The following is a 57,671-nucleotide window of genomic DNA, read 5'->3' as shown; positions in this document are numbered from 1 at the left end:
ATCGACCATCCGGGGTGATCAGCAGATCGCGGATCGCTCCCGTCGCCGGCCCGATCTGCCGGATGCTCGCATTGACCAGCGCCTCCGCCGCAGCCGAGGTCGGAGCCATGCGGTAGGCCGAGACGGCGAGTTGGCCGGCGAGATCCGGTTCCCGGTCGAGAAGGCGCATCGCGCCACGGGCCGCCTCACGCGACGTGGCCGCCGCGCTGCGCTCCCGCAGCGTATCGACGATCACAACGGTCGAGAGGACGAGCACCGAGACCGCCACGCCGATCGAGAGCACGCGTCGAAGCCACCCGCGGTCCAGGTGATCCCGCGGTGACGATGGTGATGACAAGGCGGAGACATTCCCGGTGCCCTCCTGGACGTAGCTTGCGCGCGCTCTCGCGGCCGCGGTGGGCAGTGGGGCGGGCACACCGGCCAGAGCGGCCGACGGAGCGGGAGACGACGGAGCGGGAGACGACGGAGCGGGAGACGACGGACCGGGAGACGACGGACCGGGAGACGACGGACGCATCCGCGGTTCTGCTCCGGTACGGACGGCGCCGAGGGCGACCGCGGCGGCCGGCGGGACGGCCGTGATCTCCGCGGCCGGCGGGACGGCCGTGATCTCCGCGGCCGGCCCGGTCCCGAGCACGGTCACGGTTTCGAGCACGATCTCGAGGCCGTGGATGGCACCGATGGCAGGAGCGGCGAGGTCGCTCGTGCCTACGACCTCCGGTTTCGTCTCGGACTCGACCGTCCGCCTCGTCTGCACCGGCACCAGCGTCTCGATGGCACCCGCCGGCAGGGCGAGACGCCGGGTGGGTTCGACCGCCGGCTCCGCCTCGCTTCGTGTCGGATAGGCCATCAGCTGTTCGAGCAGTTCGGCCGCGGCCGGCCGGCGCTTCGGGTCCTTGCGCATCGCCGCCGCGACCAGCTCTCGCAGCTCCGGGCAGAACACGGACAGGTCGGGTTCCGCGTAGACGGCCCGCTGCAGCAGGACCCGGGGCGTTCCGGCACCGAATGGCGGCCGGCCGGTCGCGGCGAACAACAGCATGCCGCCCCAGGTAAAGACATCCGATGCGACGGTGGCGGTCTGCCCGAGAGCCTGTTCGGGCGTTATGAACGCAAGTGTTCCGATACCGGACGGCGGTCCGCCCGGATTATTGATGCTTACCGCATTCATCGCTCGGAAGAGCCCGAAGTCAACCAGCCGCACTCCCTGCCCGGAAAGAACCACATTGATAGGCTTCAGGTCGCCGAGGAAAATTTCCAATTCGTGCAGTGCGGCCAGAGCCGTCGCCAGCCCGACGGCGAGCCGGTAGGTGTCTGGTCCGGACAACGCTGCGCCGCCGGCGACGGTTGCGGCGAGAGTCGGAGCGTCGATGAACTCCGCGACGACGTATGGGGGGCGAGCGCCCGTGTCGAGGTCGAGGATGGCGGCGAGGCAGGACGGCGCCAACCGGCGGATGTTGTCGAGGTCGACGCGCAGGCGCCGACGGAACTCTGCGTCCCGCCCGAAGGGCGCAGTAATCGTCTTGACGAGGACCGGACGCGCCTCGCCGTTACGTGCAAGAAACACTGGTCCTGTCCTGGCGTCGACCAGCTTCCGTTCAACTGTATACGGACCGATAGTCTGGAGATCAGTCCCGGTGAGCCCAGGGAGGTTGCGCCGGGATATCGCCATACGACGAAACCTCCTACGACTGCACAAACCGGCCGTGCCGGCACGGCGGCGGATCTGGTCGACAAATTCATGTTATCGGCGCGAGCCATGGGCCGGGCGCCCCCTTGTGGTGGTCGAGCACCCACACCCACGCCATCCCGCCTAATGTTGGCGGGAGGCCGGATGCCCGCCGACGGGCGTGGACGATCAGGCGTTCGTCGGCCGGGCGAAGGGCTGCAACCGGGTGACGAGTCCGCGGACCTCGGCCCCGGCCGCAGCCAGGGTCTCCTCGGCGGAGCTGCGGCTGCTGCCCTCCAGCAGGACGTCCAACGCGATCAGCCGCTCCGCGATCTCCGTCATCAGATCAAAGTCGCGAACACGCTGGTGGACCAGTTCGGCCAGCCGCTCGTTCTTCTCGAACAGCTCGACGAAGACGCTGACCTTGGCCCGGAGCAACCAGGGGTCGAAAGGCTTCGCGATGTAGTCGACCGCGCCGACAGCGTAGCCGCGGAACGCGTGATGCGGCTCGCGGTCGATCGCCGTCAGAAAGATGATCGGAGTGTCTCGGGTACGCCCCCGCTGCTTGATCCGGTGCGCTGTCTCGAAACCGTCCATCCCCGGCATCTGGACGTCCAGCAGGATCACCGCGAAGTCGTCCACCAGAAGACGCTTGAGAGCTTCCTCACCCGACGACGCCGTGACGAGATCCTGATCCAGCGAGGCGAGAATCGCCTCCAGGGCCATCAGATTGTCCGCTCGATCGTCGACCAGCAGGATCTTGCTGCGGGGCCGTTCCGTGCTCGGCCCACCTTCGCCGTCGACGGAACCGCCGGTCCGCTCGGTCACCCGCCTGCCTCCTCCTTCGCGATCGCCCTGCCGACCCGTGGTGGGCGTCGCCACCCCTACATGATCACTGATCGCTCCCGGCGGCATCTCACCACCCCACCGATAGCCACCCGAATGCGCACCATACGCGATCTGATCAATACAGATACGACCGCATCACCCCGAGGAGGTGCTCCAGATCCACGGGCTTGGTGATGTAGTCGGTGGCTCCGGCGGTGATGCTCTTCTCCCGATCTCCCGGCATGGCCTTGGCGGTCAGCACCAGGATCGGCAGGTCCGCGAACGCCGGCATGTCACGGATCATCGAGGTCGTTTCGTTGCCGTCCATGCCCGGCAACATCACATCCATCAGCACGAGGTGCACGGGCGGGGTGTCCTGCTGCAGCATACGGATCGCATCATGACCGTTGTCGGCGTAGAGGACCCGCATTCCGTACATCTCCAGCGCGCTGGTGAGCGCGAAGACGTTGCGGACGTCGTCGTCGACGACCAGCACCGTGGTGCCGACCAGGGGATCGGATCCTTCCGATCCCTCGGTCAGCGGGCGGCTGGCGGACTCGGTGGACTCGGTGGACTCGGTGAGGAACGGAGTCCCCACCGTGACGGGCTCGCTCGGCCGCCAGCCCGACGTGAAGGCCGCCGAGCCCTCCGCCGGTCCGCTGGCCGCGGCGGACCAGTGGGCGCCGCCGATCCCACCCGCGTCCCCGTGCCCGGCGGTTCCCCCCGCGCCGGGCCCGGAACGGGTCGGGGACAGGGACGAAGACGAAGACGGGGACGAGGGCGCGAGTGCCGCCGTGCCGAACCGGTCGGCGTCGGGGTTCTGCCATCCGTTCGCGGGCCCGGCATCGCGGCCGGCGGACGGCGCGGGTCCGCCACCCGGTTCCGCGTCCACTCCCTCACCCGACCGCCGCCCGAGGTACTGACCCGACGGATCGACGATCATGAGAACGTTGTCTGGCTCGCCCGGCGTGACCCCAAAGGGCGGCGTCTGCGCCGGCGGGGCCGACGGCAGGTAAAGGGNGAAGGTGCTCCCACGGCCGACCACGCTGGAGACCGCGATGGCCCCGCCCAGCAGGCGGGCGATCTCCTTGCTGATCGACAGGCCGAGCCCGGTGCCACCGTAGCGACGCGACGTCGTGCCGTCCGCCTGTTGGAACGCCTCGAAGATCATCCGAAGCTTCTCGACGGCGACCCCGATTCCGGTGTCGGTGACCGCGAACGACAACACCGTGCCCGCGGAACACAGGCTCGGCGAGAGGAAGGGCAGATCCGGCCGGGCGACGGTGACGTCCAGCCGGACGGTGCCGGTGTCGGTGAATTTCACCGCGTTCGACAGGAGGTTCTTCAGCACCTGCTGGAGGCGCTGCTCGTCGGTGACGAACTCGGCCGGCACGTCGGGAGCGAGGTTGACCTGGAATGACAGGCCCTTCTCCTCCGCCACGGGGCCGAAGACCCCGGCGACCGCGTCGCAGAGCGCCGCCGTGCGCACGGTGGTCGCATCGACGTTCATCTTGCCGGCCTCGACCTTCGACAGGTCCAGGATGTCGTTGATCAATTCGAGCAGCTCGGAACCGGCGGAGTGGATCGTCTCGGCGAAGTCGATCTGCTTGCGGGAGAGGTTACGGTCCGGGTTGTCGGCCAGCAGCTTGGCGAGGATGAGCAGACTGTTGAGCGGCGTGCGCAGCTCGTGGCTCATGTTCGCCAGGAACTCCGACTTGTACTGCGACGACAGCGCCAGCTGCTCGGCCTTCTCCTCCAACCCGATGCGGGCCAGCTCGATCTCGTGGTTCTTCTCCTCGAGCAGCGCCGCCTTCTCCTCAAGCTCGTTATTCGTCCGCTGCAGCTCGACCGACTGCGAACGCAGCTCCTGGGTGAGCCGCTGGGACTGGGCCAGCAGCTCCTCCGTCCGCGCGTTCGCCATGATCGTGTTCAGCACCACCCCGATGGTGTCGACGAGCTGGTCGACCAGGGTGAGGTGCAGCTCGGAGAACGGCGAGAACGAGGCCAGCTCGATGACGCCGAGCACCTGGTTCTCGAACACGACCGGCACGACGACCAGGTCGCACGGCGGCGCCTCACCGAGTCCGCTGCGGATGTTGAGGTAGCCGGCTGGTACGTGCTCGACTCGGATACGGTCGCGTTCCAGGGCCGCCTGCCCGATGAGTCCCTCGCCGAACAGGAAGGTGCCGTCCGAGCGGCGCCGGGGCACCGAGCCGTAGCCGGCGACGTAGCGCAGCTTGTCACCCTCGATGAAGTCGAGCAGGTAGACCGTGCCCTGCTGGGCGTTGACCGCTGGCGTCATCTCACTGATGATCATCTGGCAGACCGCGTAGAGATCGCGCTGGCCCTGCATCTTGCTGCCGATCCGGGCCAGGTTGGACTTCAGCCAGTCCTGCTGGGCGTTGACCTCGGTGGTCTCGCGCAGTCGCGCGATCATCTGGTTGATGTTGTCCTTGAGCTCGGCGACCTCGCCCTCGGCCTCCACCGAGATGGACCGGGTCAGGTCACCGCGGGTCACCGCGGTGGAGACGTCGCCGATCGCCCGCAGCTGGATGGTCAGCGTGGACGCCAGCTGGTTGACGTTGTCGGTGAGGTCCTTCCACGTTCCGGCGACTCCGGCTACGGTGGCCTGACCGCCGAGCTTGCCCTCGACGCCAACCTCCCGGCCCACCCGGGTGATCTCCGCTGCGAACGAGGAGAGCTGGTCGACCATCGTGTTGACGGTGTCCTTCAGCTCGGCGATCTCACCCTGCGCGGTCACGGTGATCTTCTGGCTCAGGTCGCCGCGGGCCACCGCCGTGGTCACCAGCGCGATGTTGCGGACCTGACTGGTCAGGTTGCCCGCCATCGAGTTCACCGACTCCGTCAGATCCCGCCACACCCCCGACACCCCGCGCACATGCGCCTGCCCGCCCAGGTTGCCCTCGGTGCCCACCTCGCGGGCGACCCGGGTCACCTCGTCCGCAAACGACGACAACTGGTCCACCATCGTGTTCAGGGTGTCCTTGAGCTCCAGGATCTCACCCTGGGCCGCCACGGTGATCTTCTGCGACAGGTCGCCGCGGGCGACGGCGGTGGCGACGAGCGCGATGTTGCGGACCTGACTGGTCAGGTTGCCCGCCATCGAGTTCACCGACTCCGTCAGGTCCCGCCACACCCCCGACACGGCCCGCACGTGCGCCTGCCCGCCCAGGTTGCCCTCCGTGCCCACCTCCCAGGCGACCCGGGTCACCTCGTCCGCAAACGACGACAACTGGTCCACCATCGTGTTCAGGGTGTGCGCGAGGCCCGCGACCTCGCCCCGGGCGTCGACGGTGATCTGCCGGGTGAGGTCGCCGCGGGCCACGGCCGCCGCGACCTCGGCGATGCTGCGAACCTGGGTGGTGAGGTTGCCGGCCATGACGTTGACCGAGTCGGTCAGGTCGCGCCAGACCCCGGAAACGCCCTTGACCTGCGCCTGGCCGCCTAGCTTGCCCTCGGTGCCGACCTCCTTGGCCATCCGGGTGACCTCGTCGGCGAACGCGGAGAGCTGGTCGACCATCGTGTTGACGGTCGACTTCAGTTCGTGGATCTCACCGCGGGCGTCCACCGTGATCTTCTGACTCAGATCACCCTGCGCAACCGCGGTGGTGACCTGAGCGATGTTACGGACCTGGCTGGTCAGGTTGCCCGCCATCGAGTTCACCGACTCGGTGAGGTCCCGCCACACCCCCGAGACGCCCTTGACCTTGGCCTGCCCGCCCAGGTTGCCCTCGGTGCCCACCTCACGGGCGACCCGGGTCACCTCGTCCGCAAACGACGACAACTGGTCCACCATCGTGTTCACCGTGGTGCCGATCCGCAGGAACTCCCCGCGCACCGGCTGGCCGGCGATCTCCAACGCCATGTGCTGGGACAGGTCCCCCTCGGCCACCGCCGCTATGACCCGCGCCACCTCGTGGGTCGGCCGGGCCAGGTCGTCGATGAGGGAGTTCACCGCCTGCGTCATGTCGGACCAGCCGCCGGGGTTGCCCAGGTCCTCCATCCGCAGGGTGAGCCGACCGTCACGGCGGATCACCTTACTGACCCGGGCCAGCTCACGCGCGTGGCGCTCCTGGATGGCGGCCAGCTCGTCGAACTTGCGCACCACGTCACCGGCGTAGCCGTCCCGCGCCGCGAGGCGGGTCGAGAAGTCGCCCTCGCACAGGCGGGTCAGCCCGTGCAGGAGATCCGCGATCAGCTCGTCGGCGGCGGCCCGCGACGCCCGAGTGTCGTCCACGGGAAGGGATGCATGGGGCACGATGGTCGCGGTAGCGTCACCGCCTGGTGCATCCAGATCATGACGAGCCGAGGGTTGCGGGTCGTATGCGGGGCTCATTGGTCTCCTACCTGAGCTCAGTCGACACGATCGTCTCGGGTCCCGGGCCGGGCGGAGGGCCCGGGTCAAGGGCGGTCTCCCACGGGCACCGGCGTGGGGCGGCGTCGGTGGACAGGTGACACCAGCCGCCAGTATCCGCCTCACGATGGACAACGCAGGAGAGACTGAGTACATGTATGGCGCAGCAGGGGGTGGGACGATGCCGGCGCGCGCCATCGCGTTGCCACCGACGCCCGACTCCCCCCGGGCCGCCCGGCGCTTCCTGCTCGAGGCGTTGCACGGGCAGCTGGACGACGACCTGCTGGACTCCGCGCTTCTGCTCGTCACCGAGCTGGTCACCAATGTCGTCGTGCACGCGGGCACCTCGGCCACCGTGGAGGTGCGCGCGGACGGTGACGGCGTGCGGGTCGGGGTCACCGACCGGCATCCGGTCCGCATCGGCATGGCCCGGGTAAAGAAGGTCGAGGACGCTGACTTCGGCATCGACGGGCTGCGCGAGGACGGCCGCGGCCTCGCCCTCGTCGACGCGCTCGCGACGAGCTGGGGGACCGAGCACGGCCGCGGTGGCAAGACCGTCTGGTTCCGCCTGGAAACCGCCGGCGACGGCTCGCCCACCGCTGCTGTGACCAGTCCCGCTGTGGCTGTGACCTGTCCCGCGCCCCGCCCGGTACCGGCCCCCGTGGTACCGGCGCCGCGTCCGGTCCGGCTGATAGCCCGGGACACCGCCCGTGCCCTCACCGCCGAGGGCGAGGTCAGTGAGCTGCTCGCGCAGCTGGTGGACGCGCTCGCGGTCACCGCCGGGCTGGTGCGGCGTCCCGGGCGCGACGGCGGCCGGTCGGAGACCGTGGCCACGCTCGGGGCCGTCGGCCCGGTTACCGAGGCGCTCTTGTTCCCGCTGGATCCGACGCAGGAGAGCCTCGGCGAACTGCTGCTCTGGCCGGCGGCCGGCGGCCGCCCGAGTGGTTCGGGCGGCACCAGCGATTCGGGCGGCACCAGCGATTCGGGCGGAGTGGGTGTCCCCGGCGACGTCCGCCGGATGGATGCCGCCGCGGCGGCCGGGCTGGACCTGGAACGCATCCGCCTGACGACCCGATGGATGGCCCTGGCCCTCGGCGGCGGCGACATGCGACGCGCCGAGGAGCGCCGCATCGGGATGCTGTCCTTCCTCGCCGAGGCGTCCGATCTGCTGGCGGGCAGCCTGGACCTGAGCCGCTCGCTGGCGCTGCTCGCGCGGTTGCCGGTCCCGCGGCTGGCCCAGTGGTGCGCGGTGTACCTGCACCGGGAGAACGCCGATCCCGCCCTGTGGGCGGCGGCACACGCGGAGGAGAACGCGGCGGGCGCCCTCACCGCTGCCGCGGTCGACCCGGACGGCCCGTTGATGGCGGCGGTGCGCTCCGCGAGCGGAGACCGAGTGCGTTCACTGACCGCGCTCGGCGGACCGGCGCTCGTGATGGTGCTGCGGGCCCGGCGGCGGGTACTCGGGGTGCTCGCGCTCGGCCGCCCCGAGGGCAACGCCTTCGCCGCGGACGAGATCGATCTGCTCGCCGACCTCGCGCGCCGGGCCGCCTTCGCGGTCGACAACGCCCGGCTCTACAGCCGGCAGGTGGAACTGGCCGGCACGCTCCAGGCGGGTCTGCGCCCACCGGAGCTGCCGATGATCGAGGGACTGGATCTCGGTTCCGCCTACGGCGCCGCGCAGTCGGCGGGTCTCGACGTCGGCGGCGACTTCTTCGACCTGCTGTGGGGTCCGCTCGGCTGGACGATCGCCATCGGCGACGTCTGTGGCAAGGGTGCAGAGGCCGCCACCGTGACCGGGGTGGCCCGCGCCGTCCTGCGGCTGCTGACGGGCCGGGGTACGGAGCTCGGCGAGGTGCTGCTCGAGTTGAACCGGACCCTGCGCGACGCCGCGTCGTCTCATCCGAACGGGCAGAGTCGGTTCTGCACCCTGGCCGCCGCCACGATCATGGCGCCGGCCGGCGGACCCGCGGAGGGCGAGCCCGCCGACACCGACACCGACACCAGCACCAGCACCAGCACCAGCACCAGCACCAGCACCAGCACCAGCACCAGCACCAGCACCAGCACCAGCACCAGCACCAGCACCAGGATCCGACTGCGGCTGTTCCTCGCCGGCCATCCCCAGCCGGTGGTGCTGCACGCCGACGGGCGCGCCTCGCTCGTCGGTCGCCCGGGAACCCTGCTCGGCGTCCTCGACGACGACGAGGTCTCGTTTCCGGGGTTCGAGATCGTCCTGCGCCCGGGCGAGTCACTGGTCTTCTACACCGACGGGGTCATCGAGGCCCGCAATGGCGGGAAGCTGCTCGGCGAGGACCGGCTCCTCGACGCGATCGGGGGATGCGCAGGCCTGTCAGCGCAGGGGATCGCGGATCGCGTCCTGGCCGCCGCCGAGCGGTTTGCCGGCGGCAACCTGCGCGACGATGTCGCGATCCTCGTGGCGCGCGTGCCCGGCTGACCGGCATGATGGACGCTTCGGGGTACCTCCGAGGCGCCTCCGCTACGCCCGCGGGCGTCCCCCCGGGCCCCGCGGGCACGAAGGCCCACGGAAAGGAGGCGCCACCGGCACCGCACCGGATGCCAGATCGACATAGCCTCAAGAGGTGCGATCCGGAAACAGAGGCTTCAATCCCCACCCAGTGGGTAGAGCCACCTCGATATCCTCGCACAGGCTTGGTGGTCGATGAGCGCGTCTTCGGTCCCGATGGATGTGGTACGGCAGGCAACGTCCAGTTGCCCACCCGCAACCCACATACTCGCCGAGCTCCCCTATCTGCCCTCCGCCGTCCCGCAGGCCCGCAGGGTGCTCCGCGAGGGCATCCGGCTGGCGGACCTTCCCGAGGACCTGCGCGGCACCGCCGAGCTGCTCGTCAGCGAGCTCGTGACGAACGCGGTCAAATACGGGCAGCCGCCGCTGTGGCTGCTTATCGAGATACGGCCCGGTCTGATCCACGCGTCCGTGTCGGACACCTCGACGGTTCTGCCGCAGCGGCGTGAGGTCGCGCCGGACGCCGAGGGCGGTCGCGGCCTGCTGGTTCTCGACACGTTGGCGGGCAGCTGGGGGACGGTGGCGGTCGAGTCAGGGAAGTACCTGTGGTTCGACCTGCCCGTGCCGGTTCCGCCGGCGCCGGTGGTGGGTCGGCGGTCCGCCTCCGTCCCCGAAGCCGACGGCGCGGCCTCCCCGGGCGCCGGGAGCTCCTCGCTGCCCGAGGGGCCGTCGTCCGCCGACGGGTCGTCACCCGCCGAACCCACCGAACCTACCGAACCCACCGAACCCACCACTGTGACCCGCTCTGCCCCGGCCGCCCGGTACTCCCCACCGATCCGTCCCGCGCCACGTCCCCCGGCCGCCTCCGCATCGGCCCTGCTGTCGTCCGCCTTCGGGATGTCCCCCTTCCCGGTCCTGTCGAGGCGGCCGGGATCGGACCGTGCCGGATCAGGCCGCACCGGAGCGGCACGCGCGGGTTGGGAGGCGGCCCGGCCAAACGACGCCGAGGCGGCCGTCACGATCATCACCAACGGCCCCTGACGCCGTCACGTCATTCCCCGCCCGGCCCTCCCCCGCAGCGGATGGGTCCGGCATGGTTGGCGAATCACCCGATCAGCGGCTCAGCGGCTCAGCGGGTCAGCGGGTCAGCGGGTCAGCGCAGAGGTTCTGTGACGCCGGTTACAAAAGGGCGTGCGCTACTTGAAAAGCAATGCGGCACTGAATCGTGACGCCGCGTGACGTCACGATCGTCCAAGCGGGCCTCGCCCCGCCGCGGGCCACGTCCCGTCAGACGACGGACGTCCATCCCTGCCCGACGACGCACCGCCAGATGCGGCCACCCGAACCGGTCGAGCCCCCGATGACGAGCTGGCCCGTGGTCACGCAGTCGGCGGGCTGCGGATCGGTGACGCTGATCCGCACCCAGGGATGCAGGATGTCGTTGCCCTGGTGGACGTTGAAGTTGTCCCCGAACACGCCGGCGCCGCCGGCCTTGTTGACGGCGAAGATGGGTTGGTTCAGATGGTCGTAGACGATGAACAGCTGGCCGTTGGGCCCGCCCGTCGACTGGATACGAAGCCCCTCAGCGCTCTGGTTGGTCGCCCGGAACACCCAGGGGTTGCCGGTGAAACCGCTCTGCGCGTAGGCGTAGCCACCGCCGCCGAGCAGCCCGCCGACAAGGGTCGCCGCGCCGAGCACGCTGATGGTCCTGAGACGATGTAGGTACGAAAACATGGGTCTTCTCCCCGATCGATACTCCCGGCCGTGTCCTGATGTGACTCCCGATCGGCAGTCACGGCTGATCTGATAGGAATGCCACTATAGATTGCTAGTTATCTATTCATTGTGACAGAAGTCCTACTTTTGACCAGCCGAACGGGCCAGAACCACGACACATCGACCCCCGCCGTCCGCAATGTCCCGTTTGGGCGCCAGGTCGATAAACACTGCGTATCGCCCCATCAACAGGTTGTCAATAACCCGAAAAATGCGACTTGGAGTAATATTGTCTAGAATGTCAGAAATAACTGCCATGGCGGCTGGAGCGATGAGCTTGAACCTGGTGCTACCTGGTGCTGAAGGAACATTCCTCTCCCGGGTATCCGATCAGCTCGACCGATCGGTGGGGAACGGAGCATGCCGTGTTCCCCGAAGCTCGATGCGCCGGGCCCGGGGGTGGCCGAGGAAATCCGGCAGTGCGAACTCGTAGCCGTACGCACCCGCCATGGGGAAGACGACGACGTCACCCGGCCGCACCCGATCGACCGTGATGTCACGGGCGAGGGTGTCCTCCGGCGTGCACAGCTCCCCGACCACCGTCACCGGACGACCTTCGACCACCGCCTCCCGCGTGTGCTCCGGCTCCGGCCCACCGTTCCGGCCCGATCTCTCCACGACGGCGAAGTTATGGACGATCTCCCACGATGTCGGCAGCGCGAAATGATGAATTCCGCCACGCAGAATCACGAATTCCGCCCCGTAGGAATGTTTGACGTCGATCACCTCGGCGGCGTACCAGCCGGAGTCGGCCACCAGCATCCGCCCCGGCTCGAAGATTACCCGAGTTCCGTCCGGCACCGGCAGCGAACTTAGTCCCTCACCAAATCGGATTAGGTCAAAGGGCCGGTCACCGCGCCGGTCCGGTTCGAACGGAACCCCGAATCCACCGCCCACGTCGACCATCCGCAGCTCGATCCCGGCCACGGCAGCCGTCCGGACGGCGAAATCGAGACACCACCGGACGTAGCCCAGATGGGCGGCGGCATCGAGATTGCCGGACACTGCGTGGACATGGAATCCGACGACGTCGATATGGGCCAGATCCGCCGCGAGTTCGAGCGCGGCGGGGACCTCCGTTTCGGGGATGCCAAACGCACTCGGCCGACCGCCCATTTGGAGGGAGCCTGCCAGGCCTACCTGGGCCGGGTTGACGCGCACCGCCGCCCGCACCCGACGGCCGAGCCGGGCCGCGACGGCGTCCAGGCGGCGCAGTTCGCCGAAGCTCTCGACGTTGACGACGTCGACGTCGGCCGAGACCAGCGCGGTAAGCAGGGTCATCGACTTTCCCGGTCCGGATGCGACCAGGCGGGGACGTCGGGCGGAGTCGACCCGGCCGTACGCTGCCTGCGCCAGGCGCACCTCGTGCGCGGAGGAGACCTCGAAACCGTCGATGCCCCGACCGCTGGCGCCGGTCCTGGCGTCGCTCCTGGCGTCGGTCGGGGTGGCGCCCGGGCTGGAGTCACTCCGTTCCCGCCCCGACCGAGGGATGTCCGGACCGGTCCCACGCAACAGGGCGTCGAGTATCGGCGGAAAGCTGTTGGCCTTGACCGCGTAGCAGACCTCCGCCCACATGGGCAGGCAGGCCCGCAGCGCCGCGGCGTTCCGCGCGGCCGCCGCCGGGTCGTAAAAGTAGGCGCTGACCTCTCCGGCGCCGGCCGGCCAGGCACGCACCGCGGTCAACACCGGACGGGGGAGGCTTTCGGCGGGCAGGGCGCGCAGCGGCGCGGCCGAGGGCGGCAGGTCCACCAGATCGACTCCTCACTCCAATCAGTCGTCACTCCATCAGTCGTCCGAGACTCCATCAGTTGTCCGAGCTCAGCCGCGTCCCTCGCCAGGGACAGGACAATCCCCTCTGCCGCCAGGCGCACTGCCGCCAGGCGCACTGCCGCCAGGCGCACTGCCGCCAGGCGCACAGGAGCGATGGCGTGTGGCGCGGGCTGCCGAGTGCGGACGCATGGTCCAGAAGGGTGGTCCAGACAGTGATCTCGGATGGGTGGTCTCCACCTGGACCCGACGCTGTCGGTTAGCCCGATGGTGGGGCGACGAAACACGGATCGGATCCGCAAACGGTGCCTGATACATCACACGGACCGCATCCGGCTTCCGTGCCGCCGGACGGTCGCGGGACGTTCGTCACCGCCATAACCGGTTGTCTGATTCTGATCAACGGGCGTGTAGTGGACATGCCGCAAACACCACAGCCTGAGGCCGATGTTTCTGCCGCAACCCGACTCCCCCGGACGGACTATGAAGAGACCACCACGTCTGCTTGGCACCACCATAACCTTGCGCGGAGCAACCATGGTGCGACTGGCTTAAGTTAGGCTTCCCTCAATCAGCCTGCGCGAAAGGGAGTCGCCCGCGATGACGGTTTCCGCTCGTGACGCCGCCGGCGGCTCAGCCGGCCGCACGGCGCCCCCCGCGACCGTGCCTTCCGTAACCACGAGAGCCACGACGACGCCCCCTGCGACCACGACCCCCCCGACCACGACCCCCGTCGCCGCCAGGTCCACGCCTGCAGCCCCCACCACGGGTCCCAGGTCCGCACCCACGGACGCCGCGAACCCGGCCACGATCCTCGCGCGTCAGCGTCAGCGCGAATCGGCGGCACGGACCTATGCGCGGACCCTCCCGATCGTGCCTGTCCGGGCGTCCGGAACCATGGTTCTCGGCGCGGATGGCCGCCGCTACCTGGACTGCCTGGCCGGCGCCGGAACGCTCGCGCTGGGACACAACCATCCGGTGGTAACCGAGGCGATCACATCGATGCTTGCCCGAGGCGCCCCGTTGCACACGCTCGACCTCGCCACCCCCGAGAAGGACGCCTTCACCGACGAACTCCGTGGCTGCCTGCCGGCCGGCATGGGGAGCGATGTGAAGTTGCACTTCTGCGGCCCGAGCGGCGCCGACGCGGTCGAGGCGGCCATCAAGCTCGCGCAGACGGTGACGGGCAACCAGACCATCCTCGCGTTCACCGGTGGATACCACGGAATGACGGCGGGTGCCCTGGCCGTGACCGGGAACGTCGCCGTCAAAGATCCTCTGCCGCCATCGACATCCGTCGTACGGCTGCCGTTCCCCTTCCCCTACCGGTGCCCGTTCGGGGTGGGGTCCGGTCGCGCCCCCGGTCCGGACGGTGCCGAGTTGTCCGCCCGCTACATCGAACGTCTCCTCGATGACCCGGCCGGAGGGGTAGTCAGGCCGGCGGCACTGATCGTAGAACCGGTTCAGGGTGAGGGCGGGGTGGTTCCCGCTCCTGACGGCTGGCTCCGCGCCATCCGCGAGATCACCCGTCGCCGCGGCATCCCACTGATCCTGGACGAGGTCCAGACGGGAGTCGGTCGCACCGGGAAGTACTGGGCCGCGCAGCACAGCGGCATCACCCCCGACATCATCGTCATGTCCAAGGCGATCGGCGGCGGGCTGCCACTGGCCGTCATCGCCTACCGGTCTGAGCTGGACACCTGGGCGCCCGGGGCACATACCGGCACCTTCCGTGGAAACCAGCTGGCGATGGCCGCGGGCCATGCCACGCTGCGCCTGGTGCGAGAGGACCGTCTCGACGAACGCGCCGCCCGACTCGGCACGCGCCTACTCACCGGCCTGGCAGAGATCGCCCGGAACCGGCCGCAGGTGGGCGACGTACGCGGCCGCGGGCTGATGCTCGGCGCCGAGATGGTCGATCCGACCGCAGCCCCGGACCTCGTCGGCGCGCATCCCGCCGACGCGAGACTCGCCGGTCTGGTACGTGCCGAATGTCTGCGCCGCGGCCTGATCATCGAGCTCGGTGGGCGGCACGGCGCGGTCGTCCGGCTGTTGCCACCGCTGATCCTCAGCGATGAGGAGGGCGATCGCGTCCTCGCGATCCTCGCCGACGCCATCGATGCCGCCGTCCGCAGGCTCTCCGTCCACGCGGCTTTGGGACACCCACCCGCCGATCAGGCCCACGTCCGGTTCGGATCCGCCGGATGATCCCCCCGCGCAGCCCTGACACACCTGTCGCCACCGCGCCGGCCGGAGAGTCCGCACCAGCCGGAAAGCCCACGTCGGCGGAGGAACGGGGGCGGAGGAACGGGGGGTCCACGGACGGTCCACGGAGGCGGGAGATCCCCATCCTCCCGGGGCTACGGCCGATGGTCGATCTCGCGTTGGCCGCCCTCGACGATGGCCGCCGGATCCGCGGCGGCCCGCTGCCCGCCGGTGGTCCACCGGTGGTGCGCGCCATGACCAGAGCTGCCCTCGGCCTGACTCCGGCCGATCCGGCCCCCCCGGACAGTACAGGGACCCTGCTACCGAGGACCGGAATCGGCCCGTCGGCCGCGCTGACCGGCCTGGTCGAAGCCCTGGCCGCCGGTTCCGCGGACCCGGCGGACCCGTGGTGCGCCGCCCATTTGCACTGCCCTCCGCTGGCGGTCGCGGTCGCCGCCGACCTCGCCGTGAGCGCCCTCAATCCGTCCCTGGACTCCTGGGACCAGGCTCCCGCGGCCACGACGATCGAGACCGAGGTCGTCGCGACCCTGGCCGCACTGGTCGGCTTCGATCCGGACCGGGCCACCGGCACGATCACCACCGGTGGGACCGAATCGAACCTGATGGGCCTGTTCCTCGGTCGGGACGCGGCCCGCCGTGGCCCGACCGGGCAAGACGCTTTGGGCCCGGCCGCCCCAGGTCACGATGCCGGGCACCAAGGAGGCCCCGGGCACCGAGGAGCGGACCGGCCGGCACCTCGGGTGTTCCGTTCGGCGGCGGCACACTTCTCGATTGATCGGGCGGCGTCCCTGCTCGCGATCGACGCGCCTCCGGTGCTGGTCATCGAGACCGACGACCGGCACCGGATGCGCGTCGAGGCGCTCCGTCACGCCCTGGCCGCGCACGCCGGGCCGGCCATCGTCGTGGCCACCGCTGGTACCACCGATGCGGGCGCGGTCGACCCGCTTCGGCAGATCGCCGCGGTGGTCGAGGAACATCGCCTCCGGTTAGGTGGGTCGCAGGACCCGAGCAGGCCATCGGGCATGGAGGCAAGGTCCGGCAGGGCGGCCTGCTGGTTTCACGTGGACGCCGCCCACGGCGGCGGCGCGTTGCTGTCCGAGCGGCTGGCCGGCCTGCTGGACGGACTCGACCTCGCAGATTCGGTCGCACTGGATCTGCACAAACTCGGCTGGCAGCCGGCGCCGGCCGGGGTCTTCCTCACCGCCCGCGACGACGGCTGGGCCAGCCTCGCGACACGGGCGGAGTACCTCAACCCGGAGGATGACGAGGCGGCCGGCTTCACCAGCCTGCTGGGCCGGTCGCTGCGGACCACCCGCCGCGCGGACGCCTTCCCCATCGCGGTCACCCTTCGGGCCCTCGGCCGCGACGGTCTCGGCGCCCGGGTGGATGCCTGCCATGATCTCGCGCAGCACGCGGCACGGACGGTGCGCGCCGACCCCCGTCTCGAACTCGCCTTCCCGGTAACACTCAGCACCCTCGTCTTCCGCTACCGGCCGCCACAGGCCATCTCGGATCCGACCGCGTCCGGCCCCACCGCATCCGGCCCCGCGGGCCCGCCCTCCCCCGACCGGGTGGACCGGATCAACGCCCGGCTGCGCCGGGAACTGCTCGTCGCCGGCCGGGCCGTCGTGGGGCGCACCCAACTCGGTCCCCGTCACGCGGTCTTCCTGAAGCTGACTCTGCTCAATCCCGACGCCACCACGGCGGACGTCGACGCGCTGCTCGGGCTGATCGCCGAGACCGGGGACGTCCTTGCCGCCGGTGGTTCCACCAGGGCCCGGCGGCGGTCGTGACCGGCGATCGACCGCAGTCCGAGGCCATCGCGGACGCGACCATCGCGGACGAGATCGTCACGGAGACTCTGCTGCGGTGCTGGGTGCGGGAGACAGGCGTCCGGTTACCGGCAGACGCCCGGACGCTCGGCATCGACCTACCCGCATCCGGCCTGTCCGTTCGGGCGACGTTGACGCACCACTCCCCGGCCGGATGGCACGGGTTCGGACCACCACGCCTGGTTTGCGCGGCCCGCGAACCAGCCCCGGTGGACGCGGGCCTGCTCGCCGCGCTGCTCGTCCGAGAGGTCGTCACGCGGGATGGGCTACCGCCGGCCCTCGGCGCCCAGGCGCTGGGAAGGATCATCGATTCCGCCGGCTGGATCGCGAGCTGCCTCGCGGCCCGCGGTCCCGGGCCGGACCCGGCCACCATCCCCCCGTTCCTCGCCGCGGAGCAGGCCCTGATCACCGGTCATCCGTTCCATCCGGCGGCCAAGAGTCGCCAGGGGGCTTCGCCGGAGGCACTGGCCACCTACTCTCCGGAAGTCGGCGGGTCCTTTGCGCTGCACTGGTTCGCAGCCCATCCCTCCGTGGTGACCGTCTCGGGCAGTACGACGACCCGCTCCGGAGGGCGGGACCAGGCCCTCGGCACGAACGGCCGGGGCCTGATCCGGCTGCTGGCGGATCTGGCCAGGGAAGACGCTGGGGCCGAGGAGCCGAAGTCCGACCTCTCGGCCGCGTCCGGTTCCGGACCAGACCGACATGGCCCACCCGGGCTCACGGGGTCCCCTCGGACCGGCGGACGCGATCGCCCGGACATTCCCGCCGGTTACGTCGTGGTACCCGCGCATCCCTGGCAGGCGGACGAGGTCAGCAGGCGGGAACCGGTCGCCGAGCTGCTTGCGGACGGCCGCCTGATCGACCTCGGGGTGTCCGGGCACCGGTGGTATCCCACCTCGTCGCTGCGTACCGTCTGGCGGCCGGAGATCCCGGTGATGCTCAAGCTCTCGCTGGGGATGCGGATCACCAACTCGCGCCGGGTGCTGCAGCTCGACGAGCTGCGGCTCGGCGCGATGACCGCGAGGCTGATCGACGCCGGTCTCGGCGCGGCGCTCGCCGCCCGACATCCGAACTTCCGCCTCATCGGGGAGCCCGGTTGGGTGGCCGTCACCCGACCGGGAGGGGAGGGTCGGCCCCGAACCGGCCCCGCAACACCGCTGCGGATCGGGTCCGGCGAGCGGCGCGACGGAGGGCGCGACGAGGACGGCGTCGGGCTGGAGACCGCCGTCCGGGTCAATCCGTTCGGGTCAGTCGACCGGGTGGTGTGCGCCGCGGCACTCATCGCGCCCAGGCCCGAGCGGACCACGGACAGCCGTGGCCGGGCCCGGACGGCGATGCTTCCCCGGATCCTCACGACGCTGGCTGGCTCGCTGAGCGATCCCCTCCCGACGCTGACCGACGCCTGGTTCGACCGTTACCTGACCGTGGTAGCCGCCCCGGTGGTGGACCTCTACCTGCATTTCGGGATCGGCGTCGAGGCCCACCTGCAGAACACCCTGGTCACCCTGGACGCGGCGGGCTGGCCGATCGCCGGCTGGTACCGCGACAGCCAGGGCTACTACGTGGCCACCTCCGCCACGGCGGAGGTGCAGCAGCTGCTGCCCGGCTTCGGTACCGGGCTCAACGCGATCTTCGATGACGCGCTGGTGGCCGAGAGGACCATCTACTACCTGTTCGTGAACAACGTCTTCGCCCTCGCCGGCGCGCTCGGGGTCGCGGGTGTCGCGGACGAGCGCCGCCTGCTCGGGCGGGTGCGTGGCCTGCTCCATCGGCTGGACGAGGATGGCCCACGCGGGCGGGGGCTGCGACCACCCGCCGCTCGCCGAGCACTGATCACCAGGCTGCTCGACTCCCCCACCCTGCCATGCAAGGCCAACCTGCGCACCTGCGTGGACGGGCGGGACGAACTGGTCGGACCGGTGGCCACTCAGTCGGTGTACGTGCCGATCCCCAACCCGCTCCTGGAGGCCTCGTGACCTTCCGCGCCCCGTCCACAGCTCGCGGCGAGCGCCCGCGTACCGTCGACGACGGATCGGCGTTCGCGGGTCTGCCGGCGGGGGGCGAACCGCCCTACGACGTGGTCGGGGTCGGGTTGGGGCCGTTCAACCTGTCGCTTGCGGCCCTGGCCGACGGGCTGCCCGGCCTGCGGGCCGTCTTCTTCGACCAGGCGCCGGCCTTCAGCTGGCATCCCGGCCTGCTGTTGGAAGGTACGACCCTGCAGGTGCCGTTCCTCGCCGATCTCGTCACCCTGATCGACCCGACCAGCAGATGGTCCTTCCTGGCGTACCTGCGCGAGCATGACCGGCTCTTCCGCTTCTATCTCTACGAACGGTTCCACATCCCCCGCCGGGAGTATGACGACTACTGCCGGTGGGTCGCCGACGGTCTCGACTCCACCCACTTCGGCACCCGTGTCGAGGCGGTCCGCTGGGATCCCGACACCCGCCTGTTCCAAGTGACGATCGTCCAGCCCCACCGGTCCGATCAGGCAGGGCAGTCCGGCGCGTCCCCGACACGGGTGGTGACCGCTCGGCACCTGGTCCTCGGGATCGGAACCGAACCGATCATGCCGCTGGCCTTCGCGGGGATGCCGAACGGGCGGGCCTTCCATGCGGCCGAGTACCAGCAGCGGCGTTCCGCGCTGGCGGGGCTTTCCCGGGTCACGGTGGTCGGCTCCGGACAGTCCGGGGCGGAGGTGTTCGCGGATCTGCTCCGCGCACAACCGGTGACCGGCCATCAGCTGACCTGGATCACCCGCACCCCCGCCTTCGCACCGATGGAGTACTCCAAACTCGGCCTCGAACAGTTCACCCCCGACTTCGTCCGCTATTTCCACGGTCTGGAGCAGACGACCAAGGACACGCTCGTTCCGGCTCAGTGGCAGCTCTACAAGGGGATCGACGCGGACACCATCGCGGAGATCTACGACCTGCTGTACGAACGGACGATCGGCGGGGCGGACGTGGCGGCGACGCTGCTGCCGGGCGTCGTCGTGGAGACGGCCTCGCAGCGGGACCGGGGCGGTGAGATCACTCTCGGCTGCCGCCACCGCGATCAGAACCGCGCCTTTCCCGTCCACACCGACGCGGTGGTGCTTGCGACCGGATACGCCGCCCGCCGGCCGACCCTGCTCGATCCCATGGCCGGACTGATCGACGTCGACGACAGGGGCCGCTTCCGCGTCGACGCCCGGTACCGGGTGGCGACCGACGCCGGTCTGACCGGCCGTGTCTACGTCCAGAACGCGGAGCTGCACACGCACGGCGTCGTGACGCCCGACCTCGGCCTCGGTGCCTGGCGCGCCGCGGTCATCCTCGACGACCTGACCGGCGGCGACGCCTACCGGCTGCCGTCGCCGTCGGCGTTCACGACCTTCGGGGTCCCCACCCGGTCGGGCCAGCCTGACGGGAACGGCCAGGCCTTAGGCGAGCGGCGCGTACGGCCGCGCGATCCGGCCCCGACCAAGACGGCCGGGACGGCCGGGCGTTGACCACGTCATGGTCCGCGCCACCGCCCGCGGCACCGTCCCCGGGGCGGACCGGGTCGGCGGACCGATGGCGGCAGGCCGGCCGTGCCCTGCTGGCCAAGCTCATCGCCGAAATGGCCTACGAGGAGCTACTCAGTCCGCAACCCGACGAGCCAGCGGATGCCGCGGCCGGGCCGGCGGGCTCCCCGGGCGGGCCGCCACCCACTGCACCGGCACGGACGAGCGATCCCGCGGTGCGCGGCGTGACCCCGGACGGGCGCAGGCACCCCCCGATCGGACGGGGTCCCATCCAGGGTTACCGGCTCCGAGCCGGGGGCGTCACATACGCTTTCACCGCCCGACGTGGCACATTCGGGTCCTGGTGGATCGATGCCGCCACGCTGACCCGCTCGGTTACGCCGCCCGGCCCGGACGGCAGCCCCCCCGAACCGGGCACCGCACCGACCGTTCCGGGCACCGCACCGGCGGACGACCCGATCCGCTTTCTCCAGGACATGCAGGTCCTGCTCGGCTGGTCCGATCCGGTCCTCGCCGACGTGGTACGCGATCTGCTCGCCACCCAGGCAGCCGATCATCATCTGCTCGGAACGGCGATTCCCGCGGTGGATCTCGCCGATCTGCCGTTCGTCGCGCTCGATGGGTACCAGACCGGCCATCCCTGTCTCGTCGCGAACAAGGGACGGCTCGGTTTCGGCGCGGCCGCGGCCGTCTACGCCCCCGAGGCGCGCCGGCCCTTCCGACTGCGATGGGTGGCCGCACACCGCGCGATCGGGCGGTACAGCGCCATCGCCCCCAAGGCCATCGACCTTTCTGGCCAGGGCGCGCCGACCGTGCCCGACCTGCTCACCACGGAACTCGACGAGCAGACCCGCGCCCACTTCACCGATGTGCTCCGCGGCGCCCTGCCGGACGAGCCACGCCGGCCGGGCCCCGCGCCCCTCTCCGCCCCACCCGCCGGACCACCCGCCGGTACGACGATCGCCGACTATGTCTGGCTACCCGTCCACCCGTGGCAGTGGGAGAACGTAATCGTGCCGCTCTATGCGGCCGAGATCGCCACCGGCCTGCTGGTACCGCTGGGCGAAGCACCGGACCGGTACCTGCCCCTGCAGGCGGTGCGCACCCTCGCCAACGTCGACCGGCCGGACCGGCGGAACGTCAAGCTCGCGCTGATGATCCGTAACACGCTGGTGTGGCGAGGGATGTCGGCGGCTGATGCCATCGCCGGGCCGGCGATGTCGAGCTGGCTGCTCGGGCTTCGCGACGCGGATCCCTTCCTGCGCGACGTGACCCGGGTTCTCCCGCTTCCGGAGGTCGCCGGCGCCACCGTCCGGCACCCGGCCTACGACGCCGTCCCCGACGCGCCCTACCGCCTCCACGAACTACTCGGCGTGCTCTGGCGTGATCCGGTGGAGCGGTTTCTCGACGGCGGGGAGCGGGCGCGCAGCCTCGCGTCCCTGCTGGCGGTCGGCTCCGACGGTCGGGCAGTCGTCGCCGAGCTCGTGGCCCGCTCGGGCCGGCCGGCGCACGACTGGCTCGCCGCGCTGTTCGCCGCTCTCCTGCCGCCGCTGCTGCACTACCTGTACCGGTACGGCGTGGCCTTCACGCCGCACGGCGAGAACGTCCTGTGCATCTTCGATGCCGAGGAGATGCCCCGCCGCATAGCCGTGAAGGACTTCGGCGCGGACATCGAACTGGTGTCCGGCGAGTTCCCCGAGCGGCGGGGGATGCCACCGGAGGCGGTCGAGCACTGCCGGCGGTGGCCCGGCCCGGTCCTGGCCCACTCCCTGCTCTCGGCGGTGTTCGCCGGGCACTTCCGCTTCTTCGCGGTGCTCGTGGCGGATCATCTCGATGTGGACGAGAACCAGTTCTGGCGGCTCGTGCGGGCGACGGTCGACCAGTACCACGCGAGGTTCCCGGCCCTGCGGGAGCGGTTCGCCTCGATCGATCTCCTCGGGCCGGCGTTCGGTCGGGTCTGCCTGAACCGCGAGCAGTTCGCGGGCGCCGGGTTCCACGATCGCGCCGACCGGGACGGAGGCTTCGACCTGATACACGGCGAGGTCGCGAACCCACTGCACGATGTGTCCACCCTCACGACGGGCCCGGCGCGACCGGCAGCCCCGACGGAACCGGCGCCGCCTACGGCATGAACGGAGAACGCATGACATCGTCGCCGGTTCCGACCCCGCCATCGGCCCAGGTTCCGGCCCGTCCCGACCCCCCGGACCCGCTTGAGCCACCTGAGCCGATCGGGCGGCCCGCACCGCGGGTCCAGCCCCGCCCGATCGGCCCCGGGTCATCGTCCGATCAGGCGCTCGGGGAGAACGCGGCCGGCCGGGGAGTGCTGCGTGACCTGCTGGCCGGAGCCGAACCGGTCGAGGAGATCATCGTCGCCACCGTCGACCTGCAGGGCCGGCTCGTCGGCAGCGCCGTGTCCCCGGAGCACTTCACCGGACCGGTGCTCGCCGATGGCCTCGGCGCCTGCACCTACCTGCACGCCGTCGACGTCGACATGAAGACCGACGGAGGCTACCCCCACTCGCCCTGGTACGACGGCTTCGGTGATCTACGGCTCCAGCCCGACCTCACCACGTTGCGCCGCGCACCCTGGCATCCGTCCGACGCGGTGGTGTTCGCGGACGCGTTCTGGCCGGACGGGTCCCCGGTGGGCGTCGCTCCCCGTGCCGTGCTGCGTCGACAGCTCGACGCGCTCGCAGCCTCCGGTCTGACCGCCTTCGCCGGGACGGAGCTGGAGTTCCTGGTCTTCCGCGAGTCCTACCGTCGAGCTGCGCGGCGCTCCTATACCGATCTCACCCCGGCCAGCCGTTACAACATCGACTACGCGCTTTCCGGCACGGAAGGCCTGGACGATCTGGTCCGACGCCTCCGGCGGGCGATGGCCGGCATCGGGGTGGCGGTCGAGTCCGCGCGCGGGGAGGTCCATCCGGGACAGTTCGAGATCGTGTTCCGGTATGCCGATGCGATGCAGGCCTGCGACAACCACACCCTCTACAAGACCGCCGCCAAGAAAATCGCCGCGGCGGGCGGGCAGGCCCTGACCTTCATGGCGAAGTACGACGAGGGCGAGGGGAACTCCTGCCATGTTCATCTGTCCCTGCGCGGGACGGACGGGGCGTGTGTGTTCGCGCCGTCCCCCGAAGGTGAGGGGGCGCTCGTCCGGCACCCCGGCTTGGCCCCACCGGGCATCGCACCCCCCGGTTTCCCACCCCCCGGCTCTCGCGACGACATCGCCGGGATGTCCGCGCTGATGTGCTCGTTCGTGGCCGGGCAGCTCGCCTGCATGGCCGATTTCGCGTTGCTGTACGCGCCCAACGTGAACTCGTACAAGCGCCTGGCACCGGGCTCATTCGCTCCGACCGGAGTCAGCTGGGGACGGGACAACCGGACCTGCGCCATACGGGTGGTCGGCGACGGGCCGGGCCTGCGCGTCGAACATCGGGTGCCGGGCGGTGACGCGAATCCCTACCTCGCCGTCGCCGGGATGATCGCGGCCGGCCGTTACGGCATCGAGCACCGTCTCCCGCTCGAACCCGGACGGGTGGGCAACGCCTTCACCATGCCGGACGTGCCACGGCTGCCCGCGACGTTGCGGGAGGCGGTGGACCGATGGCGCGCCAGTGCGGTGGCCCGGGCCGCCTTCGGTGATCGGGTCGTCGCCCATCTGGCCCATGCGGCCGAAGTCGAGCTCGCCGGCTACGAGCGGACCGTCACCGACTGGGAGCGCCGGCGCGGCTTTGAACGGTTCTGACCCCGCCCTGCTCCGGGACGGAGTATTCGCGTAGTCCGAACCGCCGATACAAAGTCCGCAAGGGGCCAGGGGCCCACCAGTTGTAGTCGCCGGCCACCCGCATGAAGGCGGGGACCAGCACCCCGCGGATGAGGGTGGCATCGAGCACGATCGCGAGCGCGGTGGCGATCCCGAACATCTGGATGAACCGGACCGACGAGGTACCGAACGCGACGAAGGTGACGGCGAGCAGCGCGGCGGCGGTGCTGACGATCCGCCCGACCCGGGCGAGCCCGGTGGCGACCGCCTCGGTGTTGGGCGCGCCGGCGTCGTGCGCCTCCTTGATCCGGGAGAGCAGGAAGACCTCGTAGTCCATCGAGAGCCCGAAGGCGATACAGAAGAGCAGGACCGGCATGGAGGTGTCCAGCGGGCCTGGGGTGAAGTCGAGGAACCCGGACAGGTGGCCGTCACTGAAGATCCACACTGAGGCGCCGAACACGGCGCACATCGCCAGCCCGTTGAGCACGATGGCCTTCACCGGTAGCAGCACGCTGCCGGTGAACAGGAACAGCAGCACGAAGGTCGCCAGCGCGATCAGCCCGAGGGCGACCGGGAGACGGTCGGCGATCGTGGTCTTGCCGTCTACCAGGACGGCGGATGCGCCACCGATCAGCACGCTGGTCCCCACGGGCGCCGGCACCGCACGCGCGGCCCGGACGAGGGCCTGCGCATGGTCCGACGCATAGTCCACCGCAGGTACGACCTGGAGGGAATCCGCTCCGGCGATCGCGAACCGGCGGCTGGCCGGACCGGGCGGTACGACCCGGCGCCCGTCGATGTGGGACCCGAGGGCGCTGTCGACCCGGGCCACGTCCGGCAGTTCGGACAGCGCGGTCGCGTAGGAGGCGAGCGCGGACCGGTCGATCATGCCCGGCCCGGTGGCTTGGACGACGACGTCGAGCGCGCCGCCGATGTCGGCGGCGAACGCGCCCCGCAGGGCGTCACCGACGATCCGGCTGTCCGCCGAGCCCGGCTTCAGCACCCGGTCGTCCGGGGTGCCGAAGTTCACGTGCAGAAAGGGCGCCCCGAGGACGAGCAGAACCGCGATCACCGGCAGGCCGGTGAGCACGGGGTGGCGCATCACGGTGCCGGCGACCTGACGCCAGAACGGCGAGTCGGCCGCCTCCCGCACCACGACCGGCGCCGACCCGACCGGCGCCGACCCCGCCGCGCCCGCGGGCCCGATCGCCTCGCCGCCCCGGGCACGACCGGCGCGGCGACGCCGCACGAGCCCGAGCAGACCGCCGATCCCCCAGGCGTTGACCCGCTCGCCGAGCACCATCAGCAGCGCCGGCAGGGCCACGACGGCGGCCAGCATCGCGACGAGGGTCACCGAGATCCCGGCGTAGCTCATCGACTTCAGGAAGAACGGCGGGAAGACGAGCATCACGGCCAATGCCACGATCACCGTCGCCCCACTGAACAGGATCGTCCGGCCGGCCGAGCGGACCGTCCCCTCCACCGCGGTGGCGCGGTCCCGACCCGCCGCCAGTTCCTCCCGGAACCGGCTGACCATCAGCAACGAGTAGTCGATGCCCAGCCCCAGGCCGAGGGCCGTCGCCAGGTTCACCGCGAAGATCGACACGTCGGTAAGCTCACCGATCACCGAAAGCGCGGCGAAGCCACCCAGCATGCCGAGCAGCCCGATACCCAGCGGCAGCAGGGCGGCGACCACGCCCGCGAACGCGATGACCAGCAACGCCAACGTGATGGGAATGGCGAACGACTCGGCGGCGGCGAGGTCGGCCGAGACGTGTCCGCTGATGTCCTCCCCGACCGTCGCGGCCCCACCCGGTCGGACCGTCACCGCCCCCGGCGCGTCCGCCCACGACCCATAATGATCAACGATGTCGGCGGCCTGGTCATCGTCCTGGACACTGGCGACGACGAGCGCCTGCCGACCGTCCCGCGAGCGCAGCGCCGGACCGCCCCCCGTCCAGTAGGACACGACGTCCCTCGCCCCGGCCTGGGCGGCGAGATCGGCCGCAACCTCCTTCCCCGCGGCGACGACCGCCGCGTCGTCGACATCGCCCGCCCGGGCGGTCACCAACAGGAGGAGGTTCGGGCGGCCGTGGAAGCGGGCGTCCAGGACGTCCTCGGCTCGGGAGGAGTCCGACGCTGGATCGTCGAACCCCCCCGTCTGGAGTTTGCCGAAGGCACCGCCCGCGAGCCCACCGGCGCCGAGCAGCACGAGGAGCGTAAGGACGAGGACCAGACGCGGGCGGCGCGTCACGAGCGCCACGAGCGGAGTAAACACGGAACCCTCCGAAGAGCAGGCGATGCTGAAGAGAACAGTGTTCGCGATCGCTGCTCGTGTCAAGACGCATCCGTTCGCAAAGTTGACAGCGTTCTCGTCGAGACCCACCATGACCGTGGTGAGCAGTCCGGTTCCCCGTCGCGAACGACTGCGGCAGGCCACTCTCGACGAGATCAAACAGACCGCGCGCGCCCAGCTGGCCGAGCGTGGCCCGGCTGCGCTCTCCCTACGGGGGGTCGCCCGGGTGATGGGCATGGCCCCATCGGCCCTGTACCGCTACGTGGACAGCCGGGAGATCCTGCTGGCCGAACTGGTCGCGGACGGGTTCGCCTCGCTGGCGGAGGCCCTGGAGGCGGCCTTCGACGCGGCCGATCCGCATGACCACCTACGACGCTGGCTCCAGGTCGCCCGCGCGCAGCGCCGCTGGGCCCTGGACCACCCGACGGAATACGGACTGATCTTCGGTCCCGGCATTCCCTGTGCCACGTCGACCAACGACCGGATGATCACACAGCTGCACCGCGCGGTCGCGGTGCTGTTCCGCTGCATGAGCGAGTCGACCGGGGCCGGCATGATCGACACCGCCGCGGTGGACGCCCAGCTCACCCCGCCGATGCGCGCCAGCCTGCAAGCCTGGGGACGCGACCACGACGTCGCGATCGACGCCGCCGGACTCGCCGTGTGCCTGGCCGTCTGGACCCAGTTGCACGGCTTCATCTCCTTGGAGATGTTCGGGCACCTCCCCCCCGCCCTTGACGACATCGACGAACTGTTCGACCGGCAGATGGCGGACGCGATCATCCGCGTGTGGCGAGGCGGGTACAACCTCGCCACGGTGATGCCCGTCCCGCCGGCCGGCCGACCGGTCGCGAAGTGACCACCCGGTGCCGGCCAGTCGGTCCGGTGATTGACGGTCCGGTGGTCGCCGGGCAGCGGTTCAGCTGCCCGGCGACCGGCCGCCGGACGGTCAGGCCGAGGTCCGCATTCGCCGCCCCAGTGCGTCGAGCGCGACCCGACGGGTACTCTTGATCTCCGGCAACCGCGCCTGATAAGCCGGTGCCGTGGCCAACGGCTGGTAGAAGCCGAGCCGCGGAACGAAGTCGGTGTCGTCGTAGCCCGGCGGCCGGTGCAACGCATACGTACGACCCGGGAAAAGCAGGTCGTAGTTGTCGGCGATCTGCCAGATGGCGACGTGCGGGTCGACCCGCCGACGCTGAAAGTACGCCTCCAGGACATCGATTGTGAAACTAATCTCATGGAACTGTTTGACCAGGCTGTGGTAGTGCTGGCCGACCTGATACTTGATCGGTAGTTCGACCTGGAGACTATCGGAGTAGTCGAGCAGATCGAGAGCCAGAACCTTCAGTGACGTCTCGACGCCGTACCCCCGCGAGAACGCCAGCGCCGCGAAGACGTCCGCGTCGATGACGAACTCCCCGATCAGCGGCTGGATTGTCCGAGTGATGGACGGCACATACCTGGCGAGCTGTTTCGACAACAGCGACCGCAGCATCTCGGTGGTTCGCCCCCCGGGCTGCCCGTCGCCAGTCACTCTACGCGAACTTCCGTTGACGAAAAGCGGGGCGTTATCGGCAGTCGCGGCGGCAGCCAGGACACCCACTGTATATGGATCATAGCTTTCCAGATCGGCGTCATGGAAGATGAGCCGACTCCCGAACGCAAGATAGGCGAGACTACGCATCGCACCCGCCTTGCCGCCGGTCGTGGTGGCCTCTCGGCCCGCGTGACGCTGCAGGACCGACTCCCCACGCACGACCCAGCTGGCGCCCGCGTCGGTCGCGATGCGCATCAGGCCATGTTCGTCCCCGTCCGACGACGGGTCGACAACCACGCCGATCTCGTCCAGCACGCTACGCTCCTGCATCCAGCGTTGCCGGTTGAGTGCGATGATGTCGCCGAGAGTTCGAGCCGCCTCCGGGCCACGGGCCGGGATGAGCAGACTCAGAGTGATGCCCTTGGCGAGTTTGTCGACCTCGATTGAGTCGAGGTCGAGGCTGGTGGGTTCGAGCGTTCGCACGGACGCCCCTCTCTCGTGACCTTTCTTCGGTACGGACAGCCCGTACCGGTGATGACGTCCAGATGGGGATCTGGTGCGGCATTGCCGGCGGTATCAGACGGGCTGGGTAGGGAATCCCCCGGCCACCCCGGACCGCATGATTGCGTACCTCCGTTCACAACGCCTCATCCGCCCGAGTCGTAGCCGGTACCTCCCCGCGTGTTCCGGTTCACCGCTTCCGCCTCTCGACCACCCGGGAACGATCGGTCCGCCACATGCAGGTGCTGGAGCGTCAAAGTATCGGTCTTACGACCGTGTCCGTCACTCCCCATCTTTCTCGAGGGGGAACAACCACCGCTTCTGGGACAAGGAGCGAACACTCGGCGCCGCACCAGCACGGCGCATGACCCCGCCGTGCCACGGAGAGTACCCGACCAAGCGCCCGGAACGGTTACTCCAGGACCGATCCGAAAGAACTACCCCCACACGGCCCGCCGATGCCACCGGATGGGCAGAATCGCTCACGGCGTCCTACTCTCTTTCGATCATGGCCATGGAAGGAAGACCGGCGCGCGGCCGGACCATCCCGAGGACGGACGATCGGGCGGCGCTCGCCGACCTGCCCGCCGCCGTGGCCGCGCTCACCATCGCGTACGCCGGGACACCACGGCGGATACGGCATCCGGGGCTGGGGGCTGTCTACTCGAACCAACCCTCTCGCCGACGTCATGCCCACCGACGTCATGCCCACCGACGTCATGGCCACCGACGTCATGCCCACCGACGTCATGGCCACCGACGTCATGGCCCGGTCTGGCGGAGCCGACCGCGACCCGGTCCCGTCCCGCGGCCTTGGCGGCGTACAGCGCGCGATCCGCGGCTGCGACGAGCGCGAAGGTGTCGTCCGCGTGATCGGGGAGGGCCGCCGCTCCGACCGAGACCGTCACAGCGATCAGCAGCGACTCCTCGCCGGTGTCTCCCCGGACACCGGCACCCGACCGGGCCTGGCCGCGCGCCCTCGTCGGCTCCGCAGACCCCGCAGCCCCGGACTCCCCCGTGCGGGCCGGCGGATCCGGAACTCGCGGCGCGGGCAGGACGATCCGGACGGGTTCTCGTCCGACGCCGCGGCGCAGACGTTCGGCGATATCGGCGAGGGCGTCTCCCCGGACATTCAGCGTGAGCAGCGCGAACTCCTCACCCCCGTAACGGGCGACGACGTCACCGGGACGGGTCACGACCAGCAGTCGCCGAGCCACCTCCGTCAACACCTGATCACCAGCCGGATGGCCGAATCGGTCGTTCACCGACTTGAAGTGGTCGACGTCAACGAGGATCAGCCCCATTCCGGATCCGGTGCGTCGTACCCGACCGGCCGCCAACCTCATCTCGGTCTCCAGATAGCGGCGGGTACGCAGGCCGGTCAGCCCGTCCGTGATCGCCAGACGCCGCTGGTCGGCCTCCAGGCCCGCCATCCGAACGATGATCAGAATCATCATGATCGCACTTACGGCCACGGCGACCAGCAGATCCCGTAGATCACCACGGATCACCTGCACGGCCAGCACGGTCGGAGCCACCAGCCCGGCACTCGACAGTGCCACCAGGCGCCGGCCGCTGCGCGCCTGCGCACGCGGGGACGCCGGCCGCGTGAGGTCGACCATGGTCGGATGCAACCCGGCGGCGCCGAGGGCGAGGTTGCCTGTCAACCAGATCGCGTCGAGGTAGTTGCCGACCTCGAAGGTCCCGTTCGTCTGCTGCACGACGTAGATGGTGTCGGCGGTCAGGTTGGCGAGCAGATTGCCCGCCAACAGGAAGAAGGCGGGTGGGCGGCTCCCGTGCCCCAGCACGAGACGGATGGCCACCCCCAGCAGCGCCAGATCCATCGCCGGATAGGCCACCGAGGTGACGCCGACGAACAGATCATGGTCCGCACGCACCTGCGGCGCGATCAGGTAGAGCCAGGACAACAGAACCGCCGCGAGCAGGAACATCGATCCGTCGAGCAGGCCGGCGATGTCCCGTTCCTGGGTCCGTCGCCGGGTCAGCAGAACGAGACCGACGACGAACAGCGGATAGTGGCCCAGATATAACACATCCGGCAAGGCCGGATACTCTGTGATGTCAAGCACATAGTGAAAGATGTAGAAGGCACCATCGCCTATGGCGTACATCACCTGGCTGATTCCGATCAGCAGCCAGGGACGTCGGTCGGCCAACTCCTGGCGTCGCAGGCCGAGGAACACGGCCCCCGCGGCCGAGGCGCTGAGGCAGAGGTAGATGACCAGCCGGACGGCACGTGGGCCGCCGGTCGTGGGAAACTGGCCGTAGACGAGGATGGCGATCAGACCGAGACAGAGATAGACAAGCCAGACGTGGCTACGCCAAGCGCGCCGCCACGATGGAGCCGGCATCACCCCTCGGTTCGCGACGCGGGATCCGTGCGGGACAGCGGACGTGGCAGCGGTGCCGGGGTCCACCGGGAGGTCCGGGCCGGTGCGTCGTCCAGCTGAACGTGATGCCGTTGATGGGCGTTCGTTGTCGGGTTGACCGAGGGAATCGAACCTGTCGACCGTGCAGGACCGGCTGGCGGTGAACAGCCGCCCCGGAGGGACCGGGCCATGAGCAGCCTCTCAGTGTGGACGTACGGGTGGTACGCGTACCGGCCACGTACGCCTGTGGTGCCTTGCGGCATTCCGTTGCCGCTCACGGCACCTACAGCGCCACTGAGCCCACCCGTCTGGTTTCGACGGGTCGGACCCCGCGACCTACCGAAACCGTATCGAATGGTTGCTCTTCGTACAGGAACATTTGAAGCCCGATGGGCACTATTGTCCGATCATTTGTCCGATCATTGTGCGGGATTCGCCCCGTCCGGACGGATCTCGACTGGCGCGGTCACGAAGGGCGAGCTTCGCCCGGACCACTACGAGCCGATGATCGGCAAGTCAGGCCGACGACCGCCGTCGCGGACGTTTCCGCGACGCGGGTCAGGGGTGGGCGACGAAGTTGAAGTGCGCCCCCGACGCGAAGGTCGTCCGGAACATGGGCAACGTGTAAGGACCGTCGCCGTCCAGATCGAAGATGCGCAGTCCGAGATCATTGTCGACGAGCGTGTACATCTCGTCGGCCGTCGTACCGTAGTCCCGGGCACCGGCACCGAACTCGAAGACGAGATGCGGCCGGCTGGAGCCGATCAACTTCTGGCCGCCCTTGAACACCCCGTACTCGGCCCCCTCGACGTCAACCTTGATCAAGGTTGGCCGGTAGTCGGCCGGCATCGCGTCGTCCAGCGTCTCGACGGCCACCTCGATCCGTTCGACGTCCTCACTGTCGGGCACCCGATCACGCAGCCCGCTGTAGGCGGGCCTGCTGCGGACGTAGGTGAAGGGCAGCACCCCCGGCTGGTCGGCGAGCGCGGCCTGTCGTACCTCCACCGCCGGGAAATCGGTGGTCAACGCCGCGGCCATGTGCGGCAACGGCTCATAGGCGACGTGCCGGCCTCCCGGGGCGTGCCGGAGGATGGTCCGCAGAACGTCACCCTTGTGCGCGCCCACGTCGATACAGTTCGAGTCCTCCCGGAGGACGAAGGACAGCAGCAGCGCCAGATGCCGGTCGTCGCTGCGATTGCGGCGGGCGGTAGGAACGACGTTGTCACGCACCAGCTTCAGCGCCGGGCCGAGGCCGATGTCGACCGCCACCCGCCGGGCCCTTGCCAGCTGCTTTTCCATCCGAGGATCCATCCGCCGCGACCTCCTGTTGTTCAAGCGGTGACCTGCCGGAGTGTCATCGCCGAATGACCCATTATGACAGTCAGTACACCACTATTGGGCGAACATGATCCACGGTCAAGACCAGTAACAGGAATTTCAAGTCCACTTCATTCCCGCTCGACCCCGCTCGACCGATAATCCTTACGTCACGAAAGAGTTCGACTTCTGAACCCTTCCGCAAGGGAAGGGTTCAGAAGTCGCGGCAGACTACCCAGCGAGACCGTTCGACCTCGCATCGGCCGCCGCCGCGATGGAGAAAATCGACGGCGGCCGCGCCGGCATCCCGTCCTCAGCGGGCTCCGGCGAGAATCTGCTCGTCGACCGGCTCCGCGGCGAAGGATCCCACCGGTGGGCAGGTGCAGACCAGGTTGCGATCACCATAGGCGCCGTCGATCCGACGTACCGGGGGCCAGTACTTGGCGGCCCGCAGCGAAGCGACGGGATAGGCCGCCACCGATCGCGGATAAGCGTGTGACCATTCGTTGGCGGTAACCATCTGTGCAGTATGCGGAGCATTATGCAGGGGATTGTCGGTCCGCGGCCAGATACCGTCTCCGACCTTGTCCGCCTCGGCCCGAATGGAGATCATTGCGTCGCAGAAACGATCGATCTCGCCGAGATCCTCACTCTCCGTCGGCTCGACCATCAGTGTTCCGGCAACCGGGAATGACATGGTCGGAGCATGGAAACCGTAGTCGATGAGACGCTTCGCCACGTCGTCCACGGTGACGCCGGTCAGCTTCGTCAACGGCCGTAGGTCCAGAATGCACTCATGGGCGACCAGCCCGTCCCGGCCCGCGTAGAGCACCGGATAGTACGGATGCAGCCGGTGGGCAATGTAGTTGGCGTTCAGGACGGCCACCGAGGTTGCCCGGCGCAGGCCGTCCGCCCCCATCATCCGAATGTAGGCCCACGGAATCATAAGAATTCCGGCCGAGCCCCACGGGGATCCCGAGATCGGGCCCACTCCGGTGGCCGGTCCTGCCTCCGGCCGCAGCGGGTGGTTCGGCAGATAGGGCAGGAGTTTCTCGACCACGGCCACCGGGCCGACCCCCGGACCCCCGCCCCCATGCGGGATGCAGAACGTCTTGTGCAGGTTCAGGTGGCTCACGTCGGCCCCGAACTGCCCCGGCCTGGCGAGCCCCACCAGAGCGTTGAGATTCGCTCCGTCGACGTACACCAGACCGCCGGCCTCATGCACGATCGCGCACGCCTGCCCGATGCCCTCCTCGTACACACCATGGGTCGACGGGTAGGTGACCATCAGCGCGGCCAAGGCGTCCGCGTTCGCGCGGGCCTTGCGGGCCAGATCGTTCAGGTCGACGTTTCCGTCGTCGTCACAGGAGACGACGACCACCCGCATTCCCGCCATCGCGGCGCTCGCCGCATTCGTCCCGTGCGCCGAGGAGGGAATGAGACAGATGTTTCGCACCACGGATCCGGGAACAGCATGATCGCGGTGATAGGCCCGGATGGCGAGCAGCCCGGCGAGCTCACCCTGGCTGCCGGCATTCGGCTGGAGGGAGACCCCCGCATATCCGGTGATCTGCGCGAGCCAACGCTCCAGGTCCTGAATCATCGCGAGGTATCCGGCGGCCTGGTCCAACGGGGCAAATGGATGGATGTCAGCGAATTCCGGCCAGGTGACCGCGGCCATCTCAGTGGTCGCGTTGAGTTTCATCGTGCACGACCCCAGGGGGATCATGCCCCGGTCAAGAGCCAGATCAAGATCGGACAGTCGACGCAGATAGCGGAGCATCGCGGTCTCCGACCGATGGTCGTGGAACACCGGATGCTGCAGGTAGGGATCCGTACGCACCAGTTCGGCGGGCAGCGCCACCGGCTCGTCCGCCGCTTGGTCCGCCTGGTCCGCCTGGTCCGCCTGGTCCGCCTGGTCCGCGCGGGCCACGAGATGATCGTTCGCCGCCGCGACGGACCCGGTCCAGGCCCCGGTCCGGATCTCGGTCCCGGTCCCGGTCCCGGTCCAAGTGATGCCCGCCGTCGCCTCCGGGCCCACCCCGAAGGCCGACCGGACGGCCTCCAGCTCGGCCTGGCCCGTCGTCTCGTTGCAGGAGATACCCACGTGGTCGTCGTCGACCAGCCGCAGGTTCACGCCCCGCGCCAACGCGTCCGCAACCACCTGGGTGGCCCGGCCCGGCACCGCGGCGAGGACGGTGTCGAAGAACGCGTCGTGCACCACCGTCACACCGGCGGCGCGCAGGCCTTCGGCGAGGCGCACCGCGTGCCCGTGGATGCGACGCGCGATCCCGGCCAGGCCCTCCGGGCCGTGGTAGACCGCGTACATGGAGGCGAGTACCGCGGGCAGCACCTGGGCCGTGCAGATGTTGCTCGTCGCCTTCTCCCGTCGGATGTGCTGCTCACGGGTCTGCAGGGTGAGCCGGTACGCGGGTGCGCCGTCCGCATCGACCGACACCCCGACGAGCCGCCCCGGCAGGGACCGTTCCAGCCCCTTGCGCACTGCGAGGTAGCCGGCGTGCGGGCCTCCGAAGGACAGCGGTAGTCCGAACCGCTGCGTGCTCCCCACCGCGATGTCCGCGCCGAGGTCGCCAGGCGCCCGCAGCAGGGTCAGCGCCAGCGGATCGGCGGCGATCGTGACGACGATGCCGCGCTCCCTCGCCGATGCGATCACAGCACGCACATCCCGCAGGACGCCCGCCGGCCCGGGATAGGACAGCAGCAGGCCGAAGGCCGCATCCAGCTGCGCCGGGCCCACGGCCGTGAGTCCGGCTGCGAGATCCGCGACCACCACATTGATCCCCAGCGCCTCCGCCCTGGTCGCGACCACCGAGACGGTCTGCGGGAGGGTGTCGGCATCGATGAGGAACGTCGCGCGGGAACCCTTCGCCGTCCGAAACGCGATCTGCATCGCCTCGGCCGCCGCGGTCGGCTCGTCCAGCAGGGAGGCTCCGGCCACCGCAAGGCCGGTCAAATCAGTGATCATCGTCTGGAAGTTGAGCAACGCTTCCAGGCGGCCCTGGGAGATCTCCGGCTGGTACGGCGTGTACGCCGTATACCACGCGGGGTTCTCCAGGACGTTGCGCTGGATGACTCCCGGCATCACCGCGGGATGGAATCCCAGCCCGATCATCGAGGAAACCGGTCGGTTCCTGCTACCGAACGCGCGTAGGGCCGCGAGCACCGCGGGCTCGCTCAGCGCCGCGGGAAGATCCAGATCATGGTCACGGATGCTTGCCGGGACGGCCGCGTCGGTGAGCGCGGCCAGTGATTCCACCCGCAGCGCATCCAGCATCTCCCGTTGGGATGACGGGTCCGGGCCGATGTGCCGATCGGCGAACCGCGGGATGGCCGCGGCGGGCAGCCGCCTCGCACCGTTCCTGCCCACCGCCGCGGCACTGCCCTGTCGCGGCGCCCCCGACCGCGCGTGCGACGACGCGGGACTGATGGTGGCGGTCGTGGCGGTCGTGGCCGGTCCATCGGCGGTCGTGGCCGGTCCATCGGCATAGGGGGTGTCGTCGTACTCGGTGACGTCAGGCATGATGACTGCTCCGGAGGTCGGGCGACGACGGATCATGCCGGCGCCGCGGCGGGCCTCCCCCTCTGTCATTGACCTGAGAGCTTCACCAGCGCCGCCGCCGGCAGTCCGGGGAGCTGCGGGCGGGGAACGCGGCTTTCACCGTCGGCGGGACACCCCACGGCGTCCACTTTCCAGAGTTGCCTGACCCGGCGGTTGGGGGCCTGAGAGTTTATGGGGAGAGCTTGCTCCTTCGGCGTCCCGAACGGCGAGCGACCGGGACTCTCCCGCACGGGCGTGAGCGGCATCGGTATGGAGTTGTGGGACGGGGCACGGATGACCCGGGGATGCCTACCAGTAGCGAATGATCGACTCCCAACTGGCGCCGGTCCCCTCGACGCCGGCTGCGTTCAGCCACGATTCCACTCCCCGAACACTAGCTGCGGGGGCCCCGCGGGCCAACCAGCGTCCCCCACCGAAACCTGTCCGCAACATGAACACACGAACCCGTGGGGCCGTGGGCCCCGACCACGGGCTCACGGGCCCCCGGGCTCATCGTTCGTCCGCCATCCGATCCCGCGGGCGGTGGCAGCGGCCTCGGCGTCAAGGCCGCCCGCCGGTAGGCGATACGAGCGCGGATATCTATATATTTAGACACATGTCACAACTCTGCAAAAAATATCAAGAAACATCAAGATTCCGAGATGTGCTTCAGGACTGACGTCGAAAAACCGGGCCATGCCCCCTGGAATGCCCTCCCGATGCTCTCCCACCCGCGCGGACGACACCTACACAGATGAAATGCGAGGTATCGCCGGGTCGCCGGACTGCACGCGCATCATACGGTTCATCTGCACCATCCGACGCCGACGCCCGCCATGAAAGGTGCGGCCGGGCAGGCCGAACGCGGACACAGACACGAGGGCGTCATCACACGAGCTGGATAGGAAGACGGCCAGTAAGCCGTCATCGTCGACTAGCCGGCAAAAAATTCGCCATGACAATTGATCATGTGGCAACCACCGCCTGGGGTTGAACCGGTGCGGCGTCTGGACTTAACCTACGGATGCCGGCTGCGCGAGCTTCATTGCACTAGCTTCATTGCACGGCGACCACTCTGGGCGATGGCAAGTAGGAGGAGAACTCCTCTTTCCGCCGTCCAACATCACGGGGAGGTAGAGCTCGATGCAGGGCCTTCGGTCACTGTTCAGAGGTCGATGCGCCCTTATCCCGTCACTCCACACGCAGGGCACGGATGCGTATCCGCATCCCGGCAGCCCGGCGGTCGCCGGGGTGCCAGCGGGGAGACCGGTACAGCCGTTCCACCATTGGAACCCGACCGGGCCATGAGATCGCTCCAGAGAGCACAGTCCTTCGGCCAGCTGGCATCCCTGGTCAGCCTGATCGGGGTGGGTGTCGCGCTCAGCGCGCTGTTTCAGCTGTTCCACCTGCCGAATATCTCGAAGGTGCACGGCTATCGGATGGCCATCGCGGTGCTGCTGGCGGTCGGCCTGTACGGCGCCACGCTGGGGATCGCCCGCGCGGCCTGGGCGGACATCCGCCGGATCGTGCTCGTCGTCACCGTGGGCGTCGCCCTCAAGGCCCTGCTGATCGGTGGCGCCCTGGCCCTCGCGCTCGGCGACCCGCTGTACCTTCTTCTTGGCGTGGTGGTCGCCCAGATCGATCCCCTGTCGGTAGCCACGCTCACCTCGGGTTCGCGAATGTCCGAACGCGGTCAGGATCTCCTGCGCAGCTGGGCTGCCTTCGACGATCCCGTGACGGTACTCCTTACTGTGTCCCTGGTCACAGCGGTCGGTTCGACGTTCGTCAAGGACCAGCCCGCGATGACGCCGGATCTCGGTGGACCGTCGGGAGTCAGCGGTTTCTTCGTCGGCTTGGCGCTCAACCTCGGCCTCGTCACCCTCACCGCCCTGCTGTGGCGGGGCGCCAAGAGAAACGCGACCAGCGCCCTGGCATTGACAACGGGTCTGATCATGGTGGCAGCAGGGTTCTTTCTCATGCTGGCGGTAGCAATCGGTGGGCTGATCCTCCGTCCCGATGCCAAGCTCTTCCCCGAGCGCGGGGACGACTTCTTCCCCCACCTCGTGGAGAGGACCGTACGGGTCGCGTTCTATGGTGCGGCGGTCGCGCTCGGCCTGCTTCTCTCCGGCGGAATCGCCTTTGTCCACGGGGCCGCTCTGGGAGCCGCAGCCTTCGCCGCACAGGGTCTCGTCGGCTACCTTCTGACCCACCGCATGTCCCGACGTGACCGGGTTTATCTGGCCGCTTCCCAACAGAACGGCATCACGAGTATCGTGCTGTCCCTGGCCTTGGAGCCGGCGATTCCCGGGGTCGCCGCCGTCGTCGCTCCGGCGATCGTCACCATCAACCTGCTGCACTGGCTGATCAATCGCTGGATCGGCACCAGGCCGAGCGTCTTCGGAATCACCGCCGCGGACGACGCGGCCTTCGACGACCGCGGCCTTCGACGACCGCAGCCTGCCGCTGCGGGAGATGTCCCCGCGGGGCAGCGACCTGCTGGCTGTTGAGTAAGTGATGCGATGTGTGAGTGAACTTGAAGCAGGGGGCGCAGCGTGCGGGTGCCCACTACGTCACCGCCTACCGCTGGTTTCGGGAAGGGAAGCTGCCCGTACCGGCGCGCCCGGTCGGGCAGCTGATCCTGGTCGAGCCGTCCGCCGTCGAACGCCCCGCGGGAGCCGCCGCGGTGTACGCGCGGGTCTCCCCCGCCGACCGGCGTCCCGGCCCTGACCGTCCGGTTGCCCGTGTCACCGCATGGGCAACCGGACGTGAGCTCGAAGACCTGCTCCGGCTGTGGGGCCGCCATCCGGCAACAGGTGGCTGCGAGCAAGGCGCCTACTCATGCTTCATGACCCGCAACGGTCAGACGAAGACCGTCTCGGCTGGGCGCAGGAGCCGCGCCAAGGCCTCGGCCGGAAGCACCGCAGCATCGGCCGGATGGGTTGAAAGCGGAGCAATCTGGGTGCGGTAGCAGTCGACCGCTCGCTGCTTGGCCCGATGCACGTCGACGGGAAGATGCACCCGTCGCGCCCTGGCCCAAGGAACTCGCGGGTCGTCCGGCACCGCCCAGTGCCAGGTCCAGATGGGGTACTCGAGCAGCCGGGTGCCCGCCCGCGCGGCGGCGATCTCCGCCGCCCGACCCGTCGCCTCATGATCTGGATGACGATCCCCGGCATACGTCGCGAGCAGCCACCCGTCGGCGGTGAGCAACGGTTCCAGCTGGTCGGCCAACAACTCCTCGTGCCCGGCGACCCGCCCGTCGCGCAGGCCGACCCGATGCACCGGTACCTGGGCCAGGCCGAGTTCGGCGAGAGCGGAATGCTGTTCCGCCACCCGTCGCCGCGCAAGCTCGGCCGGCGACAGCGTCGGAGATCCGGGATGGGATGCATCACCATCAGTCACAGCAACAACGGTGAGCGACACACTCAGCGTAGACAGGATGGTCATCAGACCACCGATGCCCAGCACCTCATCGTCCGGGTGGGGAGCCACGATCACCGCGTTTGTGGGCGGAACGGTCAGGTCCAGCTCCGCCCACCCCGGATCCCATCCCTGCCAGACCGATTCGGGGGTCCCGCTGTCGTCGGCGAAGGGCCGACGCTCGTCCGCCACGCGTTCCTCCTGCATCGTTCTTCCATACGGCATGCGGCGCGGCACCGCACGGACATCGGTGCGGTCATCGGCAACGCCACACGCACGGGGCGGCATAGCGCCCCCACGACGCCGGCAGGCACCATCACAGTCCCATCTTCCGGGCACAGTCCCATCTTTCGGACAAAGCCCACTCTCCCGGGTGCGCCCACGTCGCAAGCAGGGTGGGCGGGGCGGGACTGCGCTGGGCTTGAGCGACGGGCCGAAACGCGACGGGCCAGAACGCGACGGGCCAGAACGCGACGAGACGCGGGAACTGCGTGGAGCCGGTGATGATCGAGGGGTACCGATCGTTCGAGCTGATAGGGCACGGCGGTTTCAGCACGGTCTACCGCGCGGAACAGGAGATATTCGATCGCCGGGCCGCCGTCAAGGTGATGCATTCCGATCTGCGGGATCCCGCGGCCGAGCGTCGTTTCGTGCGCGCATGCAAGGCGACCGGGCGCCCCACCGGACATCCGCGCCAACACGGATACAGCCAGGCATGGGAGTACCTACCGGCTACAGTCGTCACCCTGGACGGACAGAACGAGCCCATTCCGGGGGTACCGGCCTGTTCGGGCTATCTGTAGCCGTTGCGCGAGTACGGCCGGGAACGGGCCCCTCGGTCGAGGCCACGCCGTCGAGGCCATGCTGTCCATCCGGCGGAGTCCAAGGTCCATCCGCCGGTCCGTCCGGCACCCGATGTCGGCCGACCGGAGTGCCACGGTCAGATGCCGACGAGACGACGCGGGGACGGGATGGTCTCGACGACCTCGTCCACGACGTCCTCGGCGATGACGCGGCGCAGTTCCGCCTCGGGGCTCAGCACCAGCCGGTGTGCCAGGACCGGCTTGGCCAGCACCTTGACATCGTCGGGGGTCACGAAGGCCCGTCCCTGCGACGCGGCACGCACCTGGACGGCCCGAAGCAGCGCGATACTGCCCCGTGGGCTCGCCCCCAGGCGGACGACATCCGGCAGCGTGCGGGTCGCGGCGACCAGATCGACGATGTACCGCCGGAGGGCGGGTGCCACATGGATGGCGAGTGTCCGGGCCGCGTGGGCCACCACGTCCTCCGCCCGCATCACCGGTCTCAGATCCTCGATGCGCCGACCCACCTGCCGACCATCGAGGATCTCCAGCTCCGCAGCGAGGGAGGGATATCCCATCCGCAGTCGCATGAGGAACCGGTCCAAGCGGGCCTCGGGCAGGCTGTACGTGCCGTCCAGGTCGATCGGGTTCTGCGTCGCGACGACCATGAAGGGCCGCGGCACCGTATAGCCGGTCCCATCGACGGTGACCCGCCCCTCCTCCATGGCCTCCAGCAGAGCCGACTGCGTCTTCGGCGAGGCGCGGTTGATCCCATCGCCGATGACAAGATTGGTGAACACCGGGCCCGCGCGGAGTCCGAACTCGCCGGCACGCTGGTTGTAGACCATCGTCCCGATGATGTCCGCGGGCAGCAGGTCGGGCGTGAACTGGATGCGATGACAGCCGGCGCCCACCGACGCGGCGAGGCTGCGGGCCAGGGAGGTCTTCCCCAGACCGGGGACATCCTCGACGAGGAGATGGCCGTCGGCGAACATACAGATCGTCGCGAGATCCACCACCTCACGCTTGCCGCGGATGACCTTCTCGACGTTTGCGACCACATCATGGAAGGAGGCTGAGAACGTGGCAACCGCGGACCGGTCGCCAGACGTACTGTCGCGGCCGTCGCCCATGCGGGTCACGCGCTGCCTCCTAGCCCAGTGGTGTCGGGGAACGAGGACCGTCCGAGCGATGCGGACAGCGTGCTCAATCACCGGAATGGGCTCCTCGTGGGTTGATGGAGGCGGACCGTGCCGGGCGAGGGGGCAACCGGCCCGGTCCGCCCACGGGCGGCGGGGGGAACCGCCCGGGTACGGCGGCCCGCGGCGGCCGTCGCCGCCGCAGAGCCGATCCGTTCCGCTGCGATAGACGACGAGCCGACCCGCTTCGTTGTTCCATAACCCGACTGAATTGTCGATCCAGTGATCCTATGACCGGATGGTATCGTCGATCGCTTCGATTCGTGCAGATCTTGCTACTCTCCGTAGAGATCTGGGTGTGACATCACGAAAGGCGGCACGAGGGTCGCAACCTGTCGACCGAGAGAGGCGTCTTACGCGACAAGAACGACAACCCCGCCCAGACGGACCATCCCGAGATGGGCAACATCAGCCCAAGATGCTTATGGCCTGTCCGCGTATTGTTGGGTGATACGTGGAGATGTGGTGAGCGATGTNCCCCTCCTACGGCGCTCACCCGGAGGTGTCTGTGTGGGCGGGGTGGCCCGCCCACACAGACACCGGCACCGCAGCCAGACGGCGTCGGGCCCATGAACGAAAATCGATGGCCAGCCGGTCCAGGCCCCTCAGTTCGACGACGCGGAATCCGACAACGTCGCGCAGGCCGCGGTCGTGCAGGCCGCGGGACCCGGGTCGAAGCCGGCGGTTGCATGGTGAGGACATGGGTGAGGACGAGGTAGGCACCGCTGGGCAGGGCGTCCACGAGGCGGCGGACAATGCCAGGCTTCAGGAACGGTCCGGATGCGGTCGGTGGCGGGCGGCTGGACGGCCGTCGGGCCACCCGGGGCGGTAGGAAAGGAAGTGCGTGCGCACGCGGGCGGTCACCGAGATCCATAAACCCGCGGAGCAAGATCCGTGAACCCGCGGAGGCCCTACGGATAGTGAGGTGCAGAACCCGCGACGCATCATTCGTCACGTTTTGTAGCTTCATCAGAGATACATTAACGCGAAGGAAACACTGATTTACGCCCCAGAAACCCTACCGTGCGAGCCTCCTTCTACGTATCACCCGGCTTCCACCCTCGAGCCGGGCAGGCCAACCGGTAATCTCAGCACGGTGAGGTGATTACAGCTATGCACGACATTGTGACGATAGCCGCCACTATTAACGAGCGTCCCACTCTCGAGGAAACCGACGCGATGCTGGCCGAATTGCGGCGGCTACCACGCGATGGGAAGACCATCGAGCTGATCGATGAACTGCTCGAATTCCGGTCGCTCCTGAAGGCGACGGCCTGAGCTGTACCCCCGGAGCGACCGGAATCGAACGATCGGAACCAGTAATTATCCCGACAACCCGGCGGAGTTTCGTGTTCCGGACGGTGTCGTCGGATCACCCGTCTGTCGGGTTACTGCTGACCCCCGCCGAACGGCTGGCCCTGCTGCTGCTCGCCGCCCAGCCCCGAGGCGAAACGCTCCCCAGCGATTCCTCCACCCTGAACACCCGCGCCTACTCCCGCAAGCTCCAGGAGTCGGTTCTCGACGTACCGCTCGCTGTGGTGCGTCTTGTCCGCGATCCGCTGGACGAGGTCGTTGACGCTCGTCGCAGAGTCAAGGTCCGCCGGGCTCACCTGACCGAACTGGTCAAGGATACGGTAACGAATCTGCCGCCAGTTCTGCCGCAGCTGCTGTTCCACCTGCTGCACCTGCTGCTGTTGAGCCATTTTCCCTCTTTCTCCTCTCGAGCAGAACATCCGGATGCGTGTCGGCCAGCACCGGCCGGCACGGGAGGGACGTTACCGCAGCCGAGTCGGGCGACGTCAAACCCGAGAACCGATATGAATGTATCCTCATGCATCCGACGTCCGGCACCTGCGAGTCGCATTCAGAGCACATCGCTTCGTGCTGGTTGAGAAGATGACCGCAGCAGGGTGGAACTCGCACCAAGGGAACAAAGTGCCGCACTGTACAGGATTCTTGAAATCTCGGTTGAACAACGTTTCAGAGCGGCGGAAATCCTGGACGATGGGCGGGTGGTCATCCGTCCGCATGCCCCTCGGCCTGCCGGCAGGTGCCGGTCCAGAAAAGTCAGTACGTGGACCCCGCCGCCCCGAGAGTTAGACAGACCACCATCAACCCAAACGGACGCTCGCTCAGTGAGCCTCATACCTCATTCGAGTCCCCAGCGGGTGGCGGTGAGGTCGAGGCGGTCCTTGACGAGGTGGCGGCAGGTGCCCTCGACGACGCCGGTCGCGATCGGCCAGCCGTTGGCGAGCGCGGTGTCGTAGCCGAGGTAGGCGGCTTTGGCGGTCAGGTAGGGGGCTTTGGCGGTCAGCCAGTTCCGGGCCAGCTCGGCCGCCTGGCGCTCGCCGACCCGCTGCCCGGTGAACCGCTCCACCGTGGCGACCGGCGCCACCCCGGCCCGCGTCTCCCGTTCGGCGAGCCTGTCCAGACAGGCCTGCAGCAGCGCCCGCTGCACCTCCCTGCCCCGATCGTGGATCAGCTCCTCGAGCGCGTCGGCTGTCGACCCCGCCGCGGCGCTGCCCGCCAGGTCCGCCTCCAGCGCGGAGTACAGTGCACGCGCCGCCGCGAACAACCCCGCCCGCGCGGCTTCCGTCGCTACTCTGCGCCTGGCTCTGGGTGCCAGCCAGCGCCCGATCGGCCTGGGCGCACCACGAACATGGTCCCTCGGCGACAGGCCATCGAGCACAGCATCGAAGTCCGTGCACGACCGGCTCGACACCCCAGGTCAGCGGACGCTCCGGCTCGGCCGGGTCGCCGGTGTTGACCTCCAGGCCGTGGATGAACGCGAACATAGCTCGGCCAGGCTGACAGCCGCGCCACGACGATCGGCCCCTCGGCAATGACCTCGTGCCAGGCCTCCGCATACCGACAGGCAAGATTCTCATCGACGGAGGCAATGACGTCGACCGGTGCCGCCGCGCGGACCGGAGATCCTCCACATAGATCAGGAGGACTATTCAGAACCCTTCAATCAAGATCCTTAGCGGCGCCCTGCCCTACGACAATGCATGATCTAGATCATCTGAGCTGAGAGGCCTGGATAAGCCTCCTCGTAGGTGCCCCTGATCGAGGACAGCACGGCCGGCGAGCGCGGTGACCACCAACGTTCACGAGGTCGGATCCGCATGATCGCGCAGCGGCCGAACTGTGGGAAGCCAGGCACGGTTCAGGGACCGCAGACCGTACTCAGGTCCCCCAAATTCACCGGCCGTCGGCTAGGACAGTTCGGCTAGGACGGTTTAAGTAGGTACGGCGATGGTCCAGGGCAGAGGTGGAGGGGCCGATGCAGGACGGATGGCTGGGACGGCTCACCAGAGCGTTCCCCGACGACCCCGGGCTGATCAACCTCAAGGCGGCCGTCCGGGTTGCCTTCATCGCCCCCACGCTGCTGGCCGTCACCTATCTGGCTGGTGGGGACGTGCGGCTGAGCCTGTTCGCCTGGTTCGGCGCCTACACCCTGCTGGAGTTCATCGACTTCACCGGGCCGACCAAGACCAGGCTGTTGGCCTACGTCGCGTTCGTGCTTATCACCGTCTCGCTCATCGTCATCGGCGCGTTGTGCTCCCGGACACCTTGGCTGGCGGCACCGGTGACCGCGCTGGTCGCCCTGGTCGTGCTGTTTTCCGGGGTCCTCAACGCGTATTTCGCCGCCGCCGGACGGGCCACGCTGATGGCCTTCGTCCTGTCGGTGATGACGCCTGGCCCGGTGTCCGCCATTCCGGAACGGCTCGCCGGCTGGGGGGCCGCCATGGTGGTGGCCGTCACCGCGGCCATGGTGCTGTGGACGGAGCGGCCCCCAACACGGCTGCGTGCCGCGCTGGCCCAGGCGTGTCGGTCGATGGCCGCCGGGGTGGCGTGGACGACCATGCCTTTTCCGCAGTCTGACGGGGCCGGTGCGGACGGGACCGGTGCGGACGGGACCGGGGCGGACGGGACCGGGGCGGACGAAGTTCCCCGGATCTGGACCGACGTGTTCCACCTGCGCCGCAGGTTCGCCGAGACCGCGCACCGGCCCAGCGGTGTCGGCGGGCGCACCGCGGCGCTGGGGTATCTCGTCGTGGACGTCAACTGGCTGGTCCCGTTCGCCGAACCGCGTGCGGACCGGAATCGGATCGCGGCGGCATGCTTCCCCCGCGAAGCTGCCGAGATCCACACCGCCGCCGCTGCCACGCTCGCCGCCGCGGCCGATCGACTCGACCGCGGTCCACGGCCGAGCGAGAGGCTCGGCCTGGACCGTTTGGAGCGGGCTGAGCGGAGGATGCGCACGGCCCTGCTGGACTACCTGGAGGGGCAAGTCAGCCGGCCGGCGCCGGACGCTGACGGGTGGAGCGCCCGATCGGCCCAGAAGATGGATGATCTCGTGGTCGCCGAGTCGGAGCAGCCGCCGGCGGACCTCGCGATCGCCGAGGCGTTCCGGCTGCGCAGGCTGGCCCGGGGGACCCGGGAGCTGGCGACGAACGTGCTGCAGGTGACCGCGCCGGCACCGGCGCTGCGCTCCTGGGTGCGGCCGCGTGGCTGGCCCGCCAGGCTAAGGCGGCTCACCCGGCGAGGCGCCGCCGCCACCGATCTGGCCGCCGGATATGCCAGCATCCGGTCGGTGTGGTTCCGCAACAGCGTCCGCGGCGGCGTGGGGCTCGCCCTCGCTGTCGCCCTGGCCCAGAACACCGAGGTGCAGCACGGCTTCTGGGTCGTGCTGGGTACCCTGTCGGTGCTGCGGTCGAACGTGGTGGCGACCAGCTCGACGATCCTGCGGGACCTGCTGGGCACCGGGATCGGCATTGTGGTGGGTGGCCTGTTCGTCGCCCTGATCGGTACCCACACCGTAGTATCGTGGCCGCTGCTGCCGCTGGCTGTGTTCGTCGCCGGCTACATGCGACGGAAGTCGTTCTTCGCGCTGGGCCAGGCAGGCTTCACCGTTGCCATCCTCATCCTTTTCAACATCGTTGAACCATTAGGCTGGCGGGTGGGGCTGGTCCGCATTCAGGACGTTATGATCGGCTTCGGGGTTAGCCTGGCCGTGGGAGCGCTGCTGTGGCCGCGAGGAGCGGCGGCGGTAATCCGGCACCGTGCCGCCGCGGCCTATCGGATGGGCGCGGCTTTCCTCGCCCTGGTCGTCATGCGGGCACCCGGTGATGACGATCCGCCCAGCGCCCGGCCGCGAACCTCGCCCTGGCTGGACCCGGCCTATACCGACATGTCGGGCCATCCGGACGGCCCCGCGGACACCATCGGTGTGCTCGTGAGCCGGGTCGGCGCCTCCCGAACAGCCGGCGCATCCCAAACAGCCGGCGCATCCCGAACAGAGGACGCCGACACCGCGGGCCCGGACGATGCGGCCCTCCGCCGTCCCAGCCGGGACCAGCAGGTGGCCGCCGCGGCCCGCGATGCCATCCGCGCCGGGCGGCTGCTCGACGACGCGGTCCGTCAGTACCTGTCGGAGCAGCCTGACGGCCGGCTCGACGTCGACGCGCTCATGACCGTCGTCGGCGGGGCGCTGCGGCTGCGCCGGACCGCGCAGCTGCTGCACGCCGGCGACGTGCCCTGGCCGGCCGACATCCTGCGGGCCGGGGGCGGCGTCAACATGATCGCCTCGACCATAGAGATCTCCGCCGCGCTGCCCGATCTGGCCGCAGCCCAGGAAGCGGTCACGGTGGAGACGACCGAGCTGTGCGACTGGTATCTGCGGTTCGCCGAGGCACTCGGCGGCGGCAAGCCTCCGCCGCCGGCAGACCCGAACCCCACTCCCGGCCCGGCCAGCATGGCGGCGCTGGCCGTGGTGCGCCATGGCGCCGCCGCGCACCGACGCCCGGAACTACGCGCCGGCGTGGCGCTCGCAGCACGCGCGACCTATCTCGACATCCTGCGTGGTCTGCAACCGATGCTCACTGACGCGGGCCTGGCGCTCGTTCACCAGGGCCCCGCTGGACGCCGCGGCTGGGCGGCCGACGTACGACCCCGGCGGACTCGCCGGATGCCACGCTGATGAACCCATCCGTTCGCTGACTTCGTTACGGTCGCCCGTCGTGGCGCAGGTGCCCCACCTGCGCCACGACGGCCGATCAGTTCACCTGGGCGTGCCGCCGGCCATCGGCCGCCGGGACGAGCCGGCCGCAGGCCGCCGGGTCGGTCGCCTCCTCGGGCAGGGCCGGATTGAGCTCGCTGCGGCCGGGGCCGTCGTAGCGGCCGTTGTGGCTGAAGTCGACACCGTGCTGTTCGATCACGCCCTCACCGGCCCGCAACTGCGCGGCGACCGCCGGGGTGACCGTGAACGTGCGGTGGTAGGTCGCATTCCCAACCGGGAACCTCGCCACCGCCAGCTCGCTGGCCGGGCTGGTGTCGCCGGACGTGGTCAGCGACACCGCGACCGGGCCACGCCACGGGTTGCCGTCAACGGTCCGGAAGTGGCCGTGGACGCCGGTGCCGGTCACGTTCGGCGGTGGACAGACGTGGCGGCCACCGATATGGATGTGCTGCGCGTGCGGCAGAGCCGGCGCCAGCCCGCGACTGAAGATCGAGATGGTGAGTTGGTCGCCCCGCAGGATCGCGGTAGCGGTGCTGCGGGCGCCGGAATGGTTCAACGGCATGAGTGTCGCTTGAAGGAAGGTCTCCGCGGCGCCGGAGCCGGGTGTCGGCCCGCCGCGGCCACCGTCGGCGGCCGCGGGTGTCGCGGCAAGCGCCGACAAGACCCCCAGCCCGACGGCAGGCAGCAGCACCTTTCGAATCAACTGACTACTCACAGTCATGAAGTCATAGAAGGACGTGGGCCCGGACGCGTCAAATCGACCGACCGAAACCTGCGGGGTGCCAGAACTGGGTCATCGGCGTTGATCTAGGCTTTTAGGCGGCCCGTTCGTATTCGTTGATCAAGCCGCCGAGGGCGGGGCGACGTGTGGTCCTTTTCTTGGTCAGATCAGCAACGGGATGGTCGGGCCGTGGTGGCTGAAGATCGCGACTACGGTGGGGCGTCGTTCGCTGTAGCGGGCCGCGTAGGCGTCCGCCTGGGAGTTCGGGGCGGGATCGCGACCGCGGTGATGCCGGCGTCGGCGAGGACCGCGTCGGCGAGGACCGCGTCGGCGAGGACCGCGTCGGCGAGGACCGCGTCGGCGAGGACCGCGTCGAACGATGCGGTGAGTCGAACGATGCGGTGAACTGTCCCGCCCGGTCACGGATCAGGAACGGACTTCGGGTGGATGCGGCGCAGCACTGCGACCTCGTGCCGCAGCACGAGCAACTCGATGTCCTTGGATGCCGACGACCGGCCGAGCAGCACCAGCCAGCCCCACACACCCGAACGAAGATCAGACAGAACAGATAGAACAGCCACACCGACGCAGGTGACCATGATGCCGGCAGCCGCGCCGCACATCGTCCCAGCTCACAGGCCCAAGCCGACTTCTGGCGCCCCACAGGCCGGCCGAGAGTACATGTCCCAACAGTTGATCCGCCGCTATTTGCGATGATATACCCTAAAATCGGTAGCCGAGGGTGGCCCACAGGCCACACTCCGACTGGATCTTCCTGCTTCGCCGGGTTCGCCCGGCCGAGCCAGCGTAAGGAGAGACGTGGCTGAGCAGCACAATGGCACCGGGAACTCGACGGGCCATTCGAAGATCGACACGACGACGCCGCATTCAGCTCGGATCTGGAACTACTGGATGGGCGGCAAGGACAACTACCCGGTGGACCGCGAGGCCGGCGACGCCTACATCAAGGTGTTCCCGGGGATCGTCACCCTGGCCAAGGAGTCCCGGCGGTTCCTCATCCGGGCTGTGGCCCACCTCGCCGGCGAGAGGGGCGTCCACCAGTTCCTCGACATCGGCACTGGCCTGCCGACGATGCAGAACACCCATGAAGTCGCCCAGCGCATCGCACCCGAGTCCCGCATCGTGTACGTCGACAATGACCCGCTGGTACTAGTACACGCCCGCGCCCTGCTGGTCAACACCACGCCGGAAGGTGTGACAACCTATCTCGACGCTGATCTCCACGATCCGGACCGGATCATTGCTGGTGCCAAGAACGTACTGAACTTCAACGAGCCGATCGTCGTCATGTTCATGGGGATCCTGGGGCACGTCGCCGACTTTGATGAGGCGCGGGCGATCGTGGCGCGGGTGGTGGCCGCCGTCCCGTCCGGCAGCTATCTACTGCTGTGGGACAGCACCAACACCAGCGAGGGCTTCGACGAAGCCCAGCAGGGCTATGACGACACGGGCGCGGTCCCCTACATCCTGCGCAGTCCGGATCAGGTTGCCCGTTTCTTCGACGGTCTGGAACTTCTAGAGCCGGGTGTGGTGTCGATCTCGCAGTGGCAGCCGGACGGCGCCGAGGGCTTTGCCGCAGTGGATGGATACGGCGCCGTGGCCCGTAAGCCGTAGAATTGGATGATCTAACTTTTGAAGGTTTCGCGCGGCCCTACCTACCGATAACGGGGAAGTAACGCAACACGCCCGGGTCCCATCCCTATGTACTCCTCCGGGAGAAACGGCCGCCGCGCGTGCCGTTGCCCGCGTGGGATGGCGCCGACGGCGGGTCGTACGACCTCGTGGCCGCCCTCGCCGGCCGGCGCTGCGCGGGTACGCCGCCAGCGGTTTCGCGGCGCCGATCCAGGTGCACCAGCGCAGGGAGGACGACCGCTCGCACCACGAATGCGTCGAGCGCCACACCGACCGCCAGACCCACCCCGAGCAGCTTCAGCGTGCGGGACGGCTGCGCCACGACCACCGACAACGCCAGGATCATGATGAGGTTCATGGTGAGGACGACGTGCCCCACGTCGGCATGGCCGCGGCTGACCGCGTCGCCTTCGAGCGCCCGCCAGCCTGGCGCATCGGTTTCGCGCAGTCTGCTCAGCAGGCTCAGGTTCATGCCCGGGGATAGGCCGAACCCGACGACCAGCACGAAGACCAGGATGAACGGTTCGATCGGACCGGCCTGGAGGCCCAGTTTCCCGGCGAAACGGTCCTGCTGGAAGACCGTCGCCAGGACACCGACCGTCGCAAGGCCGCACGACAGCTCCGAAACGGCGAGCACGGCGGCGGTGACGCGCGAGGACGCCGTGAGGAAGGTCAGCGCGCCCACCGCGAGCAGGACCACGAACGCGAACATCGGCAGCGCGTCGCGGAAGTCCGCGGCCATGTCGGCGAACAACGCCGCCTGCCCGCCCACGTAAGCGCGGCTCACGGTGGGCCGCAGTACCGCCGGCAGGACGTCGTTGCGCAGTCGGTGCACCAGATCGTAGGAGTCCGTCGACCGGGGCCCCGCCTGCGGCAGTACCTGGATCAGGGCCAGGCCCGACTCGGGACTGTCGAACGAAACGTATGCGTGTTTGACCCCCGGCGTCGTGTTGAGGGCGGCGACGACGTCGGTCACGGCGACGGTCCGGCTGCCCTCCCCCCGGTCGACGACGACGAGCATCGGCCCGTTGAGACCGCTGAAGAAGTCGCGGCTGACCACGTCATACGCGCGTCGCGCGGTGGCCGACGTGGGCTCCGCGCCCGCGTCGGCGCCACCGAGCCGCAGGGTTACCACCGGTGCCGCCATGGCGACAAGCAGCACACACGCCACGGCCACGGCGACAGCCGGGTGGCGCCCCACCTGCCTGGCCCACCACGATCGCACGCCCGGCCGGTGCGGTAGGCCACGACCCGTCGTGGTCAGGGAATGCCGTCCGACCCAGCCCAGCATCCGGGTGCCGCCGAGGACGAGCAGCGCTGGCAACAGCGTGAGGGTGACCAGGGCGCTGAGCACCCCGGCCACCCCGGCCGCGAGGGCGACTCCCGTGAATGGGCCCAGGTCCAGCAGGAGCACGCCGGTCATCGCCACGCTCAGGCACACGCCACCGGAGGCCAGGGCGGCGACCGACTTCACCATCGCCTCGGTGGCCGCGTCGACCGGGCCCACACCCCGTGCCAACGCGGTCTGCGCCCGGTACACGACCAGGACGGACCCGCCCAGGCTGACCCCGAGGGCGATCATGCCGCCAAGCAGAGCGGCGAAGGGAGTAGTCAGGACATGGTGGGACAGTACTGTCGTGACGGCCACGGTGGTGACGGTGGCCATGGCCGCGACGACAGCGGCGATCATGGCGGCCACCCTCGAACGCAGGGTCAGGCACAAGACCGCCAGCGCGACGGCGAGAGCGGCCAGCAGCGGTCGGATCGGGACGCCGGCCGAGGTGAGCGCGGTCGCGCCCGGTCCGCCCAGCTCCACCTGAAGCTCGGGACCGCCGTAGGACCGGGCCGTGGCCGAGACCCGTTTGATCGCGCCGAGGTCGAGTTCGAGCGCCGACGCTTTCATGATTACCGGAGCCACCGCCGTGCGCCCGTCGGCACTGACCGGTGACACACCCAGCACCATCCTGCCTAGTGGTCCGAACGGGTCGGCGACGGTGAGTACCCCCGGCAGCTTCCCGACATCGGCGAGCAGCTCCTCGACCTGTCGGTGCACCAGCGGGTCCGCCAGCGTGCCGCGCCTGGCGTGCAGCACGATCTGTTCGGTGTCCGGCAGGACGCCGCCCGGAATCACCTTGCGCGCCAGATTCATTGCCCGCTGCGACTCGGAACCGGGAACCGTCACATCGTGGCTGTATTGCGCGTGACCCGCGATCACGAAGAACACCGCGGGCAGGAGGAGCACCGCCCACATGCCGACCGCGATCCAGCGACGGCGGGCACACAGACGTGCGACGCCTGTCAACGCAACGATCAGCATGGTTGGCCCTTCGCTATTTTGGACAACCTATCTCGCGGACAAGCAACGTCAATCACTCTTTGGTGGGGCTCTTTGGTGGAGCTCGTCGTCCGATAATTCTGGAGACGATTCACGGGAGACGGCACTTTACGGCGTTCCCGCACGCCTGGCCTCGTGCTCGACCGTACCGCCACGAACTGCCCGACAACCGCTGTGACAAAATTTGTTCACCGATTCCGGCACCACATTTTTCGGTGGCAAGAATGTGGACGGCGGTATCGGTGCCGCTCGGGGTACCCCGATGGCGGCGCTGACCGGGTCGACTGGGTCGACCGGGCCGAGCTGGAGCTCCTCGCCCGCTTCACGATCGAGGAGCGGGTGCCGACACGTCGACCGGTTGTAGGTGCTCGCCGGGTTCGCGCCGGGCAACCGGCGGGGCACGCCACGGGTACCCTTTTGATCTTGCCGGGCCGGCGGCGAACCGGCCGGTGGCCTCAGCGTCTCAGTGCGGCGGTCGGGTATCGTGAGATCGCCCGCCGGCGTGGCGCAATTGGTAGCGCACTCGACTTGTAATCGAGCGGTTAGGGGTTCGAGTCCCCTCGCCGGCTCCAGACAGATGGTCTCTGACCTGCGGTTTTGCGAAATCGAAGATCATCTATTCAAGATCGAAATGGGTTTGTGTGCGCATTGTGTGCGCATTCGGCAATTGTGTGCAGGGAACGATCATGAACGGGGTGTCCTCTCCGGGCGCCTGGGCCGGGACCTGCGGTCGCGACACCGCCCCCGAAGTGGTTACGCTCCGTCACAGTTGGCGGATTTGGGTTGCGGGGTGGGCTGTGGCGAGAGTGGTGCGCGTCGGCTGACGGCGGCGGGTCCGCTATCCCGCCCCGTGGTTACTGTGGGTTAGGCTCGGGCGTTCGCGGCGAGTCTGGGGTCGGTGGTGGCCGCGGAACGCGGCGTGATGGGATCGGCGGGGGTCTGTTGCGTTGCGGGTTGGCAGGGCATGGTTGACTCTGTCGAGCGGGTGATCAGATCGCGAGGGTGAGCTCGGTGAACGCGGCTGTCAGCCGTGCGTGCGGGTCGGTGTCGATCCCGAGTTCGTAGTGGCCGCGGCGGATGTTCTGGACCAGAGCGCATGGCCTGCGCTGATCGTCTGGACGGAACGTAGGCGTTTCAGGCCGCGCATGGGCCGGAGCCGGGCTTTCAGGCGGCCGTGGTCGGCTTCGGTCCGGTTGTTCTGTCAAGCGCCGGGTTTGGTGGAGACTGAGTTGTCACGCGCCGGCGGGCTGCCGGGCGTCCTGCTGGTCTGTCTGTCTGGCCGCCCAGGCGGCCTCGTACTCGGCAGGCGGGACCAGGCCGATCTCGCCGTGTAGCCGACGGTGGTTGTACCAGTCGATGTACTCGGCGACCGCAAGCTCAAGATCGGAGTGGCCTGTCCACGGCCCCCTGTTACGGATCAGTTCGGCCTTGAACAGCGAGTTGAACGCCTCGGCCATCGCGTTGTCATAGGAATCACCGGCGGAACCGACCGAGGCGACCGCCTCCACCTCGCCGAGCGCCTCCGTATACTTGATAGAGATATACTGCGAACCCCTGTCGGAATGGTGGATGAGTTTCGCCAGGTCGGCACCTGCTCGTTGACGTGTCCAGATCGCCATGTTCAGCGCGTCGACCGCGAGTTCCTTGTAGAGGTGAGTGGACAGTTGCCAACCGACGATTCTTCGGGAGAAGACGTCGAGGACGAATGCCGCGTAGACCCAGCCGGAGAATGTACGGATGTAGGTGATGTCGGCGACCCACAGATTGTTCGGCGCCGGAGCGGCGAACTTGCGTCTGACCAGGTCAGGGCGGGTGTCCGGCCCCTGGGCCCGCACGGTCGTCCGCGGCACGCGCAGCCGTGACACGCCCCGCAGGCCGGCCTGGCGCATGAGACGAGCGACCGTGCAGCGGGCGATGCGCCGGCCGCCGACCCCACCCTCGCGACCGAGTTGCGCGTACACCTTCCGCACACCGTAGACACCGTAATTCTCGGTATGTACCCGCTCGATCTCCTTCAACGTCTCGGCGTCGGTGACCGCTCGCCGTGACGGCGGCCGTTTCTTCGACGCGTAGTAAGTGCTTGGGGCGATCTGGACACCGGTGTCCTTGAGCACGGCGCAGATCGGCTCGACCCCGAACTGTTCCTTATGCCTGTCGATGTAGTCGACGACTACCGGCGCGGGCGGTCGAGCTCCGCCGCGAAAAAAGCCGACGCCGACTTCAAAATCTCGTTCGCCCGCCGCAACTCACGGTTCTCCCGCTCCAACTGGGCGAGCCGTTCGGCCACCTCACTCGGCACCCCCGGCCTCGTGCCTGCGTCGACCTCGGCCTTCGCGACCCACACCCGCAGCGTCTCCGGCGAGACCCCCAGTTGCGCACCGATCCGCTGGCACGCGCCCTTCGCGCTCGTCCCCGGCTCGGCCCTGGCGTCCAGCACCAGCCGGATCGCCCGCTCCCGCAGCTCATCGGGGTACTTCCTCGGCGCGCCCATGTCGTCCGCTTCCTCCTGGTTTGGCTGTCTCCATCAAACCCGGTGCGAGACAGTCGAAGACGACCCGTCCGGCCCGCGGCGCGAGGAAGTGCTCCAGGTAGGGCACCGAGCTTCCGCCGTGCACCCGGGTGTAATTGCTGCGGGTGGCCTGGACGGTGGGTGAGATCTGCAGCCCGTTGATGTTGCCCGGCTCCATCTTCGCCTGCATCAGGCAGTGCGGCACCCCGGCGAAGCTCTTGACCAGGATTCCGAGTATGCCGATCTCTGGCTGCAGGATGATCGGCTGGCTCCAGGTCGGCACCTCGCGGTGGTCCGTGGCGACCTCTATCCCCTCGATCGAGAAGAACTTCCCCGAACGATGCGAGAGATTCCCTGAATCACTGTCGAAGCCCCATCCGTCAAGCTGGTCGAGCGCGACGACGGATATCTGGTAGGTGTTCGCTTCAGCTCTCTGCTTGAACCATTCGTGGAAATCTGACAGCTGCTGGAACACGGGTCTTTCTCCCATCGTCGACTTGATGCCTACGGATGGCAGGGCACATGTCGGGCGCTCGTCAGTCGAGGCCCAGTCTGGCCGGAGCGGCTTGAAGAGCCGCGGAGACCCGCTCAAGAACCACTAAACCCGGTGCGTCGGGTGGCTGCGTGCGCCGGTGCGCGGCGGTGGGTGATGCCGCCGCGGGGCCGTCCCGGTGGTTCCGGCGTGCTGCCCAATCAAACGTCAAGCGTTCCTCCAGCGGTGTTTCGCAGAATACGGCAGAGCGGGCCGCGCCAGGAGCGGCCGGCGCCTGTGAATCCAGCGGATGGGGTCGCCGTGTACGAGGACAACCGAGCTGTCGAGATGTATGACGTCCTTTACCGCAGCCGGAAGGACTACGCGGCGGAGGCCCGGCGGGTCGCCGAGCTGGTCCGGACCCGCACGCCCGACGCACGCAGCCTGCTCGATGTGGCCTGCGGCACCGGAAACCACCTGGAGCACTTCGCGACGCTCTTCGCCGACGTAGCGGGGACCGACCTGTCGAAGCCGATGCTCTCGGTCGCCGGCCGGCGGCTCCCCGGCCGGCCGCTGCTGCAGGCCGACATGCGTAGCCTGTGGGTTGGCCGGACCTTCGACGCGGTCGTCTGCATGTTCAGCTCCATCGGCTATCTGCGCACTTTCGAGGACCTGGCGGCCGCGCTGCGCTGCATGGCCTCGCACCTGTCGCCGGACGGCACCGTCGTCATCGAGCCGTGGTATTTTCCGGACACGTTTCTGGATGGTTATGTCGCGGCGCACGCGGTGTCCGAGGGAAACCGGGCGATAACCCGTGTCTCCCACTCGACCCGCGTGGGTGACCAGACCCGCATGGAACTGCACTACCTGCTGGCCGGCGCCGACGGTGTCAGCCATATCAAGGAGATCGACCTGCTGACCCTGTTCACCCGGGGCCAGTACGAGGAGGCGTTCGCCCAGGCGGACCTCAAGGCGGAGCTCATCGCCGTCGACGGTGGACCCGGGCTGTTCGTCGGCATTAGGGTCTGACTGATTCGACGCGGACGATAGCACTGATAGAAAGGCGAGAAGATGACGGTGTCCTCGGAGCTCCTCACCTCCGTTCCTTCGGCCGAGATCTATCACGAGATCCTGCAGTTCTACGCGGCGCAGATGAGCCTGCTGGACGGCGCCGACCCTGACCCGGACGGCTGGGTGCGCACGTTCACGGCCGACGCCGTCCTGGACTCGAACCTGCAGGACGCGCCGGATATAGGGCATGTGGCCATCCTTGGCTCGCTTCGGGATGGCGTAGCGCGTATCCATGCCGCCGGTCCGCTCGATATCCGGCACTGGCTCGGGATGCTCGACGTGCGGTGGCAGCCGGACGGCAGCGTACGCGCGCGCAGCTACGCTTTTCCGACCGTCACTCCGTATGGCGGCCCCTTGGCATTGCGCGGCCACGTGCGTTGCTTCGATCACCTCGTGCGCGGAGTGGACGGCTGGCGGGTCTGTCATCGCTATCTGGCGGCGGATAGTGAACCCCGGTGAGGTCCGCCGCCGGCCCTGGCCTGATGTCGGCGGCCGGACGGGGTCCACCTCCGGTGGGCGTCGTCCCGGAGCGGCCGTGCGCACATCCTTCCCGAGGTGCCGGGGGCGCTCCCGGCGGGTTTTCAAACGGAGCAAATCGCTCCGTCGGAGCCTATAACGGAGCGGATTACTCCGCAAGGGATAGGATGCCGACATGGCCGGGCGCCCGACGCGTGCCCCGCGGCATGCGGAGGCGGAGCGCAACGACAGGGCGCTGCTCGATGCGGCTCGCCAGGTTCTGGCGGCTGACGGAGCCCATGCGTCGGTCGCCGCGATCGCTGCCCGCGCCGGCGTCGGGATCGGCAGTCTCTACCGGCGTTACCGCACCAAGGAAGAGCTGTTCCAACGGCTGTCGATGCTGTCGCTCGAAAGCTGGAACGCGGCCGCCGAGAGCGCCCTCGCCATCGACGACCCCTGGACGGGGCTGGCGGAGTTCGTCCGTGGCCGTATCGAGTTCGGCCAGGGCTCGCTCGCGCCGATCGCCGGCACCATCGAGGTGACCGAGCAGATGCAGGCCGCGGCGGACCTCGGCGACGAGCTGCTCGGTGCGCTGGTGGAGCGTGCCCGTCAGGCCGGGGTCCTACGGGGCGACGTATCCCATTTCGACGTCTCGCTGCTGATCGAGCAGCTCGGCCGGTCGCACCTGCTGGAGCAGGTCCGCGGGCTCGCCCGTGACGATCTGTTCGCGGCGGCGGCCCAGGCCCGGGCCCGCATCATCGCGATCGCGCTGGACGGGCTGCGTGCCGAGAACGGTCCGGCCCGAGCATCGCTGCCCGGTAGCCCGCCGACCAGCCTGCTCTTCGACGAGCGCTGGGTACGCCGGCCGGCGTCCGGCGATGACGGTGACGATGCTCTCGACTGACCCACCAGCTCGTTCTCCGCATCGTCCGCCCGCGCTCGACCGAGCTTTCATCGGATGGGTCTGTTGCATTGCGGGATGGCAGGGCATGGTTGACCCTGTCGAGTGTGTGATCAGATCGCGAGGGTGAGCTCGGTGAACGCGGCTGTCAGCCGTGCGTGCGGGTCGGTGTCGGTCCCGAGTTCGTAGTGGCCGCGGCGGATGTTCTGGACCAACGCATGACCTGCGCTGATCGTCTGGGCGGAACGCAGCCGTTTCAGTCCGCGCATCGGGCGGAGCC

The 57,671-nt window shown here is 69.0% G+C and carries 35 protein-coding genes, 1 tRNA gene, 4 pseudogenes, 2 riboswitches and 1 other annotated feature (1 of these 43 running past the window's edge); of the genes and pseudogenes, 19 read left to right on the top strand and 21 right to left on the bottom strand.

What is annotated here, in order from left to right; all coding sequences use genetic code 11:
* The 3 genes from BMG523DRAFT_RS13970 to BMG523DRAFT_RS13960 all read right to left on the bottom strand — a co-directional run.
* Positions 1–1,669: the 5' portion of a serine/threonine-protein kinase gene (locus tag BMG523DRAFT_RS13970; RefSeq protein WP_043591350.1), read on the bottom strand. 1,094 nt of this gene lie to the left of the window's left edge; only the first 1,669 of its 2,763 coding nucleotides appear in the window; its start codon is at positions 1,667–1,669; the stop codon falls past the left edge of the window.
* Positions 1,670–1,855: 186 nt separating this feature from the next.
* Positions 1,856–2,494: a two-component system response regulator gene (locus BMG523DRAFT_RS13965; RefSeq protein WP_023840991.1), complete on the bottom strand. Its 639-nt coding sequence runs from the start codon at positions 2,492–2,494 to the stop codon at positions 1,856–1,858.
* Positions 2,495–2,630: 136 nt separating this feature from the next.
* Positions 2,631–6,851, bottom strand: a complete 4,221-nt coding sequence (locus BMG523DRAFT_RS13960) for a HAMP domain-containing protein (protein WP_043591349.1) — start codon at positions 6,849–6,851, stop codon at positions 2,631–2,633.
* Between the two features lie 199 nt (positions 6,852–7,050).
* Between BMG523DRAFT_RS13960 and BMG523DRAFT_RS13955 the strand changes: the two genes are divergently transcribed.
* Positions 7,051–9,324, top strand: a complete 2,274-nt coding sequence (locus tag BMG523DRAFT_RS13955) for a SpoIIE family protein phosphatase (RefSeq protein WP_232235105.1) — start codon at positions 7,051–7,053, stop codon at positions 9,322–9,324.
* A gap of 225 nt (positions 9,325–9,549) precedes the next feature.
* Entirely contained in the window at positions 9,550–10,395 is an 846-nt protein-coding gene (locus BMG523DRAFT_RS13950; protein WP_011438421.1) for an ATP-binding protein, read from the top strand.
* Between the two features lie 246 nt (positions 10,396–10,641).
* On the opposite strand, the gene BMG523DRAFT_RS13945 is transcribed toward BMG523DRAFT_RS13950, so the two are convergent.
* Positions 10,642–11,088, bottom strand: coding sequence for a hypothetical protein (locus BMG523DRAFT_RS13945; RefSeq protein WP_011438422.1), 447 nt, complete (start codon positions 11,086–11,088; stop codon positions 10,642–10,644).
* A gap of 372 nt (positions 11,089–11,460) precedes the next feature.
* Positions 11,461–12,879: a diaminopimelate decarboxylase gene (locus BMG523DRAFT_RS13940; RefSeq protein ID WP_043591347.1), complete on the bottom strand. Its 1,419-nt coding sequence runs from the start codon at positions 12,877–12,879 to the stop codon at positions 11,461–11,463.
* A gap of 618 nt (positions 12,880–13,497) precedes the next feature.
* Here BMG523DRAFT_RS13940 and BMG523DRAFT_RS13935 point away from each other — a divergent pair.
* The 6 genes from BMG523DRAFT_RS13935 (at position 13,498) to BMG523DRAFT_RS13910 (ending at position 24,211) form a co-directional block, all read left to right on the top strand.
* A complete protein-coding gene (locus tag BMG523DRAFT_RS13935) occupies positions 13,498–15,105 on the top strand; it encodes a diaminobutyrate--2-oxoglutarate transaminase family protein (RefSeq protein WP_043591346.1) in 1,608 nt (535 codons plus the stop codon).
* Between the two features lie 161 nt (positions 15,106–15,266).
* Entirely contained in the window at positions 15,267–16,916 is a 1,650-nt protein-coding gene (locus tag BMG523DRAFT_RS13930) for a pyridoxal-dependent decarboxylase (protein WP_051623876.1), read from the top strand.
* Positions 16,913–18,931: an IucA/IucC family siderophore biosynthesis protein gene (locus BMG523DRAFT_RS13925; protein ID WP_011438426.1), complete on the top strand. Its 2,019-nt coding sequence runs from the start codon at positions 16,913–16,915 to the stop codon at positions 18,929–18,931. The genes BMG523DRAFT_RS13930 and BMG523DRAFT_RS13925 overlap by 4 nt, the downstream gene beginning before the upstream one ends.
* A gap of 71 nt (positions 18,932–19,002) precedes the next feature.
* A complete protein-coding gene (locus BMG523DRAFT_RS13920) occupies positions 19,003–20,445 on the top strand; it encodes a lysine N(6)-hydroxylase/L-ornithine N(5)-oxygenase family protein (protein ID WP_035941600.1) in 1,443 nt (480 codons plus the stop codon).
* Positions 20,442–22,592 (top strand): IucA/IucC family siderophore biosynthesis protein, encoded by a 2,151-nt coding sequence (locus tag BMG523DRAFT_RS13915; RefSeq protein WP_011438428.1) that lies wholly within the window; start codon positions 20,442–20,444, stop codon positions 22,590–22,592. Before BMG523DRAFT_RS13920 ends, BMG523DRAFT_RS13915 begins: the two co-directional genes overlap by 4 nt.
* 11 nt (positions 22,593–22,603) lie before the next feature.
* Entirely contained in the window at positions 22,604–24,211 is a 1,608-nt protein-coding gene (locus BMG523DRAFT_RS13910) for a glutamine synthetase family protein (protein ID WP_011438429.1), read from the top strand.
* Here BMG523DRAFT_RS13910 and BMG523DRAFT_RS13905 read toward each other — a convergent pair.
* On the bottom strand, positions 24,171–26,507 hold the full coding sequence (locus BMG523DRAFT_RS13905; RefSeq protein WP_043591356.1) for an MMPL family transporter: 2,337 nt from the start codon (positions 26,505–26,507) through the stop codon (positions 24,171–24,173). The two genes, BMG523DRAFT_RS13910 and BMG523DRAFT_RS13905, sit on opposite strands and share 41 nt — an antisense overlap.
* 109 nt (positions 26,508–26,616) lie before the next feature.
* Between BMG523DRAFT_RS13905 and BMG523DRAFT_RS13900 the strand changes: the two genes are divergently transcribed.
* A complete protein-coding gene (locus BMG523DRAFT_RS13900) occupies positions 26,617–27,384 on the top strand; it encodes a TetR/AcrR family transcriptional regulator (protein WP_051623875.1) in 768 nt (255 codons plus the stop codon).
* A 90-nt stretch (positions 27,385–27,474) separates the two neighbouring features.
* Here BMG523DRAFT_RS13900 and BMG523DRAFT_RS13895 read toward each other — a convergent pair whose 3' ends face one another.
* From BMG523DRAFT_RS13895 to gcvPB, 4 genes are all read right to left on the bottom strand, one after another.
* Entirely contained in the window at positions 27,475–28,545 is a 1,071-nt protein-coding gene (locus BMG523DRAFT_RS13895) for a hypothetical protein (protein WP_011438432.1), read from the bottom strand.
* Between the two features lie 620 nt (positions 28,546–29,165).
* Positions 29,166–30,935, bottom strand: a complete 1,770-nt coding sequence (locus BMG523DRAFT_RS13890; protein ID WP_051623874.1) for a GGDEF domain-containing protein — start codon at positions 30,933–30,935, stop codon at positions 29,166–29,168.
* A 576-nt stretch (positions 30,936–31,511) separates the two neighbouring features.
* Positions 31,512–32,252 (bottom strand): FkbM family methyltransferase, encoded by a 741-nt coding sequence (locus BMG523DRAFT_RS13885; protein ID WP_232235106.1) that lies wholly within the window; start codon positions 32,250–32,252, stop codon positions 31,512–31,514.
* 331 nt (positions 32,253–32,583) lie between these two features.
* Complete coding sequence (gene gcvPB, locus BMG523DRAFT_RS13880) at positions 32,584–35,811, bottom strand: aminomethyl-transferring glycine dehydrogenase subunit GcvPB (protein ID WP_152987854.1); 3,228 nt, start codon at positions 35,809–35,811, stop codon at positions 32,584–32,586.
* A gap of 55 nt (positions 35,812–35,866) precedes the next feature.
* A riboswitch (glycine riboswitch) is annotated at positions 35,867–35,990 on the bottom strand.
* Positions 35,991–36,088: riboswitch (glycine riboswitch) on the bottom strand.
* A gap of 1,045 nt (positions 36,089–37,133) precedes the next feature.
* Between gcvPB and BMG523DRAFT_RS13875 the strand changes: the two genes are divergently transcribed.
* Both BMG523DRAFT_RS13875 and BMG523DRAFT_RS26525 read left to right on the top strand, forming a co-directional pair.
* Positions 37,134–38,336 (top strand): hypothetical protein, encoded by a 1,203-nt coding sequence (locus BMG523DRAFT_RS13875; RefSeq protein WP_023840999.1) that lies wholly within the window; start codon positions 37,134–37,136, stop codon positions 38,334–38,336.
* 20 nt (positions 38,337–38,356) lie between these two features.
* Positions 38,357–38,602, top strand: a pseudogene (locus BMG523DRAFT_RS26525) (IS607 family transposase); the annotation flags it as partial.
* Positions 38,603–38,688: 86 nt separating this feature from the next.
* Here the strand turns inward: BMG523DRAFT_RS26525 and BMG523DRAFT_RS13870 are convergent.
* Positions 38,689–39,438, bottom strand: coding sequence for a PIG-L deacetylase family protein (locus BMG523DRAFT_RS13870; RefSeq protein ID WP_023841001.1), 750 nt, complete (start codon positions 39,436–39,438; stop codon positions 38,689–38,691).
* Between the two features lie 299 nt (positions 39,439–39,737).
* Between BMG523DRAFT_RS13870 and BMG523DRAFT_RS26520 the strand changes: the two genes are divergently transcribed.
* On the top strand, positions 39,738–40,049 hold the full coding sequence (locus BMG523DRAFT_RS26520) for a hypothetical protein (RefSeq protein WP_035732692.1): 312 nt from the start codon (positions 39,738–39,740) through the stop codon (positions 40,047–40,049).
* 137 nt (positions 40,050–40,186) lie between these two features.
* On the opposite strand, the gene BMG523DRAFT_RS13860 is transcribed toward BMG523DRAFT_RS26520, so the two are convergent.
* A complete protein-coding gene (locus BMG523DRAFT_RS13860; RefSeq protein WP_043591344.1) occupies positions 40,187–41,182 on the bottom strand; it encodes a MoxR family ATPase in 996 nt (331 codons plus the stop codon).
* Positions 41,183–42,361: 1,179 nt separating this feature from the next.
* On the opposite strand from BMG523DRAFT_RS13860, the gene BMG523DRAFT_RS25695 reads away from it, so the two are divergent.
* Positions 42,362–42,526, top strand: a complete 165-nt coding sequence (locus tag BMG523DRAFT_RS25695; protein ID WP_023841005.1) for a hypothetical protein — start codon at positions 42,362–42,364, stop codon at positions 42,524–42,526.
* Positions 42,527–42,636: 110 nt separating this feature from the next.
* On the opposite strand, the gene BMG523DRAFT_RS13855 is transcribed toward BMG523DRAFT_RS25695, so the two are convergent.
* A complete protein-coding gene (locus BMG523DRAFT_RS13855; protein WP_043591342.1) occupies positions 42,637–42,951 on the bottom strand; it encodes a hypothetical protein in 315 nt (104 codons plus the stop codon).
* Positions 42,952–43,397: 446 nt separating this feature from the next.
* Positions 43,398–43,823 carry a hypothetical protein gene (locus tag BMG523DRAFT_RS13850; protein ID WP_043591341.1) on the bottom strand — a complete coding sequence of 142 codons (426 nt, stop codon included), beginning with the start codon at positions 43,821–43,823 and terminating at the stop codon, positions 43,398–43,400.
* A 711-nt stretch (positions 43,824–44,534) separates the two neighbouring features.
* Between BMG523DRAFT_RS13850 and BMG523DRAFT_RS13845 the strand changes: the two genes are divergently transcribed.
* Entirely contained in the window at positions 44,535–47,234 is a 2,700-nt protein-coding gene (locus BMG523DRAFT_RS13845) for an FUSC family protein (RefSeq protein ID WP_043591339.1), read from the top strand.
* A 76-nt stretch (positions 47,235–47,310) separates the two neighbouring features.
* On the opposite strand, the gene BMG523DRAFT_RS13840 is transcribed toward BMG523DRAFT_RS13845, so the two are convergent.
* Together BMG523DRAFT_RS13840 and BMG523DRAFT_RS27375 are read right to left on the bottom strand one after the other, a co-directional pair.
* Positions 47,311–47,964 (bottom strand): hypothetical protein, encoded by a 654-nt coding sequence (locus BMG523DRAFT_RS13840; protein WP_235463145.1) that lies wholly within the window; start codon positions 47,962–47,964, stop codon positions 47,311–47,313.
* A 449-nt stretch (positions 47,965–48,413) separates the two neighbouring features.
* Positions 48,414–48,617, bottom strand: a complete 204-nt coding sequence (locus BMG523DRAFT_RS27375; protein ID WP_241883117.1) for a hypothetical protein — start codon at positions 48,615–48,617, stop codon at positions 48,414–48,416.
* A gap of 196 nt (positions 48,618–48,813) precedes the next feature.
* On the opposite strand from BMG523DRAFT_RS27375, the gene BMG523DRAFT_RS13835 reads away from it, so the two are divergent.
* Entirely contained in the window at positions 48,814–49,629 is an 816-nt protein-coding gene (locus tag BMG523DRAFT_RS13835; protein ID WP_043591334.1) for an SAM-dependent methyltransferase, read from the top strand.
* Between the two features lie 85 nt (positions 49,630–49,714).
* On the opposite strand, the gene BMG523DRAFT_RS13830 is transcribed toward BMG523DRAFT_RS13835, so the two are convergent.
* A complete protein-coding gene (locus BMG523DRAFT_RS13830; protein WP_011438445.1) occupies positions 49,715–51,964 on the bottom strand; it encodes an MMPL family transporter in 2,250 nt (749 codons plus the stop codon).
* A gap of 514 nt (positions 51,965–52,478) precedes the next feature.
* On the opposite strand from BMG523DRAFT_RS13830, the gene BMG523DRAFT_RS13825 reads away from it, so the two are divergent.
* Positions 52,479–52,554: transfer RNA gene (locus tag BMG523DRAFT_RS13825), tRNA-Thr, on the top strand.
* A gap of 417 nt (positions 52,555–52,971) precedes the next feature.
* Here BMG523DRAFT_RS13825 and BMG523DRAFT_RS23175 read toward each other — a convergent pair.
* The 3 genes and pseudogenes from BMG523DRAFT_RS23175 to BMG523DRAFT_RS13810 all read right to left on the bottom strand — a co-directional run.
* Positions 52,972–53,183, bottom strand: a pseudogene (locus BMG523DRAFT_RS23175) (DDE-type integrase/transposase/recombinase); the annotation flags it as partial.
* Positions 53,184–53,214: 31 nt separating this feature from the next.
* A protein-coding gene (locus BMG523DRAFT_RS13820; protein WP_152987852.1) for an IS3 family transposase occupies positions 53,215–54,473 on the bottom strand; the annotation gives its coding sequence in 2 pieces (ribosomal slippage) (positions 53,215–54,185 and positions 54,185–54,473; 1,260 coding nt in all).
* Positions 54,064–54,192: a sequence feature (AL1L pseudoknot), on the bottom strand. (Overlaps the previous gene by 129 nt.)
* Positions 54,474–54,519: 46 nt before the next feature.
* Positions 54,520–54,981, bottom strand: a pseudogene (locus BMG523DRAFT_RS13810) (NDP-hexose 2,3-dehydratase family protein); the annotation flags it as partial.
* A 279-nt stretch (positions 54,982–55,260) separates the two neighbouring features.
* Here BMG523DRAFT_RS13810 and BMG523DRAFT_RS13805 point away from each other — a divergent pair.
* The 3 genes from BMG523DRAFT_RS13805 to BMG523DRAFT_RS13795 all read left to right on the top strand — a co-directional run bounded on the left by BMG523DRAFT_RS13805 (position 55,261) and on the right by BMG523DRAFT_RS13795 (position 57,394).
* Positions 55,261–55,992: a class I SAM-dependent methyltransferase gene (locus BMG523DRAFT_RS13805; protein ID WP_011438498.1), complete on the top strand. Its 732-nt coding sequence runs from the start codon at positions 55,261–55,263 to the stop codon at positions 55,990–55,992.
* A gap of 48 nt (positions 55,993–56,040) precedes the next feature.
* A complete protein-coding gene (locus BMG523DRAFT_RS13800) occupies positions 56,041–56,493 on the top strand; it encodes a nuclear transport factor 2 family protein (protein ID WP_051569490.1) in 453 nt (150 codons plus the stop codon).
* Between the two features lie 193 nt (positions 56,494–56,686).
* Positions 56,687–57,394 carry a TetR/AcrR family transcriptional regulator gene (locus BMG523DRAFT_RS13795; RefSeq protein WP_011438500.1) on the top strand — a complete coding sequence of 236 codons (708 nt, stop codon included), beginning with the start codon at positions 56,687–56,689 and terminating at the stop codon, positions 57,392–57,394.
* Between the two features lie 110 nt (positions 57,395–57,504).
* Here the strand turns inward: BMG523DRAFT_RS13795 and BMG523DRAFT_RS23170 are convergent.
* Positions 57,505–57,671 (bottom strand): annotated as a pseudogene (locus BMG523DRAFT_RS23170) (IS6 family transposase); the annotation flags it as partial.

It is taken from the genome of Frankia sp. BMG5.23, assembly GCF_000685765.2.
In the GTDB taxonomy this organism is placed as follows: Bacteria; Actinomycetota; Actinomycetes; order Frankiales; family Frankiaceae; genus Frankia; species Frankia casuarinae.
This window is presented reverse-complemented; position numbering and strand designations above follow the sequence as displayed.

Bases quoted from the DNA above. Each gene is read 5' to 3' on its own strand.
- BMG523DRAFT_RS13885 (WP_232235106.1), bottom strand. From the start codon at position 32,252: ATGGAAAAGCAGCTGGCAAGGGCCCGGCGGGTGGCGGTCGACATCGGC.
- BMG523DRAFT_RS13855 (WP_043591342.1), bottom strand. From the start codon at position 42,951: ATGGCTCAACAGCAGCAGGTGCAGCAGGTGGAACAGCAGCTGCGGCAG.
- BMG523DRAFT_RS13845 (WP_043591339.1), top strand. From the start codon at position 44,535: ATGCAGGACGGATGGCTGGGACGGCTCACCAGAGCGTTCCCCGACGAC.
- BMG523DRAFT_RS13945 (WP_011438422.1), bottom strand. From the start codon at position 11,088: ATGTTTTCGTACCTACATCGTCTCAGGACCATCAGCGTGCTCGGCGCG.
- BMG523DRAFT_RS13900 (WP_051623875.1), top strand. From the start codon at position 26,617: ATGACCGTGGTGAGCAGTCCGGTTCCCCGTCGCGAACGACTGCGGCAG.
- BMG523DRAFT_RS27375 (WP_241883117.1), bottom strand. From the start codon at position 48,617: ATGTGCGGCGCGGCTGCCGGCATCATGGTCACCTGCGTCGGTGTGGCT.
- BMG523DRAFT_RS13875 (WP_023840999.1), top strand. From the start codon at position 37,134: ATGAGATCGCTCCAGAGAGCACAGTCCTTCGGCCAGCTGGCATCCCTG.
- BMG523DRAFT_RS13830 (WP_011438445.1), bottom strand. From the start codon at position 51,964: ATGCTGATCGTTGCGTTGACAGGCGTCGCACGTCTGTGTGCCCGCCGT.
- BMG523DRAFT_RS25695 (WP_023841005.1), top strand. From the start codon at position 42,362: ATGCACGACATTGTGACGATAGCCGCCACTATTAACGAGCGTCCCACT.
- BMG523DRAFT_RS13930 (WP_051623876.1), top strand. From the start codon at position 15,267: ATGGTCGATCTCGCGTTGGCCGCCCTCGACGATGGCCGCCGGATCCGC.
- BMG523DRAFT_RS13795 (WP_011438500.1), top strand. From the start codon at position 56,687: ATGGCCGGGCGCCCGACGCGTGCCCCGCGGCATGCGGAGGCGGAGCGC.
- BMG523DRAFT_RS13890 (WP_051623874.1), bottom strand. From the start codon at position 30,935: ATGCCGGCTCCATCGTGGCGGCGCGCTTGGCGTAGCCACGTCTGGCTT.
- BMG523DRAFT_RS13910 (WP_011438429.1), top strand. From the start codon at position 22,604: ATGACATCGTCGCCGGTTCCGACCCCGCCATCGGCCCAGGTTCCGGCC.
- BMG523DRAFT_RS13950 (WP_011438421.1), top strand. From the start codon at position 9,550: ATGAGCGCGTCTTCGGTCCCGATGGATGTGGTACGGCAGGCAACGTCC.
- BMG523DRAFT_RS13955 (WP_232235105.1), top strand. From the start codon at position 7,051: ATGCCGGCGCGCGCCATCGCGTTGCCACCGACGCCCGACTCCCCCCGG.
- BMG523DRAFT_RS13860 (WP_043591344.1), bottom strand. From the start codon at position 41,182: ATGGGCGACGGCCGCGACAGTACGTCTGGCGACCGGTCCGCGGTTGCC.
- BMG523DRAFT_RS13935 (WP_043591346.1), top strand. From the start codon at position 13,498: ATGACGGTTTCCGCTCGTGACGCCGCCGGCGGCTCAGCCGGCCGCACG.
- gcvPB (WP_152987854.1), bottom strand. From the start codon at position 35,811: ATGCCTGACGTCACCGAGTACGACGACACCCCCTATGCCGATGGACCG.